General features: G+C 58.6%; 53 protein-coding genes (1 of these 53 running past the window's edge). 30 read left to right on the top strand and 23 right to left on the bottom strand.

What is annotated here, in order from left to right; translation table 11 throughout:
* The 3 genes from hmsP to EPE01S_RS07285 all read left to right on the top strand — a co-directional run.
* A protein-coding gene (gene hmsP, locus EPE01S_RS07295) for a biofilm formation regulator HmsP (RefSeq protein WP_062743944.1) crosses the window boundary here: on the top strand, positions 1–160 show its 3' end. It extends 1,838 nt beyond the left edge of the window; 160 of the gene's 1,998 nt are visible here — the last part of the coding sequence; its start codon lies off the left edge, out of view; its stop codon occupies positions 158–160.
* Positions 161–349: 189 nt separating this feature from the next.
* Entirely contained in the window at positions 350–1,624 is a 1,275-nt protein-coding gene (locus EPE01S_RS07290) for a dicarboxylate/amino acid:cation symporter (protein ID WP_062743943.1), read from the top strand.
* 382 nt (positions 1,625–2,006) lie between these two features.
* A complete protein-coding gene (locus EPE01S_RS07285) occupies positions 2,007–3,488 on the top strand; it encodes a M16 family metallopeptidase (protein ID WP_062743942.1) in 1,482 nt (493 codons plus the stop codon).
* A 59-nt stretch (positions 3,489–3,547) separates the two neighbouring features.
* Here the strand turns inward: EPE01S_RS07285 and EPE01S_RS07280 are convergent, their stop codons facing one another.
* Complete coding sequence (locus EPE01S_RS07280; protein WP_062743941.1) at positions 3,548–4,423, bottom strand: alpha/beta hydrolase; 876 nt, start codon at positions 4,421–4,423, stop codon at positions 3,548–3,550.
* Positions 4,424–4,831: 408 nt separating this feature from the next.
* Here EPE01S_RS07280 and EPE01S_RS07275 point away from each other — a divergent pair, with 408 nt between their 5' ends.
* The gene (locus tag EPE01S_RS07275) at positions 4,832–6,112 is read left to right on the top strand and encodes an alginate lyase family protein (RefSeq protein WP_062743940.1); all 1,281 of its coding nucleotides are present in this window, start codon (positions 4,832–4,834) and stop codon (positions 6,110–6,112) included.
* On the opposite strand, the gene kdgK is transcribed toward EPE01S_RS07275, so the two are convergent.
* Complete coding sequence (gene kdgK, locus EPE01S_RS07270) at positions 6,084–7,016, bottom strand: 2-dehydro-3-deoxygluconokinase (protein ID WP_062744131.1); 933 nt, start codon at positions 7,014–7,016, stop codon at positions 6,084–6,086. The two genes, EPE01S_RS07275 and kdgK, sit on opposite strands and share 29 nt — an antisense overlap.
* Before the next feature lie 286 nt (positions 7,017–7,302).
* On the opposite strand from kdgK, the gene pdeH reads away from it, so the two are divergent.
* Together pdeH and EPE01S_RS07260 are read left to right on the top strand one after the other, a co-directional pair.
* Positions 7,303–8,076 carry a cyclic-guanylate-specific phosphodiesterase gene (gene pdeH, locus EPE01S_RS07265; protein WP_062743939.1) on the top strand — a complete coding sequence of 258 codons (774 nt, stop codon included), beginning with the start codon at positions 7,303–7,305 and terminating at the stop codon, positions 8,074–8,076.
* 62 nt (positions 8,077–8,138) lie between these two features.
* Positions 8,139–10,196 carry an AsmA family protein gene (locus EPE01S_RS07260; RefSeq protein WP_062743938.1) on the top strand — a complete coding sequence of 686 codons (2,058 nt, stop codon included), beginning with the start codon at positions 8,139–8,141 and terminating at the stop codon, positions 10,194–10,196.
* Positions 10,197–10,257: 61 nt separating this feature from the next.
* On the opposite strand, the gene EPE01S_RS07255 is transcribed toward EPE01S_RS07260, so the two are convergent.
* Positions 10,258–11,586 carry an MFS transporter gene (locus EPE01S_RS07255; protein ID WP_062743937.1) on the bottom strand — a complete coding sequence of 443 codons (1,329 nt, stop codon included), beginning with the start codon at positions 11,584–11,586 and terminating at the stop codon, positions 10,258–10,260.
* Positions 11,587–12,376: 790 nt separating this feature from the next.
* Here EPE01S_RS07255 and mgtA point away from each other — a divergent pair.
* Positions 12,377–15,052, top strand: coding sequence for a magnesium-translocating P-type ATPase (gene mgtA, locus EPE01S_RS07250; protein ID WP_062744130.1), 2,676 nt, complete (start codon positions 12,377–12,379; stop codon positions 15,050–15,052).
* A 193-nt stretch (positions 15,053–15,245) separates the two neighbouring features.
* Here the strand turns inward: mgtA and EPE01S_RS07245 are convergent, their stop codons facing one another.
* Both EPE01S_RS07245 and EPE01S_RS07240 read right to left on the bottom strand, forming a co-directional pair.
* A complete protein-coding gene (locus tag EPE01S_RS07245) occupies positions 15,246–15,488 on the bottom strand; it encodes a DUF1158 family protein (RefSeq protein WP_062743936.1) in 243 nt (80 codons plus the stop codon).
* A 60-nt stretch (positions 15,489–15,548) separates the two neighbouring features.
* Complete coding sequence (locus EPE01S_RS07240) at positions 15,549–16,436, bottom strand: LysR family transcriptional regulator (RefSeq protein WP_062743935.1); 888 nt, start codon at positions 16,434–16,436, stop codon at positions 15,549–15,551.
* Positions 16,437–16,539: 103 nt separating this feature from the next.
* Here EPE01S_RS07240 and EPE01S_RS07235 point away from each other — a divergent pair, with 103 nt between their 5' ends.
* The 3 genes from EPE01S_RS07235 to EPE01S_RS07225 all read left to right on the top strand — a co-directional run bounded on the left by EPE01S_RS07235 (position 16,540) and on the right by EPE01S_RS07225 (position 18,824).
* Entirely contained in the window at positions 16,540–17,136 is a 597-nt protein-coding gene (locus EPE01S_RS07235) for a short chain dehydrogenase (RefSeq protein WP_062743934.1), read from the top strand.
* Between the two features lie 322 nt (positions 17,137–17,458).
* Complete coding sequence (gene mntP / locus EPE01S_RS07230; RefSeq protein ID WP_062743933.1) at positions 17,459–18,025, top strand: manganese efflux pump MntP; 567 nt, start codon at positions 17,459–17,461, stop codon at positions 18,023–18,025.
* A gap of 34 nt (positions 18,026–18,059) precedes the next feature.
* A complete protein-coding gene (locus EPE01S_RS07225; RefSeq protein ID WP_062743932.1) occupies positions 18,060–18,824 on the top strand; it encodes a helix-turn-helix transcriptional regulator in 765 nt (254 codons plus the stop codon).
* Here the strand turns inward: EPE01S_RS07225 and EPE01S_RS07220 are convergent.
* Positions 18,814–19,446 (bottom strand): LysE family translocator, encoded by a 633-nt coding sequence (locus EPE01S_RS07220; RefSeq protein WP_084344169.1) that lies wholly within the window; start codon positions 19,444–19,446, stop codon positions 18,814–18,816. The two genes, EPE01S_RS07225 and EPE01S_RS07220, sit on opposite strands and share 11 nt — an antisense overlap.
* 245 nt (positions 19,447–19,691) lie before the next feature.
* Between EPE01S_RS07220 and azuC the strand changes: the two genes are divergently transcribed.
* Both azuC and EPE01S_RS07210 read left to right on the top strand, forming a co-directional pair.
* Positions 19,692–19,769: a stress response protein AzuC gene (gene azuC, locus EPE01S_RS24060; protein WP_118665912.1), complete on the top strand. Its 78-nt coding sequence runs from the start codon at positions 19,692–19,694 to the stop codon at positions 19,767–19,769.
* Positions 19,770–20,072: 303 nt separating this feature from the next.
* The gene (locus EPE01S_RS07210) at positions 20,073–20,603 is read left to right on the top strand and encodes a cysteine hydrolase family protein (protein ID WP_062743929.1); all 531 of its coding nucleotides are present in this window, start codon (positions 20,073–20,075) and stop codon (positions 20,601–20,603) included.
* 70 nt (positions 20,604–20,673) lie between these two features.
* Here the strand turns inward: EPE01S_RS07210 and pckA are convergent, their stop codons facing one another.
* Entirely contained in the window at positions 20,674–22,290 is a 1,617-nt protein-coding gene (gene pckA, locus EPE01S_RS07205; RefSeq protein WP_062743928.1) for a phosphoenolpyruvate carboxykinase (ATP), read from the bottom strand.
* Positions 22,291–22,447: 157 nt separating this feature from the next.
* Between pckA and EPE01S_RS07200 the strand changes: the two genes are divergently transcribed.
* On the top strand, positions 22,448–23,341 hold the full coding sequence (locus EPE01S_RS07200; RefSeq protein ID WP_062743927.1) for a LysR substrate-binding domain-containing protein: 894 nt from the start codon (positions 22,448–22,450) through the stop codon (positions 23,339–23,341).
* A gap of 57 nt (positions 23,342–23,398) precedes the next feature.
* On the opposite strand, the gene EPE01S_RS07195 is transcribed toward EPE01S_RS07200, so the two are convergent.
* The 4 genes from EPE01S_RS07195 to EPE01S_RS07185 form a co-directional block, all read right to left on the bottom strand.
* Complete coding sequence (locus EPE01S_RS07195; RefSeq protein WP_062743926.1) at positions 23,399–24,571, bottom strand: Gfo/Idh/MocA family protein; 1,173 nt, start codon at positions 24,569–24,571, stop codon at positions 23,399–23,401.
* A gap of 14 nt (positions 24,572–24,585) precedes the next feature.
* Positions 24,586–25,506, bottom strand: coding sequence for a TIM barrel protein (locus EPE01S_RS07190; RefSeq protein ID WP_062743925.1), 921 nt, complete (start codon positions 25,504–25,506; stop codon positions 24,586–24,588).
* Between the two features lie 18 nt (positions 25,507–25,524).
* Complete coding sequence (locus tag EPE01S_RS23900) at positions 25,525–25,656, bottom strand: hypothetical protein (RefSeq protein ID WP_255210136.1); 132 nt, start codon at positions 25,654–25,656, stop codon at positions 25,525–25,527.
* Between the two features lie 200 nt (positions 25,657–25,856).
* A complete protein-coding gene (locus EPE01S_RS07185; protein WP_062743924.1) occupies positions 25,857–26,888 on the bottom strand; it encodes a LacI family DNA-binding transcriptional regulator in 1,032 nt (343 codons plus the stop codon).
* Positions 26,889–27,135: 247 nt separating this feature from the next.
* Here EPE01S_RS07185 and EPE01S_RS07180 point away from each other — a divergent pair, with 247 nt between their 5' ends.
* Both EPE01S_RS07180 and EPE01S_RS07175 read left to right on the top strand, forming a co-directional pair.
* The gene (locus EPE01S_RS07180) at positions 27,136–27,753 is read left to right on the top strand and encodes a TetR/AcrR family transcriptional regulator (protein WP_062743923.1); all 618 of its coding nucleotides are present in this window, start codon (positions 27,136–27,138) and stop codon (positions 27,751–27,753) included.
* Complete coding sequence (locus EPE01S_RS07175; RefSeq protein WP_062743922.1) at positions 27,750–28,616, top strand: helix-turn-helix domain-containing protein; 867 nt, start codon at positions 27,750–27,752, stop codon at positions 28,614–28,616. The genes EPE01S_RS07180 and EPE01S_RS07175 overlap by 4 nt, the downstream gene beginning before the upstream one ends.
* A 128-nt stretch (positions 28,617–28,744) precedes the next feature.
* On the opposite strand, the gene EPE01S_RS07170 is transcribed toward EPE01S_RS07175, so the two are convergent.
* The 3 genes from EPE01S_RS07170 to EPE01S_RS07160 form a co-directional block, all read right to left on the bottom strand.
* Positions 28,745–28,957 (bottom strand): YdgH/BhsA/McbA-like domain containing protein, encoded by a 213-nt coding sequence (locus tag EPE01S_RS07170; protein ID WP_062743921.1) that lies wholly within the window; start codon positions 28,955–28,957, stop codon positions 28,745–28,747.
* Positions 28,958–29,227: 270 nt separating this feature from the next.
* Entirely contained in the window at positions 29,228–30,148 is a 921-nt protein-coding gene (locus EPE01S_RS07165) for a nucleoside hydrolase (RefSeq protein ID WP_062743920.1), read from the bottom strand.
* A gap of 51 nt (positions 30,149–30,199) precedes the next feature.
* Entirely contained in the window at positions 30,200–30,595 is a 396-nt protein-coding gene (locus EPE01S_RS07160) for a hypothetical protein (RefSeq protein ID WP_062743919.1), read from the bottom strand.
* A 195-nt stretch (positions 30,596–30,790) separates the two neighbouring features.
* On the opposite strand from EPE01S_RS07160, the gene EPE01S_RS07155 reads away from it, so the two are divergent.
* The 8 genes from EPE01S_RS07155 to kdpD all read left to right on the top strand — a co-directional run bounded on the left by EPE01S_RS07155 (position 30,791) and on the right by kdpD (position 41,707).
* Positions 30,791–31,708: a DMT family transporter gene (locus tag EPE01S_RS07155; protein WP_062743918.1), complete on the top strand. Its 918-nt coding sequence runs from the start codon at positions 30,791–30,793 to the stop codon at positions 31,706–31,708.
* A 137-nt stretch (positions 31,709–31,845) separates the two neighbouring features.
* The gene (locus EPE01S_RS07150) at positions 31,846–33,318 is read left to right on the top strand and encodes a UbiD family decarboxylase (protein WP_062743917.1); all 1,473 of its coding nucleotides are present in this window, start codon (positions 31,846–31,848) and stop codon (positions 33,316–33,318) included.
* A 118-nt stretch (positions 33,319–33,436) separates the two neighbouring features.
* A complete protein-coding gene (locus EPE01S_RS07145; RefSeq protein ID WP_062743916.1) occupies positions 33,437–34,372 on the top strand; it encodes a LysR family transcriptional regulator in 936 nt (311 codons plus the stop codon).
* 159 nt (positions 34,373–34,531) lie between these two features.
* The gene (kdpF, locus tag EPE01S_RS23235; RefSeq protein ID WP_084344168.1) at positions 34,532–34,621 is read left to right on the top strand and encodes a K(+)-transporting ATPase subunit F; all 90 of its coding nucleotides are present in this window, start codon (positions 34,532–34,534) and stop codon (positions 34,619–34,621) included.
* Positions 34,621–36,306 (top strand): potassium-transporting ATPase subunit KdpA, encoded by a 1,686-nt coding sequence (gene kdpA, locus EPE01S_RS07135; RefSeq protein ID WP_062743915.1) that lies wholly within the window; start codon positions 34,621–34,623, stop codon positions 36,304–36,306. Before kdpF ends, kdpA begins: the two co-directional genes overlap by 1 nt.
* A 16-nt stretch (positions 36,307–36,322) precedes the next feature.
* Positions 36,323–38,371 (top strand): potassium-transporting ATPase subunit KdpB, encoded by a 2,049-nt coding sequence (gene kdpB, locus EPE01S_RS07130; RefSeq protein WP_062743914.1) that lies wholly within the window; start codon positions 36,323–36,325, stop codon positions 38,369–38,371.
* A gap of 11 nt (positions 38,372–38,382) precedes the next feature.
* Entirely contained in the window at positions 38,383–38,955 is a 573-nt protein-coding gene (kdpC, locus tag EPE01S_RS07125; RefSeq protein ID WP_062743913.1) for a potassium-transporting ATPase subunit KdpC, read from the top strand.
* A 61-nt stretch (positions 38,956–39,016) separates the two neighbouring features.
* Positions 39,017–41,707: a two-component system sensor histidine kinase KdpD gene (kdpD, locus tag EPE01S_RS07120; RefSeq protein WP_062743912.1), complete on the top strand. Its 2,691-nt coding sequence runs from the start codon at positions 39,017–39,019 to the stop codon at positions 41,705–41,707.
* Here kdpD and EPE01S_RS07115 read toward each other — a convergent pair.
* The 4 genes from EPE01S_RS07115 to EPE01S_RS07100 all read right to left on the bottom strand — a co-directional run bounded on the left by EPE01S_RS07115 (position 41,685) and on the right by EPE01S_RS07100 (position 43,633).
* A complete protein-coding gene (locus EPE01S_RS07115) occupies positions 41,685–42,287 on the bottom strand; it encodes an alpha/beta hydrolase (protein WP_062743911.1) in 603 nt (200 codons plus the stop codon). The two genes, kdpD and EPE01S_RS07115, sit on opposite strands and share 23 nt — an antisense overlap.
* A 79-nt stretch (positions 42,288–42,366) precedes the next feature.
* On the bottom strand, positions 42,367–42,864 hold the full coding sequence (locus tag EPE01S_RS07110; protein ID WP_062744129.1) for a TIGR00645 family protein: 498 nt from the start codon (positions 42,862–42,864) through the stop codon (positions 42,367–42,369).
* Positions 42,865–43,080: 216 nt separating this feature from the next.
* Positions 43,081–43,287: a hypothetical protein gene (locus tag EPE01S_RS07105; protein ID WP_062743910.1), complete on the bottom strand. Its 207-nt coding sequence runs from the start codon at positions 43,285–43,287 to the stop codon at positions 43,081–43,083.
* Positions 43,288–43,300: 13 nt separating this feature from the next.
* On the bottom strand, positions 43,301–43,633 hold the full coding sequence (locus EPE01S_RS07100) for a helix-turn-helix domain-containing protein (RefSeq protein WP_062743909.1): 333 nt from the start codon (positions 43,631–43,633) through the stop codon (positions 43,301–43,303).
* 201 nt (positions 43,634–43,834) lie between these two features.
* Between EPE01S_RS07100 and EPE01S_RS07095 the strand changes: the two genes are divergently transcribed.
* Positions 43,835–44,743, top strand: coding sequence for a LysR family transcriptional regulator (locus tag EPE01S_RS07095; protein WP_072277422.1), 909 nt, complete (start codon positions 43,835–43,837; stop codon positions 44,741–44,743).
* Here the strand turns inward: EPE01S_RS07095 and EPE01S_RS07090 are convergent, their stop codons facing one another.
* Positions 44,744–45,649: a siderophore-interacting protein gene (locus EPE01S_RS07090; protein ID WP_062743908.1), complete on the bottom strand. Its 906-nt coding sequence runs from the start codon at positions 45,647–45,649 to the stop codon at positions 44,744–44,746.
* Positions 45,650–45,842: 193 nt separating this feature from the next.
* On the opposite strand from EPE01S_RS07090, the gene EPE01S_RS07085 reads away from it, so the two are divergent.
* Positions 45,843–46,973: a GNAT family N-acetyltransferase gene (locus tag EPE01S_RS07085; protein WP_062743907.1), complete on the top strand. Its 1,131-nt coding sequence runs from the start codon at positions 45,843–45,845 to the stop codon at positions 46,971–46,973.
* 22 nt (positions 46,974–46,995) lie between these two features.
* On the opposite strand, the gene EPE01S_RS07080 is transcribed toward EPE01S_RS07085, so the two are convergent.
* Genes EPE01S_RS07080 through EPE01S_RS07070 form a run of 3 tightly spaced genes read right to left on the bottom strand, consistent with a single transcriptional unit; the run spans position 46,996 to position 51,568 of the window.
* The gene (locus EPE01S_RS07080; RefSeq protein WP_062743906.1) at positions 46,996–48,828 is read right to left on the bottom strand and encodes an ABC transporter ATP-binding protein; all 1,833 of its coding nucleotides are present in this window, start codon (positions 48,826–48,828) and stop codon (positions 46,996–46,998) included.
* A gap of 44 nt (positions 48,829–48,872) precedes the next feature.
* Positions 48,873–49,541 carry a TerC family protein gene (locus tag EPE01S_RS07075; RefSeq protein WP_062743905.1) on the bottom strand — a complete coding sequence of 223 codons (669 nt, stop codon included), beginning with the start codon at positions 49,539–49,541 and terminating at the stop codon, positions 48,873–48,875.
* A 50-nt stretch (positions 49,542–49,591) separates the two neighbouring features.
* Entirely contained in the window at positions 49,592–51,568 is a 1,977-nt protein-coding gene (locus EPE01S_RS07070; protein ID WP_062743904.1) for a sigma-54-dependent Fis family transcriptional regulator, read from the bottom strand.
* A 186-nt stretch (positions 51,569–51,754) separates the two neighbouring features.
* On the opposite strand from EPE01S_RS07070, the gene EPE01S_RS07065 reads away from it, so the two are divergent.
* The 4 genes from EPE01S_RS07065 (at position 51,755) to EPE01S_RS07050 (ending at position 55,677) form a co-directional block, all read left to right on the top strand.
* Entirely contained in the window at positions 51,755–52,774 is a 1,020-nt protein-coding gene (locus EPE01S_RS07065) for a Gfo/Idh/MocA family oxidoreductase (protein WP_062743903.1), read from the top strand.
* 5 nt (positions 52,775–52,779) lie between these two features.
* Complete coding sequence (locus tag EPE01S_RS07060) at positions 52,780–53,556, top strand: TIM barrel protein (RefSeq protein WP_062743902.1); 777 nt, start codon at positions 52,780–52,782, stop codon at positions 53,554–53,556.
* A 112-nt stretch (positions 53,557–53,668) separates the two neighbouring features.
* Positions 53,669–54,592 carry a substrate-binding domain-containing protein gene (locus tag EPE01S_RS07055; RefSeq protein WP_062743901.1) on the top strand — a complete coding sequence of 308 codons (924 nt, stop codon included), beginning with the start codon at positions 53,669–53,671 and terminating at the stop codon, positions 54,590–54,592.
* Positions 54,593–54,822: 230 nt separating this feature from the next.
* A complete protein-coding gene (locus EPE01S_RS07050) occupies positions 54,823–55,677 on the top strand; it encodes an alpha/beta hydrolase (RefSeq protein ID WP_062744127.1) in 855 nt (284 codons plus the stop codon).
* A 34-nt stretch (positions 55,678–55,711) separates the two neighbouring features.
* On the opposite strand, the gene EPE01S_RS07045 is transcribed toward EPE01S_RS07050, so the two are convergent.
* Positions 55,712–56,533: an alpha/beta fold hydrolase gene (locus EPE01S_RS07045; protein ID WP_062743900.1), complete on the bottom strand. Its 822-nt coding sequence runs from the start codon at positions 56,531–56,533 to the stop codon at positions 55,712–55,714.
* 292 nt (positions 56,534–56,825) lie between these two features.
* Between EPE01S_RS07045 and EPE01S_RS07040 the strand changes: the two genes are divergently transcribed.
* On the top strand, positions 56,826–57,035 hold a 210-nt coding region (locus EPE01S_RS07040), incomplete at its 3' end, for a cysteine hydrolase family protein (protein ID WP_506256249.1).

Here is a 57,035-nt window from a genome sequence, read left to right as displayed (position 1 = left end):
TGCCGAGATTATGCAGCTGGACGTGATTGCCGAAGGGGTGGAAACCGACGAGCAGCGTGACTGGCTGCTGGCGCGTGGCATCCATATTGGTCAGGGATACCTTTACTCTGAAGCGCTGCCGCTGCCGGAGTTTGCGCGTCAATATCTCTCTCATCCCTGAATAGCAGACCCGTCTCTCTGGTTTTTTTAGTTATACAAGTTTCGGCTGACGTGATTCAGCTCTTAAAAATGGCGCTATGGGGCTCCAGGGCCCGGTCAGTCGATACCAATCCTGTTAACCGGATGTTACTTTCGCGCTGTCGTTTGATGATAACAACAGCAATTAACGCGGTTAACGGATACCTTCTTTATGAAAACTTCTCTGTTCAAAAGTCTTTATTTCCAGGTACTGACAGCCATCGCCGTCGGTGTGTTGCTGGGCCATTTCTACCCTGAACTGGGTGCCCAGATGAAGCCGCTGGGCGACGGGTTCGTCAAGCTGATCAAGATGATTATTGCCCCGGTGATCTTCTGCACCGTGGTGACCGGTATCGCCGGTATGGAAAGTATGAAAGCGGTAGGGCGCACCGGTGCGGTGGCGCTGCTCTATTTTGAAATCGTCAGTACTATTGCTCTGATTATCGGTCTGGTGGTGGTGAACGTGTTGCAGCCCGGCGCCGGAATGAACGTTGACCCGGCGACGCTGGATGCCAAAGCGGTGGCGATGTATGCCCAGCAGGCGGAACAGCAGGGCATTGTGGCCTTCCTGCTGGATGTGATCCCGGGCAGTGTGGTCGGTGCCTTTGCCAGCGGTAATATTCTCCAGGTTCTGCTGTTTGCCATTCTGTTCGGGTTTGCCCTGCACCGCATGGGCGATAAAGGCACCCTGGTGTTCAACTTTATCGACAGCTTCTCTAAGGTGATTTTCGGCATCATCAACATGATCATGCGCCTGGCACCGATTGGGGCGTTTGGGGCCATGGCCTTCACCATCGGTAAATATGGCGTCGGTTCACTGGTGCAGCTCGGCCAGCTGATTATCTGTTTCTATATTACCTGCGTGCTGTTTGTGGTGCTCGTGCTGGGGCTGATTGCCCGGGTGGTCGGCTTTAATATTTTCAAATTTATCGCTTATATCAAAGAAGAGCTGCTGATCGTGCTTGGGACCTCCTCCTCTGAATCTGCCCTGCCGCGTATGCTCGACAAAATGGAGAAGCTGGGCTGTAAAAAGTCGGTGGTGGGGCTGGTGATCCCAACCGGTTACTCCTTCAACCTTGATGGCACTTCCATTTACCTGACCATGGCGGCGGTATTTATCGCTCAGGCGACCAACAGCCATATGGATATCTGGCATCAGATCACCCTGCTGGTGGTGCTGCTGCTCTCTTCCAAAGGGGCTGCGGGGGTGACCGGCAGCGGATTTATTGTGCTGGCCGCAACGCTGTCCGCCGTCGGGCATCTGCCGGTTGCCGGTCTGGCGCTGATCCTCGGGATTGACCGCTTTATGTCCGAGGCCCGCGCCCTGACCAACCTGATTGGTAATGGCGTCGCCACCGTGGTGGTGGCGAAATGGGTGGGGCAGCTGGATGAGACACAGTTAAAAGAGACGCTGGAAGCGGGTAAAAAACGTCAAAAAACTGCCTGAAACGTCGTCTTAAGTACTTAATTCACAAAAAATCACTGCAAATGCCCGTCGTGACTTGCCCCTCACGACGGGCATTTGCATAATAACCCTCATCTATCCGTCATACTTCAGGGTTTTTGCGTTGGCGTCTTTCAGTCATCCGACGCACTGACCAGAGAACGTTCACCCTGCGGCCAGCGCGTGTCGCTTTGAGGCCGCCTGAACGAATGACGGCATACATTTTTATTTTTCATTCCGCTGTGTGACATCCTCACCGATGTGTGGTCTAAGAAGCTGTTCCTTTAAAAAACAGCGGCTTTCCGGAGTTATCTGTCAACCAGACAGAAGCTGGCCGTAGACCGCCAGTGAAAAATTTTTGGTTTGTGATTGAGTAGGGGTTCACATGCAGGGCACCAGAATTCGTCTATTAATTGGTGGCATATTACTGGCCGCGGCCAGTAGCACTGTACAGGCTGAAACACTCCAACCCGATCCTGCCTGGCAGCAGGGAAAACTGGAGAATGGTTTTAGCTGGCAGTTGCTCACCACCCCCCAGCGGCCAAGCGACCGCGTTGAGATCCGCCTGATGGTTAACACCGGTGCGCTGGTGGAAAGCGCCCAGCAGGAAGGGTATAGCCACCTGATACCTCGTCTGGCGCTGGTTCATAATGCCACGCTGGACCCGGCACAGCAGCGTTCGCTGTGGCAACAAAGTATTGACCCGCAGCATCCGCAGCCGCCCGCTATCACCTCATATGATTACACCCTGTACAACCTGAGCCTGCCGAACAATCGCCCGGAGCTGCTGAAAGAAGCGCTGAACTGGCTGGCGGCTACCGCAGGAAAAATGACCATTAATGAGCAGGTCATCAACACCGCCATCAACGCCGACGATCCGATTGCCACCTGGCCGGGCAACCCTCAGGATGTGTGGTGGCGTTATCGCCTGAAAGGTTCCGCGATGCTGGCGCACGACCCGGGAGCCCCGGTCAAAGTGCCGGTGGATCTGGCCCAGCTCAATGCGTTCTATAAACAGTGGTATACCCCTGATGCGATGACGCTGTTTGTGGTCGGCAACGTGGACACCCGCAGCCTGTCTGAGCAGATCAACAAGATTTTCTCTCCGCTGGAGGGCAAGCGGGACCAGCCTTCTGCACTGCCCACGCTTTCGCCGCTGCCACAGCAGCCGGTGAATCTGGTGAATAATGCGATCAGTCAGGATCGCCTGGCCCTGGTGTGGGATACACCGTGGCAGCCCATCCGCGAATCACAGCACCTGCTGCGTTACTGGCAGAGCGATCTGGCGCGTGAAGCCCTGTTCTGGCACGTGCAAAAAGTGCTGAGCGATAAAAAAACCCAGGGCATGCAGGTCGGCTTCGACTGCCGCGTGCTGTATCAGCGTGCCCAGTGCGCGATCAATATGGATGCCGACAACGCAGCGCTGAACAACAATCTGGAAATGATCGCCAGAGAGATGGTCAACGTGCGGGATAAAGGGCTGTCGCAGCAGGAGTTTGATGCGCTGATGGCGCAGAAAACCAGCGAGCTGAACAAGCTGTTTGCCACCTATGCGCGAACCGATACTGACGTGCTGATGAGCCAGCGTTTGCGTTCGCAGCAGAATGCGGTGGTGGACATTGCGCCGGAACAGTATCAGAAGCTGCGGCAGGCATTTTTATCCGGGCTGACGCTGGATATGCTTAATCAGGAGCTGCACCAGCAGTTAACGCAGGATATGACCATGGTGCTGATGCAGCCACAGGGGGAACCGGAAACGAAAGTGAAGATGCTGCTGGAGAACTGGCAGAAAATCATGACGCCGGTAGCCCCTGCAACCGCGCCTGCTGATGCTGCACCCACCGACGGCAGCACATCAGCACAGTAGCGGCGGCTTTACCGGTCGGGCGGCCCCGCTTTTGCGGTCCGCCCGCCGTTAATGCGTATTTACCACTGGCGCGCGCGCAGCCATTCATTGACCAGCATCGGCCAGCTGGCTAAAGGCAGATCGGCGACGTTACGGATGCCGAAGCCGTGGCCGCCTTTCTCGTAGAAATGCAGCTCACAGGGCACCTCGTTTTCCCGCAGGGCGCTGAACATCACCATGCTGTTGTTCACCGGAACGGATGCATCATCCACCGCGTGGATCAGCAGCGTTTGCGGTGTTTTCCCGTTGACGCGGGTCTCCATTGACCAGGCATCAATCTCCTTCTGATCCGGATGCTCACCCAGCAGTTGCAAACGCGACCCGGCATGAGCCAGTCCGTCGCGCATGCTGATCACCGGGTAGATCAGCACCTGGGCATCAGGACGCGGAGAGAGGGCATCGGCCGCATCCTGTACCGGATAGAGCTTGTCACCGAAGCGATTGCCCAGGCTGGCGGCCACATGTCCCCCGGCAGAGAAGCCCATCATCACGATACGTTCACCGTTACGGCCCCGCTGGGCGCGTTCCCGCAGCACCCTCACGGCACGCTGCGCATCGGCCAGCGGCGCATCAGCCCCTTCATGATGGCCGTCTGCAGGCAGGCGATAGGTCATCACCGCCAGCGTATAGCCCATTGAGGTAAAGAACATCGCCAGCGCGCTGCCCTCTTTATCGATCATGATGCGCTGGTAACCGCCGCCGGGCGCGACCAGCAGTGTTATCCCGTTAGAGTGTTCCGGGTGCCAGACCGCCAGTTCCGGGCAGCGTACGCCGCTGGCGGCACGGTCAAAGGGCTCGAACGGTTTGGCCAAATCAATAATCTGCGGCTGCGCCCGCGAGTCGCTGGCCCCCGGCGCATCGCCGTGAGGCCAGAGGTTGAATATTTCAGCGTTCATGGGCGCTCCTGATTATTGTTATGGTGTTAAATAAAATTATAGAAGCCGCAGAAAAAATGAAGAGGGTTATTTGTCACGGCACATTGCAGAGAAACAGTGCCGTTTTCCGCTTCCGGCGTCTACTATTTCACACCGCTGGCAGGCAGTTTCGGAATATACTCAAATTTGCACCTTAACCTGCGGTAAACCGCGCCTTGACTGCCTTTCATCACCATTACATTAGAAATTTTAAAACACTTTCCTAAACGCAAACGAATGACTCGCTGGCTGTTTTTATTCAGAAATAATCAATTTATTGAAAGAGAAACCGGCTGGTAATAATTTGATGCAAGATTTTTGATTAATCCTTTCGGCGTATTATTGCGCCCGGGCTATGCTGTCCGATAATTATTGAAACGGGGAGCCGCGATGAAATTGAATTTACGCCCTGTCATCGTCTTATTGCTGGGAGCCGCATTCTGCCTGCCGGTGTCGGCACAGCAATATGCCTTTCTGAACGAGGATGCGCTGGCATTGAATAAAACCCGCCTGCAGCAGCATCAGGCCCCGGCGCTGACACAGCAGGCATGGCAGGCACTGCAGCGCGAGGCTGACCAGGCAATGAAGGCCCCGCTCATGAGTGTGACCGATAAAGGGCTCGTGCCACCCGGCGGCTCAAAGCATGATTATCTCAGCCTGAGCGCTTACTGGTGGCCGGACGCCGGTGCACCGGGCGGCCTGCCGTGGGTGCGGCGGGACGGTCAGATCAATCCGGCCAGCAAAAACAATGACAGCGACGGCGTGCGGCTGGCAGCCTTTACCGCCCGGGTGCAGGTGCTGACGCTGGCGTGGTATTTTTCCGGCGACGACCGTTACGCCAGCCGGGCGATAGCGCTGATCCGCCACTGGTTTATTGACCCCGCCACCCGCATGAATCCCAACCTGAACTATGCCCAGGGCGTGCCGGGCAGGGCGGACGGCCGGCGCTCCGGCGTGCTCGATGGACGCTATCTGGCGACACGCGTCGTCGATTCCCTGCTGATCCTGCGCAATGCACCGGGCTGGCGACAGGAGGATGAGCGGCAGATGCAGCGGTGGATGAGTGATTATCTGCACTGGCTGCAGACCAGCAGGCTGGGGAAAAGTGAAGCACGGGCGGAGAACAATCACGGCAGCTGGTACAACGTGCAGGTGGCGGGCATCGCGTGGTATCTGGGGCGTCCGGGGGTCATCAGTGACATGCTTCAGCAGGCCAGGAACCGCATGAACGACCAGTTTGCCGCCGACGGCAGCCAGCCGAAAGAACTGGCGCGCACCCGATCCTTCCACTACAGCTGGTTTAATTTGCAGGCACTGACGGCGCTGGCGACCGTCGCCCGACACAGCGGTGCCGGCGATTTATGGGCTTATCGCACGCCGCAGCAGGCCAGCCTGCTCAGGGCGCTGGATTTTATGGCCCCGTACAGCGACAGCGGGAAAACCTGGCCCTATCCCAGCCTCGATCACCTCGGCGTGAGGCTGATCCCGCTGCTCTCGCAGGCCGATAACCAGCGCAATAGCGATCGCTATCAGACGACGATCCGTAAGATCAGCTGGGACCGGCCTGTCGGTGCAAAAGCCCGTGGGGCGACGGCCGACGCACTCCGTGACACCTGGCTGCTCGCCGTGCCGCGCTTCAACGTCAGTCCGGCATCGCCGCCAGAGGAATAATCGCACCGCGATGCTGGATCACCGTACTGGCCGTCAGGTGCCCGCGTCGCGCGGCATCTGCTGGACTGCCGCCGGTGAGACGCACAGCCAGATAGCCCGCACTGAAGGAGTCCCCGGCAGCGGTGGTATCCACCACGGCTGACGGCGGCAGACGAACGGCCGGGATCTCCAGCAGCGGGGCTTTGCCGCTGGCCACCAGGCAGGCGTCGGCCCCGCGTTTGATCACAATTTCACTGACACCCGCCTGCTGTGTGCGGGCGATCACCTCTGCCACTGGCGCGTCCCCCCACAGCAGGGTTTCATCATCCAGCGTCAGGAAGGCGATATCGGTGCAGGAGAGCATTGCCTGGTAGGCCGTCCGGGCTTCGTCATGACTCTGCCACAGGCGCGGACGATAATTATTATCGAAGATGACTTTCCCGCCGTTAGCACGACAGGCGGCGAGCAGCGCATACAATTTTTCCCGCGCCGGGACAGTGAGAATCGCCAGGCTGATGCCGCTCAGGTAGAGATAATCGTAGTGGGCCAGCTGACGGCAGATTGCTTCCGCGCGTTCCCCCTCCAGCCAGTAACGTGCGGCGGCGTCGTTGCGCCAGTAGTAAAAGGTACGTTCCCCCTGCGGATCGGTTTCGATCACATACAGTCCGGGCAGTTTATCCTCCCTTTGTTGGATCAGGTCGGTGTGCAGTCCTTCGCTCTGCCAGGCGGCCATCATCTCGCGGCTGAAGCTGTCAACGCCCAGCGCGGTGACATAATCAACGCGCAGTGCCTGCTGCGGGACCTGGCGCGCGACATACACGGCCGTGTTCAGGGTGTCCCCGCCAAACCCCCGGCTCATGTCGCGGCCCTGCTGGGAGAGTTCAATCATACATTCGCCGATCACGGCCAGTTTCTGTTGCGTCATGGTCATTCGCTCAATAAGAAATCTGTCCTTAGTCTCGCCCTGCAGAAGAAAACAGTCAACGATTTAAAACGACGTTTTAAATTTATTGTGATGTCAGTTTATTCCCCGCCAACTGCTGATAAAACGCCCTAAGTTATGCCTGTTTTAGCGATTGAAATACCACACGTTTGTTACCATGGGTGACATTTTCGTGGCTGCGGGATGGGTAAAGTTCTCAGGGACGCTGTCGATACTTGCAACACGGGATGCCATATGTAGGCGGTCTCACATAAAAAGGGTCACAATAATGGTGCTGAATAGCCTCAGTCACCGGTTACCGAACGCCATTGTCGAACAAGAGCAGCTTAAAGAACCTGCCTGGTGGCAGCAGTGCCAGCGTTCCTATAACTTCCAGCCCATTTACCGGGTTAACGGTAGCCTGATGGCAATTGAGTTGCTCACGGCGGTGTTCCACCCGGCCGCCCCGAGTCAGAGAGTATCGCCGGAGCTATATTTTGCGACGCTTGAGATCCCTCAACGTCTGCATATTGTGGCCGAGCAGCTAACGCTGCTGGCCAGATGGGAAAGAAAATTTGTCAGCACGAATATGGTGGCTTCGGTCAATATCGACGGGCCAACGCTGCTGGCTATCCAGCACGACAGTACCGTTCGTCAGCTGATTGCGCGCTGCCCCTGGGTGCGTTTTGAGCTGGTTGAGCACCATGTCTTACCGCAGGAAGTGATCATCGCCCAGATGCCTGAACTGGGCCCCCTGTGGCTGGACGATTTTGGCTCCGGTATGGCGAACTTTTCCGCGCTGACCGAACTGAAATATGACTATATCAAACTCGCTCGTGAGCTGTTTATCCTGCTGCGTGAAAGTGAAGAAGGTCGCAACCTGTTTGGTATGTTACTGGCGCTGATCAATCGCTACTGCAAAGGTGTGATTGTTGAAGGGGTGGAAACCGAAGAGGAGTGGGAGCAGGTTCGTAACTCCCCGGCCTGTGCCGCTCAGGGCTACTTCTTTGCCCGACCCATGCCGTTTGATCAGCTGGAGACCCTGCCGTTGACCCTCGTCTGATGCCATGTGCTGTCGTCTCGACTATCTTTAGCAGAGACGGATAGCTATCAAGGAGACGACGAATGTCGCGTACGGGGAAAATCATAAGCTGGATTGTGGGGATAATGGTGGTGCTGGTGGTGGGGGTGATCCTGGTCATTGCCACCTTTGACTGGAATCGTCTGAAGCCCACCATTAATCAGAAAGTCTCCACTGAAATTAATCGCCCCTTTGCCATTCGTGGCGATCTGGGCGTGTCCTGGGAACGTCACCGTGACGAGCCTGGCTGGCGCAGTTGGGTGCCCTGGCCGCATGTTCATGCCCAGGATATTATGCTGGGCAACCCCCCTGAAATCCCCGATGTCACGATGCTGCATCTGGCGCGTATCGACGCCACGCTCTCACCGCTGGCCCTGCTGGGTAAGCAGGTTTACCTGCCGTGGATTAAATTGCAACAGCCGGTAGCGAAGCTGGTACAGACCGCTGACCACAAGAATAACTGGACATTTACCCTCGCTGACAGCGGGAACCCGGGGGAGGATAAGCCATCCGCCTGGTCTTTCCGCCTGGATAACGTTGTTTTTGACCAGGGGCACATCAGCTACCGCGATGCAGTGAATAAGGCCGATATACAGGTGGCCGTTGATCCGCTGGGGAAACCGGTGCCCTATGACCAGCTGGCCGGGGGGGAGGACGGGCAAAAAGGAGCGTCTGACTTTGTCTTCGGCTGGCGCGCCAGCGGCACCTATAACAACGAAAAGCTCAGCGGAGAGGGCAAAACGGGCGGCATGTTGTCGCTGCGCAGTGAGAACACCCCCTTCCCCGTGCAGGCCGATGTGCGTAACGGCACGACCCGTGTACGGTTAGCGGGCACAGTGCAGGATCCGATGAATCTCGGCGGAGTGGATATCCGCCTGCGTTTCGCCGGGGATACGCTGGCCAATCTGTATGGCCTGACCGGCGTCCTGCTGCCGGACACCCCCCCTTATGAAACCGACGGCCATCTGACCGCGCACTTCCGGCAGAAGGGCGGAGCGGTATTCCGCTATAAAAACTTTAATGGGCATATCGGCGACAGTGATATCCACGGCACCCTGACCTACAGCCAGGGCAAACCCCGGCCAACGCTGGAAGGAGCGCTGGAGTCCCGCCAGCTGCGTATGGCCGATCTCGGGCCGCTGATCGGTGTTGATTCAGGCAAAGGCAGTGAAAAGACCGCAAAAGCGAAGACCGGACGCGGTGAGTCGTCCTCCCAGCCTGCTGACCGTGTGCTTCCGCATGACACCTTTGACACGAAAAGTTGGGATGTGATGGACGCGGATGTCACCTTTAAAGGCCGCCGCATTGAACACAGCAGTTCCCTGCCGATCAGCGATCTCTCCACCCATCTGATACTGAAAAACGGTACGCTGCGTCTGGATCCGCTGAGCTTTGGCATGGCCGGAGGCAGCCTGAATGCCAGTGTTCGTCTTGAGGGCAAAAAAGCGCCCATGCAGGGACGTATTGACCTTCATGCCCGTAAGCTCAAGCTGCGCCAGCTGTTCCCGGGCGTTGAGGCGATGCAGAGCGCGCTGGGCCAGCTGAACGGTGATGCCACCCTGAGCGGGCGCGGGAATTCGGTGGCTGACCTGCTGGCGACCAGCAATGGCGATCTGAAACTGCTGATGAATAATGGCCTGATCAGCCGCAGCCTGATGGAAATCGTTGGCCTGAACGTGGGCAATTATGTGGTGGGTAAACTGTTTGGTGATGATGAGGTGAGAATAAACTGCGCGGCGGCGAACCTGGACGTGAAAAACGGTCTGGCCACGTCGCGGTTGTTTGTGTTTGACACGGAAAACGCGATTATCAACATCACCGGCACGGCCAATTTTGCTAACGAGCGTCTGGATCTGTCGATTAACCCTGACAGTAAGGGCATCAGGATTGTCACCCTGCGTTCACCGTTGTACGTGCGCGGCACCTTTAAAAATCCGGATGCCGGCGTGAAACCGGGTCCGCTGATCGCACGCGGTGCGGCAGCGGTCGCGCTGGGTGCGGTCGTCGGGCCTGCTGCGGCGCTGCTGGCATTGGTCTCGCCGAGTGATAACGACGATAATCAGTGCACGCGCGTGTTGCAGCAGATGAAAAACGGGAAATAGTGCGCGGGACGGTCCGTTACGCCTGCAGGGCCGACCTTCTTTTGGGTCGGCCCGCAGTGGCTCAGTTAAACAGCGATTCGTCGCGTGTCTCTTTGCAGAGGATCAGCGCAATCAGCGTCAGACAGGCCATCGAAGCCAGATAAACGCCTACGTAGAACAGGCCGTAGTTATGGGCCAGCCAGGTAGCGATGTAGGGCGCAACGGAGGCCCCCAGAATCGACGACAGATTGTAGGAGAACGACGCGCCGGTATAACGGACTTCGGTCGGGAACAGCTCTGGCAGTAACGCACCCATCGGGCCGAACGTCAGGCCCATCACGCTCAGGCCGCAAATCAGGAAAGCCATGATCAGCACCGGATCGCCGGACCCCAGCATCGACGGGAACACCATCGAAAAACCGATAATCAGCAGGGTGATGACGATCATTGTCTTACGACGACCAAAACGGTCTGCCAGCAGCCCGGCAATCGGTACCATGATCCCAAACCCAATCACCGCCACCATCAGCATCCACAGGAACGTATTGCGGGGAATGCCCAGCCCATTTGGGGCCGCCGTGGTGCCGTAGGTCATGGAATAGACGGTCATTATGTAGAACAGCGTATAGGTCGCCAGCATAATGAACGTACCGATAATGGTGGTACCCAGATGCTTCGTCAGCAGGGTGCCAATCGGCACTTTGACCTGTTTTTTCTCTTTCTGTACCTTAGCGAATACCGGCGACTCGTGCAGGGATACGCGGACATACAGCCCGATCAGTACCAGCACGGCAGACAGGATAAAGGGAACGCGCCAGCCCCAGCTCATAAACTGCTCGTCGGTCAGCAGCCAGGAGAGCAGCAGGAAGGTACCGTTGGCAAAGAAGAAGCCGATAGGCGCGCCCAGCTGCGGGAACGAACCGTACAGCGCCCGCTTTTTCGCCGGGGCGTTTTCCGTTGCCAGCAGGGCTGCACCGCCCCATTCGCCGCCGAGGCCCAGACCCTGGCCAAAGCGCGCCAGCGCCAGCAGCAGCGGCGCAAAGACGCCAATGGTGTCGTAGCCCGGCAGCAGACCGATAGCCACGGTCGAAATCCCCATGGTCAGCAGAGAAGCCACCAGCGTCACTTTACGCCCGGCGCGGTCACCAAAGTGGCCAAAGAGGGCCGAGCCAATCGGGCGCGCAATAAAGGCGATAGCGAAGGTGGCCAGTGACTGCAGGGTGGCGACCGTCGGATCGCCCTGCGGGAAGAAGATATGCGGAAAGACGATCACAGCTGCCGTCGCATAAATATAAAAATCGAAAAATTCGATAGCGGTTCCGACCAGCGAGGCGATCACCACTTTGCCGCGTGAGTTTACGGGCGTGGCGTCCGGATCGGTGTCGGTGGATGGCGCGATGGAAGCTTGCATAAATGTTTCTTATTTCTTATGTGATTGTAAACGGTGTAACAAGAATCTTACGCACAGCCAAAGCCGCATTCAATGGTGAAAAAGCGCCGGGGAGGGGCATTCAGCGACCGAAAAGAGGATAATTTTCGATACGCGATATTTGCGGGCAGATGGCAGGGTGAAATCGACGAACGGTGGCGTGAATCACTACAAAACCGCATAATTACAGTGTTCTGTCAGCGATAAATACTGTTTGTTGGCTAAATAATCGCCAGTATTCGCGATTTTCAACTGCTTCTGGCTTATTTATGACAACTTATGCTTAAAAAGTATCGCCAGGTTGTTGATAAAAGGTTTAGGAAGGAAACTATCAGCGTGGTTTACAACGATTCCCTCCCGGCATAAAATTCCCGCACTTTCACTTCAGGAGCACACAATTGGACAGTCACCCTGTAACTCACACGTTATAAAGGCAGACCCACTCCGTTGTGAGCCTGCCGAAAACCGGCGGGCTATGTTTCACCTCCTTAATCCGAGCTGTTTCATCCCCCCTTTGTTTGCACTCTTCCTGCGCCGCTTGTCTCTGCGCCTGGCTGCCCGTGCATAAAATATTTTTGCCATAAGGAACACCCGATGAAAGAACCTCCGTCCCGAGAGAGGCTGCGGTGTGACCACAGGGGGATAAACCTGAACTGATCCCTGCCTGCTGTCGTCCTGTCCGCCTGCCTCCCACTGAATAACCGAAAAATATCCTCGTCTGCAGGCGTGCTGTGCCTGCGCGTAAAACACCTTTATTCAAGGAGCTGGCATGATGAAAATGCACCAGACCCACCTGAAAATGGCCCGTGAGCTGGCTATCGCCAGCGCGGCCACCCAGAGCCAGGATCACACCCTCGCTCATCTGAATACTCAACGTCAGGGACTGACCCGTGAAGAAGCGGCCGCACGCTTAGCGCAATACGGCCCGAATCAGGTCGCCAGTGATCGTGCGCCGGCCGCATTAATCCAGCTGTTCCAGGCTTTCAATAACCCGTTTATCTGGATCCTGATGGTGCTGGCCGTCATCAGCGTGTTTACCGACTATGTCATGCCGCTGCGGCGCGGTGAAGAGACCGACCTGACCGGGGCTACCATTATGCTGGTGATGATTAGCCTCAGCGGTCTGCTGCGTTTCTGGCAGGAGTACCGCACCAATAAGGCGACGGAAGCGCTGAAGTCGCTGGTCAGCACCACGGCAACGGTCCTGCGCCGCAGTCATACGGACAGTGAGGCGGTCAGCAGGGAGGTACCGCTGCAGGAGGTCGTGCCGGGGGATATCGTGCAGCTGTCGGCGGGGGATATGATCCCCGCCGATGTGCGGCTGCTCTCCTCACGCGATCTGTTCGTCAGCCAGGCTGCGCTGAGTGGAGAAGCCCTGCCCGTGGAGAAATATGACAGCCACAGCCCGCTGCATCGCAACCCTGCTGCCGTTGATGATCAGGACCTGCTAAGTCAGCCGGGTATCTGCCTGATGGGCACCAGCGTGGCCAGCGGCAGCGCCACGGCCGTGGTGGTCGCCACCGGCGGCCAGACCTGCTTCGGGTCACTGGCAAAATCATTAGTCGGTGAGCGCCCACAAACCTCCTTTGACCGTGGCGTCAACAGTGTCAGCTGGCTGCTCATCCGTTTTATGCTGGTGATGGTACCGGTAGTACTGCTGATTAATGGCTACACCAAAGGCGACTGGAGCGATGCACTGCTGTTTGCGCTGGCGGTAGCCGTCGGCCTGACGCCAGAAATGCTGCCAATGATTGTCAGTTCCAACCTGGCGAAAGGGGCGATTGCCCTGTCGAAACGCAAAGTGGTGGTTAAACGCCTGAATGCTATCCAGAATCTGGGTGCAATGGATGTCCTGTGCAGCGATAAAACCGGCACGTTAACGCAGGACAAAATCCTGCTTGCCGGGCACCTCAACCTGCAGGGCCACAGTGATGACCGCGTTCTGCAGCTTGCCTGGCTGAACAGCCGCCATCAGACCGGGGTCAGAAACCTGATGGATCGCGCCGTTTTAGGTTACTGCCAGGGGAATGCGGCGGTCAGCGGACTGTGGCGCTACCGCAAGCTTGATGAACTGCCCTTTGATTTTGAGCGCCGTCGCCTGTCAGTGCTGGTGGCCGATGAAGGCCAGCAAACCCTGATCTGTAAAGGGGCGGTCGAGGAGATGCTGGCGGTTTCTGCTTACCGGATGGAGGCGGGAGAAGTCCGTCCGCTGGATGAGGCGGGTCGCGCGGAATTACGCCAGCTGGCCGGGCGCTATAACCAGCAGGGCTTCCGCGTACTGATGGTGGCAACGCGCCAGGTGAGTGAGCACACGCTTACTTCTAAGATCAGTGCAGCCGACGAACGTGAACTGGTCATTACTGGCCTGCTGACGTTCCTCGACCCACCGAAAGAGAGTGCGGCTGCGGCCATTGCCGCGCTGCATGAACAGGGCGTGACGGTGAAGATCCTGACCGGCGATAACGCCATTGTCACCGCTAAGATTTGTCGTGACGTGGGGCTGGAGGCCGGCGAGCCGCTGTGTGGCAGTGAGATCGCGCGTATGGACGACGCTGAACTGGCACGGAGGGTGGAAGAGAGAACGCTGTTCTGTCGCCTCAGCCCGCAGCAGAAAACCCGCGTGCTGCAGATGCTGCAACACAATGGCCACACCGTCGGTTTCCTTGGCGATGGCATCAATGATGCGCCAGCGCTGCGTGCGGCGGATGTCGGTATTTCCGTCGACAGCGCGACCGACATCGCCAAAGAGTCAGCGGATATCATTCTGCTGGAAAAAAGCCTGCTGGTGCTGGAACAGGGCGTGATCAAAGGGCGCGAGACGTTTGGCAACATCATCAAGTACCTGAACATGACTGCCAGCTCCAACTTTGGCAACGTCTTTTCCGTACTGGTGGCCAGCGCCTTCATTCCGTTTCTGCCGATGATGGCGATCCATCTGCTGTTGCAGAACCTGATGTACGACCTGTCCCAGCTGGCGCTGCCGTGGGATAAAATGGACAAAGAATTTCTGCGCAAGCCGCGCAAGTGGGACGCCAAAAATATTGGCCGCTTTATGCTGTGGATGGGGCCGACCTCGTCGATTTTTGATATCACCACCTTCTGGCTGATGTGGCATGTCTTTGCGGCGAACAGCGTAGAAACGCAGGCGCTGTTCCAGTCTGGCTGGTTTGTTGAAGGGCTGCTGTCACAGACGCTGGTGGTGCACATGCTGCGCACGCAGAAAATTCCATTTATTCAGAGCCGCGCCGCCCTGCCGGTGATGCTGATGACCGGGCTGGTGATGGCGCTGGGGATCCTGATCCCGTTTTCACCGCTGGGCCATGCCGTCGGGCTGGTGCCGCTACCGTGGAACTACTTCCCGTGGCTGCTGGCGACGCTGCTGGGCTACTGCCTGGTGACTCAGGGCATGAAACGCCTTTATATGCGCCGTTTTGGCCAGTGGTTCTGAGGGGAGCGTAACGATGAAAAATAATAATGCCGTGACCGCTATTATCCTGTTCTTTATTGGATTGCTGATTTTTTCCAGCAGCATTGCGATGATATTTAGCGGGTAACCTGGTGGGCTGACCGAAAAAAGGTCAGCCTGTGGGCACTGTTCCGTCTGGGACGGCCTTTTATCGGGCCGGCCCTTCCGGCCGTGACTATGGCCGGATAAACCGCACATAGATAAAACGAATGACATAGAACTCAATCACCCCCAGCAGTAAAAACCACAGGCAGAACACCAGCGTATAGAGCTGGCTGATATCATCAAGGTGAAACATCTCTACCAGCCTGCGCGCCAGCGTCAGGCCGAACGAGGGGGCTGGCAGCAGCAGCGCGGAAAGAAAGCCGAGCAACAGCGTGCTCATCGGCATCAGGAAAGTTTCAAAAGGGTTTTTCATCACGATTCCGTGTTAGTCAGTTGCCATTATTTTCAGTGAATCTCCGCGCATCTTCAATCATTAAACCACCAGTGCGGGAGGAACCTGCTCACGCATCCAGCGAACGAAGCTGCTGCGTTTTTCCGACGGGCTGAGATCCTGACGCCACAGCAGATGAATCGGGCGGCTCTCCGGCTGCCATGGCTGCAGCAGCGGCACCAGGCGACCTGCGGCGATATCCTGCGCCAGCAGAATACGCGGCTGCAGTATCAACCCGGCCCCGGCCAGCGCCGCCTGGCGCAGAGCCTGACCATCATTACAGGTAAAACTGTTGTCAAACGGCCAGGTGACGTTGCCCCACTGCCAGGCATTATTTTTGTTCCACGCCCGGTTGGCCAGACAACGGTGCTGTTGCAGATCCTCCGGTGTTTGCGGTGAACCGAACTGCGCCAGATAGTCCGGTGCGGCACACACCACCATCTGATACTCCCCAAGAAACTGGGCGACCAGCGGTTCACTGTGCTTCAGCCCGCCAATGCGGATAGCAAAATCAAACCCTTCCGCAATCAGATCCACAAAGTTGTCGTTCAGATCCAGCTCGATTTTCACCTGCGGATAGCGCAGCTGATAGCGTGTCACCACCGCAGCAATGGCGCTGGCGCCGAGATTCAGCGGAGCGCTGATGCGCAGCAGACCCGACGGGGTCCGTTTCATATTTTCTACGCTTTCATCCGCTTCACGCAGCTGGGCCAGCGCCAGCTTGCACTGGCGATAGTAACTTTCTCCGGCCTCCGTCAGGTGCTGGCGGCGGGTGTTGCGCTGCAACAGACGGGTATTCAGCACCGTTTCCAGCTGGCGGACATGTTTGCCGACCATCACCGCGGTGATGTCCAGCCGCCGCGCGGCTTCGCTAAAGTTGCCGCTCTCCACGGCGCAGATAAAGGCTTCGATGCTGCGTAATTTATCCATGATTACAAACCCTGGGTTCGGAGTTCCCGAAAGTATCGCGCATTTATTCGTCCACCGCACTGCGTCACACTCATCGGACTGAATAACCGACAGGAGAGAACAGATGAAAATTTTAGTGATTGGCGCCACGGGCACCGTGGGTCAGGGCATCGTGCAGGAGCTGGCACAGGATCACCAGGTGATCCGCGTCGGAAAAAACCACGGTGATTATCAGGTCGATCTGAGCCGTGAGGAGAGTGTCAAAGCGTTGTTTGCTCAGACAGGAAAGGTCGATGCGGTAATTGCGGCCACCGGCGGCGTACACTTTGGCCCGCTGGCAGAGATGACCAGCGAGCAGTTCAACCACGGCCTGCAGGATAAGCTGATGGGGCAGGTGCGGTTAGTGCTGATGGGTAAAGCCTTCGTCAATCCGGGCGGCTCATTTACTCTGACCAGCGGTATTCTTGCCCAACAGCCGATCCGTACCGGGGTCAACGCCACGGCGGTGAACGCAGCGCTGGAGGGTTTTGTGCTGGCCGCCGCCGCCGAGCTGAGCGGGTTGCGCATCAACGCCGTCAGCCCGACGGTATTAACTGAATCGCTGGAGAGCTACGGCCCGTTCTTCCCGGGCTTTGAAAGTGCTCCGGCAGGCCGCGTGGCGCTGGCTTATCGCCGCAGCGTTGAGGGGATTGATACGGGAAAAGTCTACAGGGTGTGGTAATTGCCGTCTGGAACAAAAGGGGCGATATTTTGCCGGAAGCCGGTGAAATATCCCCCCACCCTCGCCAGGGATGTATATCCCTACTCTTTTTGTAAGACGGTAATTCTTTTAGAGTTTCCGCTCTGAATTTGACCTCTAAATTAGCCACTGTTAAAAAGTATAGCCGAGGCTATACTCAAATCCCTGATTTTACTGTCTTTTTTTCTGGCGATTAGCATGCTAGGATGCGTCTCACTTGAACAGGCTTATGATTATTTTTACAACATAAGCTGATGTTTTAACGACCTGAAGCGCCACTGTGCCTTCAGCCCGGATAAATACAATGAACCTATACGCAACCCTGATTCTGGCTTTTGGTATGTCGATGGACGCCTTTGCGGCGGCAATCGGCAAAGGGGCCAGCCTGCATCGCCCCAGCCTGAAAGAAGCGCTGCGTACCGGCCTGATCTTTGGCGCGATAGAAGCCCTCACCCCGCTGATCGGCTGGGCGATTGGTCTGGCCGCCAGCCAGTATATTATGGCGTGGGATCACTGGGTGGCGTTTGGCCTGCTGTTTATTTTAGGCAGCCGCATGATCATCGAAGGGCTGCGTAAGAAAGAGTGCAAGCCGGAAGAAGCGCCTGCGAGCCACGGTTTCTGGCTGCTGGCCTGTACGGCGGTGGCGACCAGCCTGGATGCGCTGGCCGTAGGCGTGGGCCTGGCGTTCCTGCAGGTGAACATCGTCACCACTGCACTGGCCATTGGTGCGTCCACCATGATAATGGCCTCGGCCGGTATCCTGCTGGGCCGTTTCCTGGGCCCGGTGATGGGAAAATGGGCAGAAATTTTCGGCGGTGTAGTGCTCATTGGTATTGGCTGTAGTATTTTAGTGGAACATCTGGGCCGGTGAATGCACTCTCCGGCCTGTCAGGGGCGGGGTGGATATGCCGTTATCGATAGTCGACTGGAACAGCCACAATCAGATTGAATGTTCGCACCTCACTGCCAGCCATGCGGCGTTCCCGCTGCACACCCACGAAGAATATGTCATCAGTGCCAACCTCAGCGGCATTGAAACCCTCAGCCTGCACCGGCAAACTCTGTTTGTTCACGCAGGCGATATCACTATTTACAATCCTGAAACGCTGCAGTCTTCGCAGTTTGGTGCCGATCCGGTGGAGTTTTACAGCATTCATCTGCCGCGTCAGGTGTTTGCCGATCCTGACGATCGATCTCCGCCGATCCTGTATGAAGGGGTACTGCGCGATCCCACGCTGTTTGCCGCCATCTGCGGCTACGTGCAGTCAGGCGATGAAGAACAGGAGCAAAGCCTGCTGTGGCTGACCAGCCAGTTATTGCAACACCGTCGCGGCAGAAAGCAAGAACCTGCCCCCCTTCCCGTGGGACGGGCGCTGGAGTGCATGCGCGACAATCTGACGGTAAAGCTGACGCTGGACGAACTGTCTGCCGCTGCCGGACTGAGCAAATATCATTTCGTGCGGCAGTTTCGTCAGCAGACGGGCATTGCCCCGCTGCAATATCATATGCAGCTGCGCCTGCTGGCGGCGCGTAATCTGCTGCGTGACCACCACAGCGCCCTGGATGTGGCGCACCGGTTGGGCTTTTACGACCAGAGCCACTTTATTAACAGCTTTCGCAAAATGATGGGGATCACCCCCCATCACTATCTGCGCAGGCTCAGCCGATAAATTCACGGTAGCCGGAGAGGATGACGTAACCGGCGAAATAGCAGAAAATCACCGCCGACGCGATATACGACCAGCGCAGCATCTTCGCCCCGAGCATGCGTCCGCCAACACTCCCCATCGCACACAGCACCGCCGTCCAGGTCACGCCCGCCAGGAAAAATCCGCTGAGGAACCATCCTGACGCCGCTGTGCCGCTGCTGCTCATCCGCGAAATCAGAGCACCACCGACCGCGGCAAACCACAGGATCGCCGTGGGCGATGACATGGCGAGGAAAATACCCCGGAAGAAATTCTGACGAATACTGAGTGCCTGGCCGATGTCTCCGGCACTGAGATCTGCCGTCGGGCGCAGGGCGTTCTGCACCATTTTCCATGCAAACCACAGCAGGATGAGCGATCCCCCGATCCACAGCACCCAGCGCACCGCAGTGAACTGCAACAGCACCGCCATGCCTGCCATCGCGAGGATCGCATAGATCAGATCGCCCACGCAGGTGCCGATCCCCAGCCAGAAGCCGTGAAAGTAACCGCGCTGCATGGCCAGGGTGATCATCGCAATATTGGCGATGCCGATATCCAGACACAGGGAAAGACTGAGAAGAAAACCATTTGAAAAGGGCATTAGCGTCCGACTGATGAGGGAAGAGAGGCCCATTATGTTCAGGCTTTTCCCTGAAATATTGGAAAAAATTGCGCCTCCGGCAGAGGGGAGATGCCTGCCGGGCGGCGGGGCCGTTTAGCTCTGGTTTATCTTTTTATCGGCATACTGAGGGCGATTATGTGATCTGGCTCATAAAATATTGCCTGAAAAATGGGCTGCATGTATAATTTTCTAGCAATATTCAATAAAGCGGCATACAGGCCATCATGAAAAAATTCTTCAAATACGTGTTCCGGGTTTATGTCGACACCTTTAAACACGTACCGCCCGGGGCTGTTCTTTAAGCCTGGCTGCACCGAAAACCCTCGATAATGCGTCGGTCAGGGATTGACCGATGGTTATCACCCGTTTCGATTTTCCCATGAGAAAGCTATTGCATAACCGTCGCGTCTGCGCGAATCTGTCCTCTATGCAACCGACTCAGCTGTGCCTTACCACCCCAACCACCACCACCGCTTATGGCGGCGTGTGGCGAGTTTGCGTGTCTGAGTAGTTAGCACACCTTCCCCCACCCGCCGGTTTCCGACGGGGTCGCTTATTTCTCCGTCGTCACTGGTGTTAATCAGGATTGTTAAAGGAGAAATAACATGTCTGACGCCTCCGCGTTATTAGTGATTGATATGCAGGCAGGCTTACTGCACGGCCCGCAGGAGCCTCACGATAAAGCCGGTTTACTGGCGAACGTTTCCCATCTGATCGTCGCGGCCCGTTCGCAGCAGGTGCCGGTCTTTTTTGCCCAACACACCGGTCCGGCGGGATCGCCGATCGCCGCTGACAGCATGGCGTGGCAGCTGGCTGCGGAACTGCCGCGTGCGCAGACGGACCGCTGTTTTAACAAAGCGCGGCCCAGCTGTTTTGCCGGCACGCCGCTGCTGGCATGGCTGCAGGCGTCTGACGTGAAGCGGCTGGTGATCGCCGGAATGAAAACAGAATACTGCGTTGACACCACCTGTCGGGCGGCGGCAGATCTGGGGTTTGACGTGGTGCTGGTGAGCGATGCCCACAGCACCCCGGACAGTGGCGTGCTCACCGCCGCGCAGATAATTGCCCATCATAATGCAACGCTGGCGGGGCCGTTTGTCCGTCTGGTCAACACGGCGGATGTACGCTTTGTGTAACGGAGCCGGACAGCCTTCAGCAGGATAAACGGAATAAGGCCGGTAAGGCCTTATTCCGCCTGAGGGAGGATCAGAGGGTTGGCCCGGCCTGAGCGATACGCGCGCCGTCTTCTGTGCGGGTGTACTGGGCAAAGTTGTCGATAAATAAGCGGGCTAATTTTTCGGCCGCCTGCTGCCACTGTTCTGCGCTTTCCCAGCCATTGCGCGGGTCAAGCAGGGCATCCGCCACCCCCGGAACCTGAGCCGGGATCATCAGCTCAAAGATCGGTAGCCGGGTATCATTCTGCGCAATCGTCCCGTTAAGGATAGCGTTGATAATATTGCGGGTATCCTTCAGCGACAGGCGCTCCCCTTTACCATTCCATCCGGTGTTGACCAGCCAGGCTTCTGCCTGTGTTTCCGCCATTTTTTCTGCCAGTACGCTGGCATAACGGGTCGGTGGCAGCATTAAAAAGGCGGCCCCGTAGCAGGCAGAAAAGGTCGGTGTCGGCTGGGTGATGCCGCGCTCGGTGCCGGCGAGTTTAGAGGTAAATCCGGACAGGAAGTGGTACTGCATCTGTTCACGGGTCAGGCGCGAAACCGGCGGCAGCACGCCAAAGCCATCGGCCGCGAGGAAAATCACTTTCGACGGATGGCCTGCAGCGGACACCGGGCGGACGATATTCTCAATATGATCCAGCGGGTAAGAGACCCGGGTGTTTTCCGTTTTGCTGCCATCAGCGAAGTCGATGCTGCCATCGGCCTTCACCACCACGTTTTCCAGCAGCGCGTTGCGGCGGATGGCGCGGTAAATTTCCGGCTCTGCGGCTTCACTCAGATTGATGGTTTTGGCATAGCAACCGCCTTCAAAGTTGAAGACGCCCTCCGCGTCCCAGCCGTGTTCGTCATCACCGATCAGCTCGCGCAGCGGGTCCGTGGACAGCGTGGTTTTACCGGTGCCGGACAGGCCGAAGAACAGCGCAACATCCCCCGCAGCGCCCCGGTTGGCGGAGCAGTGCATTGAGGCAATTCCCCGCTGGGGCAGCAGGTAGTTCATCACCGAGAACAGCCCTTTTTTCATTTCGCCGCCGTACCAGGTTCCGCCGATCAGCTGAATTTTCTCGGTCAGATTGAAGGCCACAAAGTTTTCAGAGTTCAGCCCCTGTGACTGCCACTGGCTGTTGGTGCACTTTGCGCCGTTCATTACGATGAAATCAGGGGTAAAGTTTGCCAGCTCTTCTGCGGAAGGGGCGATAAACATGTTTTTCACAAAGTGCGCCTGCCAGGCGACTTCTGTCACCACCCTGACCGCCAGCCGCGAGTCGGCATTGGCACCACACCAGGCGTCGACCACGTAGAGTTTTTTCCCTGACAGCTGCTGGCAGACCAGCGCGCGCAGTTCTGCCCAGACGGCTGGCGACAGCGGTTTATTATCATTACGGCCATTGCCGGCGTCAGACCACCAGACGGTATCTTCGGTCAGAGCATCCCTGACGATATATTTGTCGCGCGGGGAACGCCCGGTAAACTCGCCGGTATCCACCGCAGCCGCACCGGAGGCGGTCAGGGTGGCGCGTTCCCAGCCGGTAAGCCCGGGCGCGGTTTCATGCTCCATCAGCAGTTCATAGCTGGGGTTGTAAATCACGTCATGAAGGTCGGTAATACCAAGGTCTGACAAAGCGGCTTTTAGAGAGACAGTGCTGGACATGAGATACCTGACTAGTAATGGTCTGAGGATGGGTTAACGGTTTGTTGCGAACTCGTGCAGGAATACTAGCACTGGATAATGGATGCTCTAATTGCATAATTTCTATGCTGCATGCTAAATTTGCATAGCGCTTTTGCGACAGGGGAAACAGACATCGATGATCGGTAATCTCGAAGTAAAATGGTTTTATGATGTGATTGCCCTGGAGGAGAGCCGGAGTTTTACCCAGGCCGCAGAGAAGCGAAATATTTCGCAGTCCTCCTTCAGCCGCCGTATTCAGTCCCTTGAGTCTGCGCTGGGTTTTATGATTTTTGACCGCAGCAAAAATCCGTTACAGCTGACACAGCAGGGTAAAAACTTTATCGGTTATGCCCGCAATATGCTTGATGATATGGATTTCCAGCTCAACCGAATCAAGGGGTTAGACAACCTCAGGCAGAGCATTAAAATCGATGCGGCCCCGTCGTTATCTGTGCTGCTGCTGCCCGAAATGATTGCCGGATATAACGACAGCCTGGAGCGCATTCATTATGTTGAATCGATTAACGTGGATGAGGCGGTTTATAACCTGAAAGAAGGGAAGTGTGATTTTATTCTGAGTTTTTATAACGAAGAATTGATGAACTTTCCCTTTGTCCATCATAAGATTTTCGACTCCCACCTCCACCTGGTCACGCCCTGTGACGAGCACGGTCAGCCACTGTATTCCCTGAGTAACGATATTCTGCCCCTGATGAAATATGCCAACGACAGCTATATGGGACGACAGGTGAATCAGGTGATCGATACGCTGTCTGACGACACCTTTTCACTGCGGTTTGTCTCGTCGATGAGCGAACTGCTGAAGCGCATGATCGTTAACGGCCAGGGGGTGGGCTGGCTGCCGCAGTATTCGATCAAAGATGAACTGCGTGAGGGCAGGCTGGCCATTCTGGATCCTGCGGTGTCGCTGGAAATTAAAGCCTATGTCTACCGCTCCGGCTCCAGACTGAATCTGTCTGCGGAGCGATTCTGGCAGTATATTCGCTCCCAGCCGACACGGCGGGAGTAACGCCCCGGGGCGAGGCGGGGCCGATCGGCTTTTTCGCCCCGCCCGGCACAGCGCCTGTTACGCGAAATCGACCCAGGTCGCGCCCGCATCGGCTGACGCAACGCAGCGCTCCACCCACTGCACGCCGGCCACCCCGGCATGGACATCCGGATACCAGAAATCTGCCAGCAGCGCATTATCACCCCGGTCGGTCGCATCCATGGCAATCGCAAAACGGCGGTACAGATTCGACCAGGCTTCGAACAGCCCTTCCGGATGGCCGCCGCCAATACGGTCTTCTTCCCGCGCACGCGAGGCCAGGTAGCCCATTCCCCGCTCCAGAATACGCACCGGCTCACCCTGAATTTCATACCGCAGCTGGTTTGGCTGTTCGTCCCACCACTCCAGGCTGGCTTTCGATCCGATCACGCGGATCTTCTGGCCGTGCATCGATCCGCAGTTCACGGCTGAACACCACAGCGATGCCACCGCCCCGTTATCGTACTCCATCAGGACAAAGGCGTTATCCTCCAGCGGCGCACGGGTTTTAACAAAGCTCTGGCGTGAACACATCAGGCGTTTGATTTTCAGATCGGGCAGCATGGTTTCTGCCAGGAACAGCGGGTGGGTCGCCAGGTCGCCCAGCACGTAGCTTGGCCCGACGAAGGCCGGATCGACGCGCCAGCGGGTGCTCGGGTTATCCAGCTCGACCGCTTCATTATGGAAGCCGTGCGAGAACGACATATTCACAATGCGAATATCGCCCAGCAGACCTTCCGCAATCATACTGCGCGCCTGCTGGATCAGCTGATGCCCGGCGTAACCGTAGGTGACGCCGATAATTTTATGCTGCCTGTGGCTCAGGGCGGCCAGCTCTTTCGCTTCTGCAGTGGTAAAGCACAGCGGCTTTTCACACACCACGTGCAGGCCAGATTCCAGCGCGGCTTTACAGATGGCGAAATGCGTATTATTGGGCGTGGCGATCGATACCGCTTCAATACCGTCAGCGCGCGCGGCTTCTTCAGCAAACAGCGTCTGATAGTCCGGGTAGCAGCGATGGCCATCCACGCCCAGACTCTCGCCAAAGGCGCGGCCACGTGCCGCATCAATATCGAACGCGCCCGCGACCAGGGTAAAGGTGCTGTCGCGCAGCGCAGCCGAACGATGGATATAGCCAATCTGGCTGGTTCCGCCGCCGCCTACCATGCCCCAGCGCAGGGAACGATCGAGAGGTTTAATGCCGTTAATCATCTGATATTCCTTAATTAAAATCCGACAGCGGTGAGATAACGCAGGCTTTCGGTCACGTCGTGCAGACTGCCGTCGGCCTGGCGCGGGTCGCGTTCCTGTTCGATGGTGATCCAGCCCTGGTAATGGCGCTCCGCGAGGAAGGCACGCACGGCCGGATAATCAATCGCCCCCTGGCCAATCGGGCACATTACCCCTTCGGCACAGGCGGTAAAGAAGTCGAGTTCACGGGCGAGGACATCGCGGAATACCGCGTCGTTCACGTCTTTGAAATGCAGATAATCAATGCGCTCAAAATAGTGTGCCAGCGCCGGGATCGGATCCATGCCGGCGTAATAAAGGTGGCCGGTATCCAGGCACAGGCCCGCCACGCTGTGCGGGATGGCCTGCACCAGCTTTTCCAGTTCATCGGCAAATTCAATGTTGCCGCCCGCGTGCGGGTGGATCACCGGGCGTACGCCGTAGGTATGGGCAATACGGCTTATCTCGCTGATGTGATCGATCATGCGCTGCCAGTCACTGTCGGACAGGCGGGCGGCTTTGTCGTACTGACCGGCGAAGCGCGCACGGTCGGCATTACCGAAGTCGATAATCACCAGATAGGGGGCCGGCAGGTTATCGCCGTGAACGGGTGCGGCCGTGGGAACGGCCGACAGATGGCGGCACAGGTGATGAGTCAGTGCAATCATCGCAGGGAAGTTCGCTTCGCTGACCAGGTCGTCAAAGATCGTTCCCGCGACTATCGTCAGGCCATACTGCTGCAGTTTTTCGCTTAGCAGTGCCGGGTCAGTGGGCAGGTAGCCCCAGGGTCCCAGCTCAATACTGGAATAACCGGCCTGCGACGCCTCTTTCAGCACCTTCTCGTACGGGGGCAGGTAGGGGTTTTTCGGGTCATCCACCCCCCAGCTGCAGGGGGCATTAGCAATATGAATCGTCATTTCGCTGTCCTTTCTTGATCAATGAGCAGGGCACCTGGTGGTGCTGGAGATGACCGACGAATCATAGCCAAACAGCAGGCCACCCAGCGCGGCGACAGCGCAGATCGCCATCACATACGCCATGTTGTGTTTTGGTGTTGTCCGGGACACAAGATAATCCTTCCGTTGTTATTTGAAGGAAGTATCAAACAAACGTTCCATTGATCACAATGATGGAATATTTGTTTTTTGATGGTGATCTCACTAAATTTGATAGTTTCACATGATAAAATTCTATCATTTCAGTGAATTCAGCGGGTTATTCGACAGGGGTAACCAGCGGGTCGGTGGGGGCCGACCCGGCGAGGGGCTCAGTAGTTCTCTTTCGTGATCAGTTCAAAACCACTGGTAAGGGCAATAAAGCCGCCATGCTCATCGCGGCTGGCCTGCTGCATCGCCTCGACAACGCGGGCAGCCAGCTCATCCAGCCGGTGAGCGATCATGATGTCCAGCGTGCCGTCGATCAGGGCCAGCTGCGCATCCTGCAGTGGCCCGTGGCAGATCAGGGTGATCTCGTGCCGTCTGTCGCTGTCGCGCAGCGCATTGACCACCCCTTCGACCCCGCCACACGGGGCATAGATCACCGACAGCTCCGGGTGACGCCGGATCAGATCAGCGGTCACCTGATAGCCCTGCGCCACGTTTTCAAAACTCTTTACCGGTTCCAGCACCGTATGACCCGTGGCGTACTCCCGCAGGTAGGAGCGGAAGCTGATCTCACAGGTTTCCTGACATAAAAAACGATTATCACCGACGATAACCCCCACTTTACCGGGCGGGCCGCTCAGACGTTGCACGGCCCAGGCGGCGGTTCTGCCCGCTTTGCGGTTATCGAGACCGATATAGCCGGAGTGACCGCAGGGCGACAGGTCGGAGAGAATAGTAAAGACGTTAACACCCTTCCGGCTGGCTTTCTCAACCGCCCGGCGGATCAGCGCATTGTCGAGGGCAATCAGTGCCAGAACGTTAACGTGATCGCTCAGGCTGTCGATAGCGGCCGCCGTTTCTTCAATCGCGTGGATATCGTGAAACGCGAATTCAACGGCTGTCCCTGCCTGTAAAAACGGGGCGGCATGCTGTTCCAGCGCCCGGGCAAAGGTATCGTAAAACGAATAGTCACGTGACAGCAGGATCACCCCAATACGCAGTGTGCCTGCGCTCTGGCGTGGCACCGTGGCCGTGAGAAAATCAGGGTCGAAACGGTAGCCAAGCCGCGAGGCGGCCTGAATCACGCGGCTTTCCGTATCCGGACGTACCGGTGCCCGACGGTTCAACACGCGGTCAACGGTGGCAACGCCCACGCCCGCTTCGCGGGCAATGTCCGTCAGTGTGGTTTTTTTCATCAGAGAGCCCTTGATAAGCGTTATGACAAAAAACTATCACGTCTGCTGACGGCGCAACAGCACAGGCGCGGAGGTAAATACTCAGGACATGAAGCATGTCAGATTATTTTTTTTGTTTTAGATGAAATAAGATTCAAAAATTTCATTTCAGGACGTGCCGAAAGGAGCTTAAAAAAAACTGAAAATGGACAGATTTATGCTATCGTGCTGCAAACATACCGTGTGGTATCTTTGAAATGAAAACGTCATGAACAATCACTCTCTCTCCGCCCTTTCTCTGCGGGCAGCACTCTGCTGTGAGCGAGGCTATAAACGTAAAAAACAGCCCGAGCAGGTGCGGGCGGCGCTGATCCACAGTGCCGCTGAACTGGCTGCGATGCAGGGGCTGGCAGGTGTGACCGTGCAGGCGGTGGCGGCGGCCGCAGGTGTGACAAAAGGGGGATTCTTTCATCACTTCCCCCATAAGCAGGCGCTGCTGGATGCAGTATTTGATCACTTTATGGCAGAGAACGAGCAGGCGATTGACCGCATGATGGCGGCCGACGACCTGGCGTCAGGCTGCTTCACGCGCGCTTATATCAGCGTTGCGTTCGACGATATTTTACAGGCAGAGAAAAGCCTGAGCATGCCGCTGTCGCGGTCAATGATGGGCTCGCCCGAACTGTGCGAACGCTGGGCGGCGTGGCTGGCCGGGCGGCTGAAACGCCACCATGACACCGACAGCGAGCCACAGCATGAAGTGGCGCGGCTGGCCGCTGACGGCGCCTGGCTGGCCTGTTCCCTGGGAAATTCCCGGGGCATTCGTGACCCGTTAACGCTGAAAAACTATTTGCTGACACTCACCAGAGAGCATCATTCACCGTGAAAACGACCTTCAAACAGGAAGTGGTTTACCAGCTTCTGCACTGGCTGGAAGGGAATATCCATACGCCACTCTCCATCAATGATTTCGTTGAGAAATCGGGCTATTCCAAATGGCACCTGCAACGTATTTTCAAAGAGGTGACCGGGCAAAAGCTGGCGTCGTACTGTCGGCAGCGACGGCTGACCTCCAGTGCGTTTATGCTGCGCCTGTTTGATAAGCAGATTGACTCCGTGGGCAGCGAACACGGTTTCTCCAGCCATAACGTCTATCACAAAACCTTTAAGCGGCATTTTAACGTCACGCCGGCGCAGTACCGGGATGCGTTGCACTGGTCCTGCAAGGGATTATGCCCGCCGATCAATCTCACGACCCAGCCCGTGCCGGAGGGCCGTCTGGTCGAACTGGATGCGATGACCTTACGGGGACGGGTGACGGATTATGCGTTCACGCAGGACACGATCTGTCACTTTTGCTGGGATAAGCGTGAAGCGCTCTGGCGGCAGCGGCTGGCAGAGGCGGCGGCTCATCCCGGTGCGCTGTACGGTTTATCGAACGTGATTAAAGGGGGGCCGCGTGCGGATGACTGCGCCACCCTGCAGTATCTCGCCTGCTTTCATCCTGACGCCGGGGGAACAGAAACCCCGCTGGTTGAGATTGCGGTCGAAAAACAGACCTATCTGCACTTCAGTTTTAATGGTGAAGCGCAGCAGTTCGCTGACTTTATTAAGCTGATTTATGAACACGCGTTGCCGACCGCAGGCGCTGTGCGTCGCGATGGCTATGATATTGAACGTATTGATCCGCAGCGTTTCAGCGCGTCACGAAGTGGTCGCATCGATTATTACGTGCCGGTGCTGGTCTGACGCCAGGCTGGACGTGGCGAAGGCGGTGGGGTTCGGACTGGCGGCGGCAGGATCGGGTATGCCCGTTCCCTGGATCACAGGGACCGGGCATATAACCTTAAGTCAGGTGACTGGCAGTCAGGCAGAACTTATTTCAGCAACTTGGCCGTCATATGAACGCCGTTGTTGGTGTTGGCTTCGATAATTTTGTAAGACGATGCACCGGCCTGCTGTGCCTGAGCGGCGATTTTCGCTTCAGCGCTGTCCAGGGTGCTGCCGGTTGCGGTGACGCTCTGCGCAAAGCTGGCGAAAGAAACCGTAGAGAGCATGATAACAGCAGCAAAAGTTTTGATAGATTTCATGGGGTCATTCCTTCATTAGATTTGTTTGGGTAAGGCGTTTTGCCTCGTTGGAAACAATAGTACGCCTGCTAATGAAGTTGTGATAGCGGAGTGATTTGCTGTTGTTTATCAAAAAAATTGATTGATAATTGACCGCGTTTTACATAACTTGCAGAGCACTGACTTTTGCTGCGCTTTCACCCCCTGTCTTGACCCCAGTTGACACAAAACCGCCCGCCGTGAGGGAAATCACCCCGGCGGGCGGTTTTGTGTCAGTCAGCCGCCGTCAGTTCAGTTCTGCAGCGTAGCAAGGAAATGCGCTTTGACTTTCTCAGCCTCGACGGTCAGGCACAGTTTCTGCACGCAGCTGCCGGCAAACGGATCGTCGTAGGAGGCGGCGCTGTGCAGCTGACGCAGCGTCTGGCCACGGCTAATCCCCTCAGTGACCACCCGCACCGGCGACGCCGTCACGCCAAACCATTCCGGGTGGCAGAGGTAAGCAATGGTCAGGGTATCGTGCAGCGGCATGCCTTCCGTTCCCTCTTTTTCGCGGCTGTATTGCAGATAGCGGCGGGAGATGGCTTCCAGCACCGGGTGTTTCAGGGCGCGTATCTCATCGCCGCTGACCAGCACCTGATGGGTGACATCCAGCGGCAGCAGCACGACAGGCAGCCCGGCGTTCAGCACCTGATCTGCGGCGTGCGGATCTTTCCAGATATTAAACTCAGCAAACGGGGTGACGTTACCGCTGTGACCCTGAGTCCCAAAGGCACCGCCCATGATCACCAGCTGTTTGATCTGCGGCACGATATCGGGCGCCTGGTTGATGGCCATGGCAATATTGGTCAGCGGGCCGATAGCCACGAGGGTAAGGGCATCGGGGTGGGCGCGTACGCTGCGGATAATAAATTCAATGGCGTTATCCGCGGCCCCGTTCCACGGATTGTCAAATACACCACCCAGTCCGTCCTCGCCATGTACCGCCCAGGCGGGCGTCGACGGGGCGTGGGCCAGCGGCCGGGAACTGCCGCGATAGATCGGCACATTCAGGCCAATCTTCTGGCTGAACAGCCGGGCATTACTGACCGCCTGGCTGACCGGCACATTGCCAAAAACCGTGGTGATGCCAAGAATATCGAGGCTTTTTGCGGCAAAGGCGAGGGCGAACGCGTCATCGACGCCAATATCGGTATCAAAAATTATCTTCTGCATCAGATTTTCCTTTCCGTTGGGCTGCGCGCCCCAGCCTCCCTGGCTGCGTTGTCAGGTGGTCAGCAACGTATGCAGCGCCTGTAAATCACGTTTAACACACTCCAGCTCCTGGGCAAATTTTTCATCCGACACCAGCGGCTGTCGAAAGACGGTGATCAGCACCTGCGATCCCTCTTCATTCGCCACGATACGCATTGGAACAAAGATCTCTTTGCTGTAACCGCCGTCGATGTAGTGGTCCATGATGCAAAAAGGGTTATGCGCCGTAAAGCGGACTTTCACCGGGCCGTGCGGCCCGCGCCCTTTCCAGCCGCTCCCTTCCGGCTCCAGCGGCCCCTGGCTCAAACCCGAGGCCCACTTGGGGAAAAACTCCGGCTTCCAGATCGTTTCATACAGGTCTACCCAGTTACGGTGGATAGCCAGGCTAAGGGTGTGTGAGGACAGCATAAAACCTCCGGTCAGTGTTCAGTAGCGAATTTAAGCACCCCCGCCGACAGATGAGAAGCCCCGGAGGGCCTGTTATGTCTATACCACGACACAGCTCGCAAATTCATGTCAGCGATCTCAATGGCCGTTAACGGCTTGTTTTGCCAGCCTGCCCGGCCTATAAATACGGCTCAACGAAGGACGGGGAGAAAGGGTATGAAGCAAGGGGATATCGGGCGCTTAGTTCTGCTGGCCGCCATCTGGGGGGCCAGCTTTATGTTTATGCGCGTGGCCACACCGTATTTCGGTTCACTGAATACCGCCTTTTTGCGCGTGCTGTTTGGTTGCCTTGGCCTGCTGACGCTACTGCGGGTACTGCGGGTCAGGATCCGCTTTAGCGGCAAGGCGCTGCCGGCCGTGTCGTTAGGTGTGATCAATTCAGCCGTTCCGTTTGCGATGTACTGTCTGGCGGCAAAGTGGCTACCGGCGGGTTACTCCGCCATTCTTAACGCGACCACTCCGCTGATGGGCGTGCTGATTGGGGGGCTGTTTTTCAGCGAAAAATTTACCCTGAGAAACATCGCCGGGGTGCTGCTGGGTCTGCTCGGTATCGTGCTGCTGACCACCACCGGCAGCCTGGCCTTGTCACAGGAGGTACTGCTGGGTATTGCGGCCTGTCTGGTGGCGACGGCCTGCTATGCCAGCGCAGGCTTTCTGACGAAAAAGTGGATTGGCGATCGCGGCGGCATGGATGCACGACTGGTGGCGCTGGGCAGTCAGATCGGGGCCAGCGTTTTCCTGCTGCCGTTCTTCATCGGGTCGCTCCTCACCCAGCCTGCGGTATCGTGGTCTCATCCCGGCGTCTGGCTGTGCGTGCTGGCGCTCGGCCTGGTGTGTACCGCCTGGGCTTATATTCTTTTCTTCCGTCTGATTGCCGATATCGGCCCGCTGAAAACGCTGACCGTTACCTTCCTGATCCCCCCGTTTGGCGTGCTGTGGGGCTATCTGTTCCTCGGGGAGACGCTGTCGCAGGGATTTATCGCCGGGGGGCTGGTGATCATCGTGGCGGTATGGCTGGTGGCCGGGGGCGTGAAAGCAAAACCGCACATCGAAGAGGTCTCCCTCAAATCCTGATGCCCCTCTGAAGACGGAGGGGGGATGCGCTGCCCGCAGAGCATGAGCAAAAGGGTATAGCGGGTAACTTTTTCAGTGATATCCGGTGCGGTGGCTGGCCTGCATACTGATGCCATCACCACCATACGGAGACGACGATGACACCTGCTGTTCACGATCTGCGCTCTGCGCTGGCCCTGCTGGCCGACCTCCCGGGCGAACGGGTGGATACCGATACTGAAGTGGATGCGCATGCGGAACTGTCCGCCGTATACCGCTACGTGGGCGCGGGCGGGACGACCCGGCGGCCGACGCGCGAAGGGCCGGCAATGTTATTCAACCGGGTGAAAGGCTTTCCTGATTTCCGCGTCGTGACCGGCATACTGGCCTCACGGCGTCGCGTGGGTCATCTGCTGGGCTGCGATCCGGCACGCCTTGGCCATTTGCTGATGGACTCGGTGAGTCACCCCATTCCACCAGTGCTGACGCAACAGGCCGACATCCCCTGTCAGGAGGTGGTGCACCTCGCCAGCCATCCGGATTTTGACCTGCGCACGCTGCTGCCCGCCCCGACCAACACTGAAGAGGATGCCGGTCCCTATTTCACCATGGGGCTGTGCTATGCCAGCGACCCGGAAACTGGCCAGTCCGATGTGACCATTCACCGGTTGTGTATTCAGGGGCGCGATGCGCTGTCGATGTACTTCGCCCCCGGCCGCCATCTGGATGTGTTTCGTCAGAAGGCGGAAGCCGCCGGGCAGGCGCTGCCGCTGACCATCAGCATCGGTGTTGATCCGGCCATTTACATCGGTGCCTGCTTCGAGCCACCCACCACGCCGCTGGGATTTGATGAACTCAGCGTTGCCGGGGCATTAAGAGGGCGTGCGGTGGTATTAGCGCAGGCGCGCACGGTGGATGCGCGAGCCATTGCTCATGCGGAAGTGGTGATTGAAGGGGAACTGGTGCCGGATGTGCGGGTACGTGAAGACCAGAACACCCATACCGGCAAGGCAATGCCCGAATTTCCCGGCTACACCGGGGCGGCGAATCCCGCACTGCCGCTGATCAAAGTAAAAGCGGTCACTCATCGCCAGCAGCCCATCCTGCAGCACACCATTGGCTGCAGTGAAGAGCATGTGAATATGGCCGGTATTCCGACCGAAGCCAGCATTCTTGGCATGGTTGAACGCGCGATGCCGGGACGTCTGCTGAATGTCTATGCCCATCCGGCGGGGGGCGGGAAGTTTCTCGCCGTTATGCAGTTTAAGAAAAGCGGGCCGATGGACGAGGGGCGGCAGCGTCAGGCGGCGCTGCTGGCCTTTTCCGCCTTCCCCGAACTTAAACACGTCATGCTGGTTGATGAAGACGTGGATATTTTTGACAGTAACGACGTGCTGTGGGCGATGCAGACGCGCTATCAGGGGGATGTGGATACGCTGTTTATCCCCGGCGTCCGCTGTCATCCGCTCGATCCGTCGCAGATACCGGCCTTCAGCCCCACCATCAGCGATAAGGGGATCGCCTGCAAAACCATTTTTGACTGTACGGTGCCCTACGCGTTGAAAAGCCAGTTCCAGCGCTGCCAGTTCAAAGAGGTGGACGTAAAACGCTTCCTGCCGGATTTCACCTGAGCAGCAGTCTGGCCGCAGGGGCGCGCTGTCTGCCGATCGCCCCGAAAAGCATCACCGGTTTCGTCGCACTGACTGCATTGCGGTAAAAAGGCGTTTTCTCCTGCCACCGGATCCCGCCATGCTGAAACTCAAACCGCTGTACTATTTCAAAACCGTGGTCGAAAAAGGCTCTATTTCGGCTGCGTCACAGGTGCTCTACACCGCACAGCCGCCGATCAGCAAGGCACTGTTACAGCTGGAGTCCCACTGGGAACTGCGGCTGTTTGAACGTACCCCGCGCGGCATGATCCCCACCGATGCCGGGCGTTATCTTTACCAGCGCGCCAGCGATCTGTTACAGCTGGCAGAGAGCATTGAGGGAGAGATGCACGCCTTCCGCGAAGGGCAGTGCGGCGTGCTGCGTATTGGTTGTGTCGATATGGCGACGGGCCTGCTGGCCGGGGCCATTGCCGCACTGCGTGCAGACTACCCGGAGCGTCAGTTTTCGCTGCATCAGGGCGATCCACTCTTTCTGGAAGAGCTGCTGGAGCGCCGCCAGATTGACGCCGCGCTGGTGCATCTGCCGCTGACCCTGACGGCCAGTGATGTTGACAGCATGGCACTGCAACAGCTTTGCGTGCGGGCGCTGTGCCTGGCTGATGACCCGCTGGCGGAGGCGTCATCGCTATCGCTGGCGGCGCTGGCGACGCATCCACTGGTGCTGCTGCGCCGCCAGCGTGGATTCGGCATGTACGAACGGGTGCTGGCCTGTTTTCATGATGCGGGCCTGACGCCTGATGTGGTGGCCCAGGCCAGCGATCTGCCGGTGATGAAACAGCTGGCCCGTCAGGGCGTGGCGATCGCCCTGGTGCCGTCGCTGGGCGACAGTCCGCCGGACACCGGGCTGGTGGCGCTGGCGGTGCCTGAACTGGATGGTGCCGCCGACAGGCTGGCACTGATTTATCATCATTCGCACGCCGGGAGCGCGGCACTCAGGCCACTGTTGAGCTATTTTATGGCCGTCGCCGCGCCCGGCGGGCGTCCCGGTGAAAAAGCAGAGCAACCTCTATTGTAAGGGCAGCATGCCTTCACCCCCCCGTGTCAGCAGAAGAAATCTTCGCCACAGGTGGCCCATTTTTATACTTTTTTTACACCCCAGCCCCGCATTTTTACATCAACTTTGCACGCCACTCGCAACAATAGCTGAACTGAATAACGCCTCTGGAGGTGTGTTGTGAGCGTCGCTGTGATTACCGGCATTGTGCTGGTCTGTTTGCTGCTGGGCTACCTGGTGTACGCCCTGATCCGTGCGGAGGAGTTCTGATGGCCGCTCCCGCATTTTTACTGATTGCCACCTACCTGGTGCTGCTGATGCTGCTGGCCCGCCCGCTGGGTAAAGGGCTGGCGCGGCTGGTGGATGACCGGCCACTGCCCGGCATGGCCGGGGTGGAGCGCGTATTGTGGCGTGTGAGCGGCGTGGCCCCGGAAGGCATGAGCTGGCAGCGTTATCTGTGGGCGATCCTGCTGTTTAACGCCTGCGGCCTGCTGCTGCTGTTGGTGATACTGATGAGCCAGGGCAGCCTGCCGCTGAACCCGCAGCACCTGCCGGGACTGAGCTGGGATCTGGCGCTGAACACCGCCGTCAGCTTTGTGACCAATACCAACTGGCAGGCGTACGCCGGGGAAAGCACCCTGAGCTATTTCAGCCAGATGGTCGGCCTGACGGTACAGAACTTCCTGTCGGCAGCTACTGGGATGGCCGTGGCCTTTGCCCTGATGCGCGGCTTTGCCCGCCGGGCGCTGGGAGAGCTGGGTAACGCCTGGCGGGATATCACCCGCATCACTCTCTGTGTGCTGCTGCCGCTGTCGCTGCTGATGGCGCTGTTCCTTGTCAGCCAGGGCGTGCTGCAGAACACCGACGGCTACCTCAGCCTGACGACGCTGGAAGGGGTGAAACAGACGCTGCCAATGGGGCCGGTGGCCTCGCAGGAAGCGATTAAAATGCTCGGCACCAACGGTGGCGGCTTCTTTAACGCGAACTCCGCGCATCCGTTTGAAAACCCGACCGCCTACAGCAATTTTGTACAGATGCTGGCGATCTTCCTCATCCCGGCCGCGCTCTGTTTTGCCTTTGGCGATGTGGTGCGTGACCGCCGTCAGGGCCATGTGCTGCTGTGGGCGATGTCGCTGATGTTTATCGGCGCGGTGGCGGTAGTGATGTGGGCTGAACTGAACGGTAACCCGCACTTCCTGACGCTCGGCGCAGACAGCGCCATCAATATGGAAGGCAAGGAGACGCGCTTCGGCATCCTGAACTCCAGCCTGTTTGCGGTGATCACCACGGCGGCCTCCTGCGGTGCCGTCAATGCGATGCATGACTCCTTTACCGCACTGGGCGGTATGGTGCCGATGTGGCTGATGCAGATCGGAGAGGTGGTGTTTGGCGGCGTCGGGGCCGGGCTGTACGGCATGCTGCTGTTCGTGCTGCTGGCGGTGTTTATCGCCGGGCTGATGATCGGTCGCTCGCCGGAGTATCTCGGCAAAAAAATCGACGTCTGGGAAATGAAAATGACCGCGCTGGCAATCCTGGTCACGCCCTGCCTGGTGCTGCTGGGGACCGCGCTGGCGATGATGACCGACGCCGGACGCAGCGCGATGCTGAACCCGGGCACGCACGGCTTCTCGGAGGTGCTGTATGCGGTGTCATCGGCGGCCAACAACAACGGCAGTGCCTTTGGTGGCCTGAGTGCCAATACCCCGTTCTGGAACCTGCTGCTGGCGTTCTGCATGCTGGCGGGCCGCTTCGGCATCATTATTCCGGTGCTGGCGATTGCCGGTTCCCTGGCGCTGAAAAAGGTACAGCCCGCAGGCCAGGGCACGCTGCCCACCCACGGGGCGCTGTTTATCGCCCTGCTGATTGGCACGGTGCTGCTGGTTGGTGCGCTGACCTTTATCCCGGCGCTGGCCTTAGGGCCGGTGGCGGAACATCTGCAAACGATCGGACGTTAACGGGCGGAGAAGAGAGATGAGTCGTAATCAACAGGCGCTATTTGATGGAGCGCTGATGCGTACCGCGCTGCTCGATGCGTTTAAAAAACTGGATCCGCGTACCCAGGTACGCAACCCGGTGATGTTTGTGGTGTGGCTGGGCAGTATGCTGACCACGCTGCTGGCCATCGGTATGGCCAGCGGAAACATGTCCGGAGACACCGGTTTTACGTCGTCCATTGCCGTCTGGCTGTGGTTTACCGTGCTGTTTGCCAATATGGCCGAAGCCCTGGCGGAAGGGCGCAGTAAGGCGCAGGCCAACAGCCTGAAAGGCATTACCAAAACCAGCTTTGCCAAAAAACTCGGGGAACCGAAATACGGTGCCAGCCATCAGTCGGTGGCCGCCGAATCGTTGCGCAAAGGCGACTGGGTGCTGGTGGAAGCCGGCGATATGATCCCCTGCGATGGCGAGGTGGTGGAGGGGGGCGCATCGGTGGATGAAAGCGCCATTACCGGTGAGTCAGCGCCGGTGATCCGCGAATCCGGCGGTGACTTCTCCTCGGTGACCGGCGGTACGCGCATTCTCTCCGACTGGCTGGTGGTGCAGTGCAGCGTCAACCCGGGGGAAACCTTCCTGGATCGCATGATCGCCATGGTGGAAGGGGCCAAACGGCGTAAAACGCCAAACGAGATTGCGCTGACCATTCTGCTGGTAGCGCTGACCATCGTCTTTCTGCTGGCCACCGCGACGCTGTATCCGTTTACCGCCTGGGCGGGAGAGCCGGTCAGTCTGACCGTGCTGGTGGCGCTGCTGGTGTGCCTGATCCCCACCACCATTGGCGGCCTGCTGTCGGCCATTGGCGTGGCCGGCATGAGCCGCATGCTGGGGGCCAATGTCATCGCCACCAGCGGGCGTGCGGTGGAAGCCGCCGGTGATGTGGACGTCCTGCTGCTGGATAAAACCGGCACCATCACCCTCGGTAACCGTCAGGCAACACAGTTCCTGCCGGCCGCCGGTATCAGTGAACAGCAGCTGGCCGATGCCGCGCAGCTGGCCTCACTGGCTGACGAAACCCCGGAAGGGCGCAGTATTGTGGTGCTGGCCAAGCAGAAATTTAACCTGCGTGAACGTGACCTGAAAAGCCTGGATGCCACCTTTATCCCGTTCTCGGCGCAGACGCGTATGAGCGGAGTGAACGTGCAGGACCGGACGGTGCGTAAAGGGGCAGTGGATGCGGTACGCCGCCATATCGACAGCAACGGCGGCCAGTTTCCCCTTGAAGTCAACGGGCTGGTGGAGCAGGTGGCGCGCGCCGGCGGTACGCCGCTGGTGGTGTGCGACGGTGCCACCGTGCTGGGCGTGGTCGAACTGAAAGATATCGTTAAAGGCGGCATCAAAGAGCGCTTTGCCGAACTGCGCAAAATGGGCATCAAAACCGTGATGATCACCGGGGATAACCCGCTGACAGCGGCGGCTATTGCCGCCGAAGCCGGGGTGGATGACTTCCTGTCGGAGGCGACGCCGGAAGCCAAACTGGCGCTGATCCGCCAGTATCAGGCAGAAGGGCGGCTGGTCGCCATGACCGGGGATGGCACCAACGACGCGCCGGCGCTGGCCCAGGCCGACGTGGCGGTGGCGATGAACTCAGGGACGCAGGCGGCGAAAGAAGCGGGCAACATGGTCGATCTGGACTCTAACCCGACCAAGCTGCTGGAGGTCGTGCATATCGGCAAGCAGATGCTGATGACACGCGGGTCGCTGACCACCTTCAGCATCGCCAACGACGTGGCGAAGTACTTTGCCATTATCCCGGCCGCCTTTGCTGCCACGCTACCGCAGCTCAACCGGCTGAACGTGATGCACCTGCATTCGCCTAACTCCGCCATCCTGTCGGCGGTGATTTTTAACGCGCTGGTGATTGTGTTCCTGATCCCGCTGGCGCTGAAAGGCGTGAGCTACCGTCCACTGAGTGCCGCCGCGCTGCTGCGTCGTAACCTGTGGCTGTACGGTGTGGGCGGTCTGCTGGTGCCGTTCGCCGGTATTAAACTGATTGATATGCTGCTGACCCTGCTGGGTCTGGTATAAGGAAAATAATAATGAGCCAATTACGTCCTGCCCTGTTTTTACTGATCGTACTGACGCTGGTGACCGGGCTGCTCTATCCTCTGTTAACCACCGGACTGGCACAGTGGTGGTTCCCACAGCAGGCGGCCGGCTCGCTGCTGCGGGTGGAGGGCACCGTGCGCGGGTCGGCCCTGATCGGCCAGAGCTTTACCCGGGCGGATTATTTCCAGGGACGGCCCTCCGCGACGGGCGATGCGGCGTATAATCCGCTGGCCTCCTCCGGCAGTAACCTGGCGGGCAGCAATCCGGCGCTGGATCAGGCGGTAGCCGGACGCGTGGCGGCGCTGCGCGCCGCCAACCCACAGGCCAGTGCGCAGGTGCCGGTGGATCTGGTTACCGCCAGCGCCAGCGGCCTGGATCCGCAGATTTCACCGGCCGCCGCCCGCTGGCAGGCCCCGCGCGTGGCGGAGGCGCGGCATTTACCGCTGGAAACCGTGGAGCGGCTGATTGCCGACCACACCGGGACGCCCCGCCCGGCATTTATTGGTGAACCGGGTGTTAATGTGCTGGCGCTGAATCTGGCGCTGGATGCGTTGCAGCGTTGAACCACACGCAGGCGTCGGGCATCCCCCGACGCCTGCGGTTTCTGGCTAATAAAGGAATCTGATGAACGACGAACTCCAGCGCCCGGACCCGGATGCCTTGCTGCGTCTGGCGGCGGAAAGCCGGCGCGGTAAGCTGAAAATTTACTTTGGTGCCTGCGCGGGCGTCGGCAAAACCTGGGCGATGCTGCAGGAGGCCCGCCGTCTGCGTGCGCAGGGGCTGGAGGTGCTGGTGGGCGTGGTGGAAACGCACGAGCGCCCGGAAACGGCGGCGCTGCTGGCCGGGCTGACGATACTGCCCCGCCGTGCCACCGGGCAGCATCGTCACCCCGAGTTCGACCTGGACGCGGCGCTGGCCTGCCACCCGGCGGTGATCCTGATGGATGAGCTGGCGCACAGCAACGCGCGCGGCTCGCGCCATCCGAAGCGCTGGCAGGATATTGAAGAGCTGCTGGATGCGGGCATTGATGTGATGACCACCGTTAATGTGCAGCATCTGGAGAGCCTGAATGATGTGGTGGGCGGCGTCACCGGTATCCGCGTACGGGAAACCGTACCCGATCCCTTTTTCGATGCCGCCGACGAGGTGGTGCTGGTGGATCTGCCGCCGGACGACCTGCGCCAGCGGCTGAAAGAGGGTAAGGTCTATATCGGGGAGGGGGCCGAGCGTGCCATTGAAAACTTCTTCCGCAAAGGCAACCTGATTGCCCTGCGCGAGCTGGCGCTGCGGCGCACCGCCGACCGCGTGGACGACCAGATGCGCGCCTGGCGCGACACCCAGGGGCGCGAGAAAGTCTGGCACACCCGCGATGCGATTTTGCTGTGCATCGGGGACAACAGCGGCAGCGAAAAGCTGGTACGCAGCGCCGCCCGCCTTGCCGCCCGGCTCGACAGCGTGTGGCACGCGGTCTATGTCGAAACCCCCCGGCTCTATCGCCTGTCTGAAGCGCGGCGGCGCGGTATTCTGCGCACGCTGCAGCTGGCGCAGGATCTCGGGGCGGAAACCGCGACCCTCTCCGATCCCAGCGAAGCCAACGCCGTGCTGCGCTATGCCCGTGAACATAACCTCGGCAAAATTATTATCGGCCGCCGGCCTGCCCGGCGCGCGTGGCGTGAGCGTTTTGCTGACCGTCTGGGGGAGCTGGGGCCGGATCTCGATATTCTCATTGTCGCGCTGGACGACCCGCCGCCGGATGCCGTCAGCCCGCTGGCGCCGCGTGCCGGGGGGAGCGAAGGTAAATGGCGTGCTCAGATGAAGGGCTGTGCCGCCGCGCTGCTGCTGTGCGCGCTGGTCACCGTCGCCGGACGCTGGCTGCTGCCCGCCGTCGACTCCGTCAACCTGGTGATGGTCTATCTGCTGTCGGTGGTCATCGTCGCCCTGCGCTATGGCCGCTGGCCGTCGGTGGCGGCAACGGTGATGAACATCGTCGCGTTCGATCTGGTGTTTGTGGCCCCCACCGGCACCATGGCGGTATCGGACGTGCAGTATCTGGTGACCTTCGGCGTGATGCTGGCGGTTGGGGTCATCGTCGGCAATCTGACGGCCGGGGTGCGCTATCAGGCGCGGGTGGCGCGCTACCGTGAGCAGCGCGCGCACCATCTGTATGAGATGGCGAAGGCCCTCAGCCGCGCCCTCAGCCAGCGTGATATTGCCACCACGCTCCAGCGCAGCGTGGAGAGCACGCTGCAGGCCCGCAGCGAACTCTATTTACCCGATGAGCAGGGTGAGCTGGTGTCGGTGGGCGATACGCACCTCAGTGCGGTACCGGACCGCGCCATTGCGCGCTGGAGTTTTGATAAAGGCCAGCCCGCCGGGGCGGGAACCGATACGTTGCCCGGCGTCCCCTGGCAGATGCTGCCGCTGAAAAGCGGCAGGGAAACGCTGGGCCTGCTGATCCTTGAACCGCTGAATCTGCGCCAGCTGATGATCCCGGAGCAGCAGCGGCTGGTGGAAACCTTCACCGTGCTGATCGCCAACGCGCTGGAGCGGATGAACCTCAGCCAGCGCGAAGCGGTCTCCCGCCTGGCCGCCGAGCGTGAACAGCTGCGTAATGCGCTGCTGTCGGCGCTGTCCCACGACCTGCGTACGCCGCTGACGGTGCTGTTTGGTCAGGCGGAAATTCTTACACTGGATCTGGCGTCTGAAAACTCACCCTATGCGCCCCAGGCCAGCGCGATGCGTGAGCAGACGCTGAATACCATTCGTCTGGTGAACAACCTGCTGGATATGGCGCGTCTGCAGTCCGGCGGTTTCCTGTTACGTCGCGAGTGGATGGCGCTGGATGAACTGGTCGGCAGCACGCTGCGTCAGCTGGCACCGCTGCTGGCCGGGCGCAACGTCACGCTGAACCTGCCGCCGATGCTGCTGATCGACGTCGATGGTCCGCTGATGGAGCGGGTATTAAGTAATCTGCTGGAAAACGCGCTGAAGTACGGGGGAGCGGGGGCAGATATCGGTATCAGCGCCACGCAGCCGTCGGCGCAGCAGCTCCAGCTTGAGGTCTGGGACAGCGGCCCGGGGATTATTTCCGGGCAGGAAAAGCTGATTTTCGAGAAGTTTTCACGTGGCGACAAGGAATCGGCGGTGCCGGGGGTCGGACTGGGACTGGCAATCTGTCAGGCGATTGTCAACCTGCATGAAGGGACCATCCGGGTGGAGAACCGGCCGCAGGGCGGGGCACGCTTTATCATCACGCTGCCGCTCACCCCACCGCCGGAGCTTGAGGACTATATTACGCCAGACACGACGCAATAAAGGCAGCAGCACGCGCGGCACCCTGTGCCGAAATGGCGTGGCCCACGCCCGGTTCATACTGGCTGCTGACCTGCACGCCCAGTGTGCGCAGACGCTGCTCCGCGGATTCACTCTCCTGCACCGGGATCACCTCATCGGCCATGCCGTGCACCAGCAGTACCGGGGTATTCAGCGCCGGGGTGAGCGGTAGAGGGGACGACAGGCGGCCGGAGAATGCCACAATGCCGGCCAGCGGCCAGCGGCCGGATACCAGCGCATCCAGCGCCATGATCGACCCCTGCGAGAAACCGGCCAGCACCACCTGGTCGGGACGGTCACTCATCTGATGCTGGTCAAGGATTGCCTGAAGCGTCTGGTCAAACGCCGCCCGCGCTTGCGCCACGCGGGCAGGGCGGTTTTCCGGGGTGACGCCCGTCAGGCTGAACCACTGCCAGCCTGCGCCGTGTTCAAAATGTACAGGGGCATTGGGGCTGGCAAAGCGCACGCCCGGCAGGGTGGATGCCCAGTGATCGCCCAGGCCCGCCAGGTCATCGCCGCTGCTGCCGACGCCATGCAGTAAAATGACAAGTCCCTGCTTCATGGTTGTCTCCTGAAATCAGTTCAACACCGCTGTTCCCGGGGAGGAACGCCTTATCTGCCTGCCATCAGCAGAGGCGGGCTTACAGCTTATCCTTGCGCGACATACTGTCCAGATAGCCCATCACAAAGGCTGACAGCACAAACGTCAGGTGGATAATCACGTACCACATCAGTTTATTATCCGGGATATTCTTCGCATCCATAAACACCCGCAGCAGGTGAATAGAGGAGATCGCCACGATGGAAGCGGCCACCTTATTCTTCAGCGAGCCGGAGTCCATCTTACCCAGCCAGTTGAGCTTCTCTTTATGCTCACCGATATCCAGCTTGGAAACAAAGTTTTCGTACCCGGACAGCATCACCATTACCAGCAGCCCGCCCACCAGTGTCATGTCGATCATCGACAGCAGCACCAGCACCATGTCATTTTCTGTTATCTCAAGCACGTGCGGCAGCAGATGGATCAGCTCCTGGAAAAATTTAATGGCCAGCGCCACTAATCCCAGCGACAGCCCGAGGTAAATCGGGGCCAGCAGCCAGCGTGCAGAATAAATCAGGTTTTCGACAAAACGTTCCATAGCATCCAGTTCACCATTCAACAGGGCGGACAGTATACCTGATGGCTGAAGCATTTCTTCAAGAGGCGGGCGGTTAAAATCGCGGAATTTAAACGACTTTACGTTATGCGCCGGCAGAACAGGCGACGTTTTGCGGTGGCTGCAGTGACGATGCGTTCCTGCCCGTCCGCCTGTCCGGCGTGGCAACCGCCCGCGCTGCGTCGGTCAGTTGCCCGGCTAGAGGTGATTTTCCCCGGAGGACAGGTCATCCTGGCTGCCCTGCGGCAGCAGGTCGTTAACCGGGCGCATCACCTTTTTCAACTGGCGCTCGTAGCCGAACGGGCTGCCCTGATCGCGATCGCTTTGCGGGCTGGCCGCGGCCTGGCTTATGCAGGGGAGGAACATCACCGCCAGCAGGGCGGTCATTCTGGCAAACTGTGACACGTGGGCTCCGGGCTTAGTGATACTGGCGATACTGGATACGGTAATCACGCGGGGTGACGTTAAAGTGTTTTTTAAACACCCGCTGGAAGCACTGCTGGGAAGAGAAACCCAGATCCGTTGAAATGGCCATAATGGTTTTCGTGGAGCTCACCAGGCACTGTGCGGCCTGATCGAGGCGACGGCTGCGAATAAATGTCGCCAGCGTGATGCCTTTCTGCTGTTTAAACGCGCGCTGTAAGTGCCACTTTGAGTAGCCCGATTTTGCCGCAACCGTTTCGATATTCAGCCCTTCTTCAAGGTGATCGTCGATCCAGTCGACGATAACGTCGACGATTTCATTTTTCATGTTGAGCTCCGCGATGACGGGCTTGCGCCCACTCCTGCCTTAAAAGAACAAGGAAGTTAGTTATTGTTTTGATTTTATTGAAATAATGGCGATATGAAAAAAAACGAAGAACATATCAAAAAAACGTGGAAGCGATGGTATTAGAGCGCTTAAAATAGTTCAAATAGATAATTTTAATCTTAGATAATAGATACTACCTATATGCCATCGAATATGGACCTGAACCTGGTCCGGGTGTTTATCGCGATTTATGAAACGCAGAGCGTCAGCGGCGCTGCCGCACGTCTGTATATCACCCAGCCTTCCGCCAGCTACGCCTTAGCCCGGCTGCGGGATACCACCGGAAATGAGCTGTTTAAGCGCAGTCGTAAAGGCATGTTGCCGACGCCCACCGCCACGCAGCTTTATACCGTATTTAAAAAATCTCTCAGCGGTATTGAGAAGGCGGTGGCGGACACCCGCAGCTTCTCGCCGGACACATCCTTTCACAAATTTCGTCTCGCCCTCTCTGACCTCGGGGAGCTGCTGCTGCTGCCCGGGCTGGTGAGGCACCTGCGCACGGTGGCTCCTAACGTTCAGCTGGAGGTGATCCCCGTAGAGATGCGTAAGCTGGATGAGTGGTTGCTGACGGGGAAAGTCGATGCCGCTCTGTGCAGCCGCAACGAGAGCATCTCGCTGGCCCAGCGTGACCGGATTATGGATGAGCGCTATGTTTGTCTGTTACACCGTGAACACCCGCGCATCGGCGAGACGCTGACGCAGCAAGCGTACCTGGAAGAGCAGCATATTATCGTGTCGACCATCAGCGGCCATTATCTGGTCGAGGAGCGGATCAAAGAGTATGGCTTTGAGCGGCGGGTGGCGCTGGAGGTGCCGCACTTTGCTGCGCTGGGGGAGCTGATTGCTTCCAGCGAGCTGCTGGTAACCTTGCCGTCCAGCGCGGCAAAAATCTACGTTGCGCGCGGCAACGGCAGGATTATCGAACTGCCGTTTACCTTACCGAACCTTGAGGTGTATCTCTATGCACACACGGAAATCGGCGATATCACGGCCAAAACCTGGTTTTATAACACGCTGAAAGAGACCAGCCAGCGGCTGATGACGCGATGATCACCCCTCACGGCGTGGGCCGCGACTCCAGTACGCCATAAAGCTGATGCATTCCGGCGACAGACCGCGCTCGCCAATCAGGTAGCGGCGTAGCTGCTTGACGGCGCTGGACTCGGCGGCCACCCAGCCGTGGAAGCGCTTATCGCCGCTGTCGGCGCGATCCCAGAGAATATCGCCTTCGCTTTCTTCATGCAGCTCGCCCCGCACCAGCGCGCTGGCAGGCAGGATCACCTGCTGCTGTACCGCGCTCAGTAACGCTTCGCCATGGGATGCCCCGATCACTTCGCGCGGCAGCCAGTGAATATCGGCAAACCGGTAGTGGCTGAGGTCAACACAGTCGCCACGCTTCGGCACTTCGAGGAACACCTGCAGCTGCGGTGGGTTATCCCAGCCGGCCAGCTGCTCCAGGATTGCCTTTGCTGCCGGCAGCGCCGTTTCGTCCGCCACCACCAGCGCCCGTTCAACGTCCGGGTGCGGGGCCCACTCGTAGCCGCCGCTGCTGGTCGGACAGGCAAGGTTGGGGGCCACCATTTGCAGCGCCGCACCCGGCTCCGCCGACAGCGCCCACGCCGATGCCGGGCCTTCGGTGCCGTGCATGACAAATTCCACTTCCACCTCAGCGGCTTCTGCATTGACATGACGGAGGGTATAGGTGCGCGCAATCGGACGGCTTTCCTGCGGCATGGCCCGCGCTTTCTCCCACCAGGTTTTATCCCCGTCGTCGGTCAGCGATGACGGCGTGCCGTTAAGCGACGGAAAAAGCAGCTTAATGCGCTGATCCGGCGCATCCATCTTCATCTGACGGATATCCTGGCCGCTGAAAACGCAGCGCAGCATCGAAGGTGAAAGTACCTGCTTACGCGCCAGCACCACATTAAATAAGCGATAACCCTGAACACCCGCCATAAATCCGCCTCGTAAAGCTGAAAGCCGCGCACGTATGACAACGTGCATAAGGTCGGCAAGAATAGCAAAGCTAAATGATAATGAGAATGAGTATGAGCCTTCTTTACATGAAGGCCGCCGTAATAACGGATTGATCCCGGCACGAAAAGCGGTCAACGTAAGCCTTTCCCTGTGGTAACTGCGGAGCACGCCGATGTCCCTGATGGTCCTGACACAGCTGACCGATATTCCCGCCAGTCAGTGGGATGCCCTGACCCCCAACGATCAGCCTTTTTTACGTCATGCGTTTCTTTCGGCACTGGAGGAGAGCGGCGCGGTCAGCCGCGCCAGTGGCTGGCAGCCGCAGCATCTGCTGTGGCTGGAGAACGGGACGCCACGGGCCGCGATGCCGGGCTATGCCAAACATCACTCGATGGGTGAATACGTCTTCGATCATGCCTGGGCCGAAGCCAGCGAACGGGCAGGCATTCCTTACTATCCTAAATGGCTGTCGGCCGTGCCGTTCAGCCCGGTCAGCGGCGCGCGGCTGCTGGGCGAGGCAGGCGCGGGGGCACAGCTGCTGCAGGCGCTGCCGGGCTTCCTTGAAAGTCAGTCGCTGTTCAGCGCCCATATCAATTTCAGCGATGAGCGGGTTCAGCACGGCCTGGCGGACGATCCCCGCTGGCTGCCGCGCCTGGGCTGCCAGTATCACTGGCACAACCGGGGGTTTCGTGACTTTCAGGATTTTCTCGATCTCCTGACCTCACGCAAACGCAAACAGCTGCGCAAAGAGCGCCAGCTGGTGGCTAGCCAGGGGGTGGAGTTTGTCTGGTATGCGGGGGGCGACGTGCAGGAAGCGCAGTGGGATTTTATCTATGCCTGTTATGCGAACACCTACCGGATACGCGGCCGTCAGCCTTATCTGGCGCGTGATTTTTTCAGCCTGCTGGCCGAACGCATGCCGGAAGCCATCCGCGTGGTGATCGCCAGCCAGCACGGCGTACCGGTGGCAATGGCCTTCAGCCTGGTGGACGGCGACACCTTCTACGGCCGCTACTGGGGCTGCCTGGAGGAGTTCGACCGCCTGCATTTTGAAACCTGCTTCTGGCAGGGAATGGAGTATGCCATTGCCCACGGCCTGCGGCGTTTTGATGCCGGGGCGCAGGGCGAGCATAAGCTGATCCGCGGGTTTGAGCCGGTGCTGACCGAGTCCTGGCACCTGCTGCGTCATCCCGGATTACAGGATGCCGTTGCCGGTTTCCTTGATCAGGAGCGGGACGGCGTTCGCGCCTGGGCGGAGGAGGCCCGGTCGGCGCTGCCGTGGCGTCAGGGAGACGGGCAGTGATGCCCGCCGCCCCGGGCGACAATCAGGCGTCGCCGACAAAACCGCCGGTCTGGTGCTGCCACAGGCGCGCATACAGGCCGCCTTTTGCCAGCAGTTCGCTGTGGCTGCCGATCTCGACGATACGCCCCTGTTCGAGCACCACCAGCCGATCCATGCGGGCAATGGTGGACAGGCGGTGGGCGATGGCAATCACCGTCTTGCCGCCCATCAGCGTTTCCAGGCTCTCCTGAATGGCGGCTTCCACTTCGGAGTCCAGCGCCGAGGTCGCCTCATCCATAATCAGGATTGGCGCATCCTTCAGCAGCACGCGGGCGATGGCAATACGCTGACGCTGGCCACCGGAGAGCTTCACGCCGCGTTCGCCCACGTGGGCATCCAGCCCGGTGCGTCCCAGCGAGTCAGACAGCTGCGGGATAAACTCGTCGGCCTTCGCCTGATGCACGGCCTGCATCAGTTCGTCCTCCGTGGCATCAGGGCGGCCATACAGCAGGTTGTCACGAATCGACCGGTGCAGCAGTGACGTATCCTGAGTGATCATGCCAATCTGCGCCCGCAGGCTCTCCTGGCTGACCTCCGCAATGTTCTGGCCGTCAATCACAATGCGCCCGCCGTTCAGGTCGTACAGCCGCAGCAGCAGATTGACCAGCGTCGACTTCCCGGCCCCGGACGGGCCGATCAGACCAATTTTTTCACCGGGACGGATCGTCAGCTGTAAATCGTCGATCACCTGGCGTTCGCCGCCGTAGTTAAAGCGGATGGCGTCAAAGTGGATTTCACCCTGCTTAACCTGCAGCGCGGGGGCGTGGGGTTTATCGCTGACCTTCACCGGCTGGGCGATAGTTTGCAGGCCGTCCTGCACCATGCCGATATTTTCGAAGATGCCGTTTACCACCCACATAATCCAGCCCGACATATTGACGATGCGGATCACCAGGCCGGTAGCGAGGGCAATGGCCCCGACGCTGATCAGCGACTGCGTCCACAGCCACAGGGCCAGACCGGTGGTGCTGATAATCAGCAGGCCGTTCAGCGTGGTGACCACCACGTCCATGCTGGTCACCATCCGCCCCTGACGGCGGGTTTTCACCGTCTGGTCGCTGATTGCTTCGCGCGCGTACTGCTGCTCCAGGTCACTGTGAGCGAACAGTTTTAGCGTGGTAATATTGGTGTAACCGTCGACAATGCAGCCCATCAGGCGCGAGCGCGAATCGCTGGAGGCGACCGAACGGGCCTTCACGCGCGGCACAAAGTAGCGCATGCACAACACGTAGCCGACTATCCAGATCAGCAGCGGAACGGTCAGCCGCCAGTCGGCTTCGGCAAACAGCACCAGCGTGGTGATGGCATAAATCAGCACGTGCCACAGGGCATCCACCGCCTGCACCGCCGAGTCGCGCAGGGCGCTACCGGTCTGCATAATGCGCTGGGCGATACGTCCGGCGAAATCATTCTGAAAGAAGTTCAGGCTCTGGCGCAGCACGTAGTTATGATGCTGCCAGCGGATCATACTGGTCATTCCGGGGTTGATGGTCTGGTGCACCAGCAGGTCATGCAGGCCAATAAACAGGGGCCTGAAGAGCAGCGCGACGGCGACCATCCACAGCAGTTCTCCGCCGTGGTCACTGAAAAAGGTGGCGGCGGGGCTGGTATTGACCAGATCGATTATCCGGCTGAGGTAGCGAAACAGCGCCACTTCGATCAGTGAGGCGACCAGGCCGATAATCAGGAGCAGCGCGAAGCAGGGCCATACCTGACGCAGATAAAACAGATAGAATGCCCAGACGTTAGCGGGCGGCGTGTCGGCCGGGGCATCCCTGAAGATATTGATCATCCTTTCAAAACGGCGATACAGCATAACGCAGGCTCACTTTTACGGCAGGGAACCTGGAGTTTAGTGCATCAGGGCTTCGCCAGTACACTTCTCCCTACGCCATACCCCATCACCAGCAGCGCGCCGACCGTGCCGGCAATCCAGTGCAGTGATGCCAGATGGCCGGTAAAACGCAGCAGCGCCGGGTCTGTCACCAGCATACTGCCCGCAATCCAGCCAATCAGCGCCCCGCCCAGCGTGACGATAAACGGAAAGCGCGACAGCACTTTCAGCACCAGTTGGCTGCCCATCACAATCACCGGAATGCTGATCAGCACGCCCAGGGACACCAGCCAGACGTTACCTTTCCCGGCGGCCGCCACGGCCAGCACGTTATCAAGCGACATCACCACGTCGGCCAGGGTGATCGTCAGGACCGTTTTCCACAGGCGGCTATCGCTGCTGACGCTGGCCTCTTCCTCATCATTGCTGACCAGCTTAAAACCAATCCACAGCAGCAGCAGGCCACCGGCCACCTTCAGCCACGGTAGCGCCAGCAGCTGCACGGCGATGATCAGCAGCACCACCCGGGCGACAATGGCCCCGATCGTGCCGAGAATAATGGCTTTTTTCTGCCTCTGCGGCGGAAGTTTGCGGCAGGCGAGGGCGATCACCACGGCATTGTCGCCCCCCAGTAGCAGGTCAATCGCCACGATTTGCAGCAGGATAAGGGCGAAATCAAGATGTTCGAACCACATAAGCACTCAGTTAACGCAGAGGAGAAGGGTCACCGGATGACCCGCTGGCATCAGCGCCGGAAGTCGTTGGCGCTGATCTGATATTTCTTCAGTTTATTATACAACCCGGCGCGAGACAGCCCCATGACCTGAGCGGCCTGACGAAGGTTGCCGTTAAGCGCGTCGAGCGTGGTAATGATATGCGCGCGCTCCTGGCTGTCAAGGCGTGCTGCCTGCCGTGGCGCAGCGCGGGGGACCGCAGGGGCGAACTGGCTGCCCTGCAACACCTCATCCGGCAGATCCTGTACATCGATAAACAGGCCGGTGGTCATGTTGATCGTCCGTTCGACGATGTTTTCCAGTTCGCGGACGTTGCCCGGCCACGGATACTGGCTCAGGGCGTCCAGGGCGCGGGGGGTGAACTGCACGTTGATCTTTTTCAACTGGGTACAGACTTTCTCGCGGAACCACTCGGTCAGCGCCGGAATATCGCTGCTGCGCTCGCGCAGGGCCGGGATCGGAATGGAAATGACGTTAAGACGGTAGTAGAGATCGCGACGGAAAGCGCCGGTCTCCACTGCCCGAATCAGGTTGCAGTTGGTGGCGGCAATGATGCGCACATTGACCTTGACCGGCTGTGAGGCGCCGATGCGTACCACCTCACTCTCCTGCAGGACGCGCAGCAGGCTGGTCTGTGCCTCCAGCGGCATATCACCGATCTCATCCAGAAACAGCGTCCCGCCTTCGGCCAGTTCAAATTTTCCTGCCGCGCCACCCCGGCGGGATCCGGTAAACGCACCGTCCACGTAGCCAAACAGTTCGCTCTGCACCAGATCACGCGGCAGCGCGCCGCAGTTGACGGCAATAAAGGGTTCGCTGCTGCGCAGGCTGCCATTATGGATCGCCTGGGCAAACAGTTCCTTGCCGGTGCCGCTCTCGCCGGTCAGCAACACCGTGCTGTCGCTGCGGCTGCTACTGCGGGCTTTGTCTATCGCCACCTGTAGCGCGGGCGCGCTGCCGCGCAGCATATCAAAGGTATAACTGGCGCTGGCCCCCATCACCCGGCGGGTGATGGCGCGGATGCGCTGGTTTTCACGCAGCGTGATCACTCTGCCGCCATCCGTGGCGGGCATCACCGACACCAGACAGGGGATGGGCGGGCCACCCTCGGGCGTAAAAATGATTTCACGATCATTGCAGAACCCCGTGGTGGTCAGGCGAATATTTTCAGGATTAAGCCGGTCGTCCACCTGCTGGCCAGCCCGCACTTCGATCTGGAAGATCTGCCGGGCATAGCGGTTGATGGTTTTGATCGTCCCTGCGCGATCGAGCACGATCACCCCCTCATTCAGCGTTTCCAGGATCGAGGTCTGTTCGGCCAGCAGGGCCTGCAGGATCAGCTGCTGGCGAATCGCTTCGGCGGCGGCCTGTACCGTACCCAGCGTGTGATAGTGGAAATTATCCTGGCTGGCGGTAAGCGTCAGCACGCCGATCATCTGTCCCCCGGCATCGCGGATCGGTGCCGCCGCACACTGCAGGTGGCGCTGGCGCAGGGCAAGCTTCCAGTTTTCCCCGTTAAGGATATAGACCAGCCGCTGCTGCTTCAGGCAGCAGGCTGTGCAGTTGGTGCCCATTTCAGATTCGGTGAGCAGACTGCCGACGGGCGTAAGGTCGCGCCCGCAGCAGGAAAGGGTGATGCCCTGCGCGCTGGTCAGATTGATATGCCCGTCCGGATTGTAGGCCAGCAGGTTTTCCATAATGGTACCTGCCACTTCAATCAGCCCGGCGTTATCGGCCAGAATCTGCCTGACCTCCTCCTCCGGCGGGGAAGTATAGGCAAAGTGCGACGGATCAATGCCGGCGTCGCGGCTGCGCTGCCACGAACTGAGCACCTCCGGGCGCACAAACGCGGGCTCCCGCCCGGCATCGAAGTCATGTCTTGCCTGCTCCAGCAGAGTGTCCCAGTGGCTGGCTTCGCGCCCCGCAGGCAGGTGCGGCTGCCCGTCACGCTCTGTGTGGATGGCTGCGGATAGATGTGGCTGGTTCATCGCTACTCCCTCTCATGGAATGTCCATTTTATCGACATGTTAAGTAGACATGTTTTATTTGTGTCCATTTTGTGATCGCCACGAGCAGCGCGCGACGCGCCAGACGGGCTTATGCACTCTGGCATAGGGTTTGCTTATGTCTGTTTAACCAGGAAACCGTCAGCCAGCCACCTTAAGGGGAACACAATGTCAGTCACTAACAAACACGTCCGTGTGGGATTAATCGGCGCAGGGCGCATGGGGAGCTTCCATGCCACGTCGCTGGCGCAAAAAGTGCCGGGTGCGGTGCTGGCCGCCGTTGCTGACCCGGTGCCGGGGGCGGCACAGCGCCTGGCAGAGCAGCTCGGCGCAGGGAAGTTTTACAGTGTACCGCAGGCGATGCTGGACGATCCGGAGATTGATGCGGTACTGATCGCCACCCCGGCACGTACCCACGCAGAACTGGTGGCCGCTGCTGCCCGCGCCGGCAAGCACGTGTTCTGTGAGAAGCCGATGGCGATCACGCTGGAAGAGGCCGACCACGCCATTGCCGCCGCCCGCAGCGCGGGGGTGGTGTTACAGGTGGGCTTTAACCGTCGCTTTGCCCGTGGCTTTGCCGCCGCGCTGGCCGCCATCGCGGCGGGGGAGATCGGCACCCCGCAGCTGATCCGCTCCCTGACCCGCGACCCGTCACCGCTACGCGATCCGAGCGGTATCCCGCCCTGGACCATTTATCTGGAAACGCTGATCCACGACTTTGACACGCTGCTGCACTGCAATCCCGGCGCGAAACCGGTGGAGGTGTATGCCATTGCGGATGCGCTGGTGCGCCCGGACTTTAAAGACAAGGGGCTGCTGGATACCTCGGTGGTGACGATTCGTTTTGATAACGGGGCGATAGCGGTGGCCGATGCCAGCTTTGAAGCTGTGTACGGCTACGACGTGCGGGCAGAGGTGTTCGGCAGTAACGGCATGTTCCAGATGGGCAATATCAACGTCAATAACTGCGTGCGCTACGGCGCGGGTGGGATCGCCATTGAAACCTCCCGCCAGGATACAGACCTGCTGGCAGAAGCCTATGTGGCCGAACTGAGTGAGTTTGTGCGCTGTGCGGCCAGCGGGGAAACCCCACGCGCCACCGGTGAAGATGCGCGTAACGCGCTGGAAATCGCCCTGGCCTGTATCGCATCTGTCCGCCAGGGCAAACCGATTCAACTACGAGGATAACAGCGATGTCGGACTATCGTCTTTCGGTGTCAGCCGAAATGGTTTTTCTGGATTTACCCTTAATTGAACGGGTGAAGCGTATTCATCAGCTGGGTTTCGGCGTGGAGATCTGGCACTGGAACAATAAAGACATCGATGCGCTGGCGGCGACCGGGGCCCGCTTTACCTCAATGACCGGCTATCTGACGGGCAACCTGACGGACGATGACGAGACAGAGAATCTGTTGAGCAGCGCCGCAGAATCGCTGGCGGTGGCGGAACGGCTCAACTGTCCGTGTCTGAACCTGCACGGCACCGGGCTGGATAACCAGGGTCTGCCGGTGAAACCGGTGGCGATCGTCACCGGCGAGATGTGGGTGAAAGCCGTGCGCACGCTGGAAAAAGTGGCCGCGCTGGGGGAGAAAGCAGGGCGGGTGTTTACCCTCGAAAACCTCAACCTGGCCGTTGACCATCCCGGTACGCCGTTTGCCCGGGCGGCGGATACGCTGGCGCTGGTGGAGGCGGTGAACAGCCCGTATCTGAAGATGAACCTCGACCTGTATCACGCGCAGATCGGGGAGGGCAACCTGATTGAACTGGTCAGGCGCTGCGGTCACGCCATTGGCGAGATCCAGGTGGCTGACGTGCCGGGGCGCTGTGAACCGGGCACCGGCGAGATTAACTACCGGGCGGTGGCCAGTGCGCTGCGCGCCATGAACTACCGCGGGGTCATTGCGCTGGAAGGCTGGGCGTCAGGAGACAGTGAAGCGGCCCTTGCCAGTTTTAAAGCGCATTTTGAATAATGTCAGGCCGTTGTGCGGCCAGCCCTGGCCGCTGTTTGTATCAGGATCGGCATCGTTCGCTGTGCTGACTCTGCAAAAATAATAACTTACCGACACCTACAGGAATCTCTTTATGAAAATGAATAACATTGCACTGTTGATCGGGGCGCTGGCACTCGCGCCCGCTTCCCAGGCAAAAGATCTGCGTATTGGCGTTGCTCTGGCGAATTTCGACCTGAATTTCGTCTCTATTCTGCGAACGCAGATGGCGAAGGAGATGGAAAAAGAGCAGATCCAGGGGCAGTTCGAAGATGCCAAAGGCGATATCGCGGTACAGGTACAGCAGGTGGAGAACTTTATTAACCAGGGCGTGGACGCCATCATCCTCAACCCGGTGGATACCCAGGGGGTGAAGCCGATGATGGAAGCGGCGAAGCGCGCCAACATTCCGCTGATTTTCGTTAACCGTAAACCGGAAATCGAACTGAGCGGGAAGATGGCGTATGTCGGTTCCGACTCGCTGCTGGGCGGGCGGATGGAGATGGAAGCCCTGGCGAAGAAAATGAATTACAAAGGTAACGTGGCCATTCTGATGGGTGCCCTGTCAGCGGAAGAAGCCCGCCAGCGAACCAAAGCCACCGAAGACGTCATTGCCAAATATAAAGAGATGAAGGTGGTCGAAAAGCAGTCTGCGCAGTGGATGCGTAACGAAGCCGTCGATGTGACCTCCGGCTGGCTGTTGTCCGGCGATAAGATCGATGCGATTGCCGCTAATAATGATGAGATGGCGATTGGGGCGATCATGGCGCTGAACCAGAGCGGCAGAAAAGATATTCTGGTGGCGGGCATTGACGGCACGCCGGATGCGCTGCAGTTCATCAAAAACGGCAAACTGGCCTTAACGGTGTTCCAGGATGCTGCCGGCCAGGGGAAAGGCGCGGTCACGATGGCAAAACAGGTCATCGATGGTAAAGCGGGCGACAAATTTATGTGGATACCCTACCAGGTGATCACCAAAGAGAACTACGCGGCGTTTGCCAGTAAAAACCTGAAGTAATCCCCGCCGGGCCCTGGCCGCAGGGCCCGGCAGCGACCTCCGCGACTATTTTTCCTTTTCCGCCGAAAAAAGTGTGATCTCAGTGGCATTTTATGCGTGATATGCATACTATTTCGCCGCTGAGCCAGCCCCGGCTGTTGCTCAATACGCCTCCCCCTGTTTTTTGCTGAGAACGCTGGACATGCATCTTGATTAGTCGCCGCCGGTTCATCATGGGTACCGGTGCGTTTATGCTTGCCATGAGCACCGATAAGTTGTTTGCCCGTCAGGATTTTTTCCCGCTCTGGCCTGATGAGCCCCCCGGTGGCGGCGGGCCGAGCGGGGCGTTACGCATTTCGGCCAACGGATCATGGTCCAACATTGTCAGCCCCGGCATTCAGCGCTTTGTGCCTGAAAAACCTAACGGCCGCGCGGTGCTGATCGCTGCGGGAGGCGGCTATCGCTGGATTGGGATGGGGCGCGAAGGCTGGCCGGTGGCGCGCTGGCTTAACAGCAAGGGCTACACCGCCTATGTGCTGAGTTATCGGCTGCCCGGTGAACACTGGCAGGATGGGAATCGCGTGGCGTTTCAGGATGCCCAGCGTGCCATACGGCTGGTGAGGTCAATGGAAAATAACGTGCACCTGCTCGGCTTTTCCGCCGGCGGGCATATGTTCGGTCTTGCGGCGGCGCGCCCGGATTATGCCTCCTATGCCCCGCAGGATACGATCGACCAGATCGTGCCAAAAGCGGACAGCGTCGGTCTGATCTATCCGGTGATCACCCTCGAACCGCCGTATACCCACACCAATACGCACCTGTCGCTGGTGGGCAATCACCCTTCCCCGGCGGAGGAGGCAAACTGGTCGGTGCAGAACTATGTGACCCGCGCCTATCCCCCGCTGTTTCTGGCGCAGGCAGAAGATGACCACACCTCTGATCCGGAAAACAGCGTGATCATGCACGATACCTGCCGCAAGGCCGGGGTGTCAGTACAGATGATCCGTATTTCGCAGGGGGGGCACGGTTTTGGCCTCGGCAAGGCCGGTACGCCAGCCGCCATCTGGGATGAGGCCTATGCGGTGTGGCTGGCAGCCAGGACGTAGTGGCCGACCTTCTGTTTCGGTCGGCCCGGGAGACTTAATGCTGTTGCAGGAACGCCAGCAGATCCTGATTTAACTGCTCCTGATGGGTCACGGCAAAACCGTGAGGCGCGTTGTCGTATACTTTCAGCTCTGCGCCCGGGATCATCGCGGCGGCCAGCTTGCCGGTGGCTTCAAACGGCACAATCTGGTCGTTGCTGCCGTGGATCACCAGTGTGGGCAGCGTCACTTTGGCGATATCTTCACGGAAATCCGTGGTTTCAAACGCAGTCACACAGTCAATGGTGCCCTTCAGTGAGGCCAGCAGCGCAATGTTCTGCGTCTGGATCAGGACGCCGTCTGAAAGCGTTTGTCCGGCATTTATTCCGTAGAACGGTGTGGCGAAGTCTTTCAGAAACTGCGCGCGATCTTTGCGTAATCCGTCGCGAATGCCGTCAAATACCGCTTTTTCCACCCCTTCAGGATGGTCATCTGTCTTGCCGAAAATCGGCGTTACCGCCCCCAGCAGCACCAGCGCACTGACGCGGTCGCTGCCGTAGCGGCCGATATAGCGCGTCACGTCCCCGCCGCCCATTGAAAAGCCCACCAGGGTGATCTCTTTCAGGTCAAGATGCTCAATCAGGTCGTTGATGTCGGAGGCAAAGGTATCGTAGTTGTAGCCGTCCCACGGCTGGTCAGAACGGCCAAAGCCACGGCGGTCAAAGGCGATAGCCCGATAGCCACGTTCGGCAAGGAAATTCATCTGGCTGTCCCACATATCGGCATCCAGCGGCCAGCCGTGGCTGAACAGAACCGGTTTGCCGGTACCCCAGTCTTTGAAATAAAGTTGCGTGCCGTCAGTGGTGGTGAATGTGCTCATATCTGTTACCTCTAAGGTGGATGACGTGATGTTGTGGCTTACGTTAACTCCCCGGATAAAAGAAAGATAAGGCATTAATTTTGACAACTCGTCCGAAAATCCTTATCAACATATCTGTATGATTTAGTTATTCATTCCCTTCTATTTACTGGCCAACCGTCTGTCAAAAAAATCTGAACGAGTTGCCAAATTCTTTCCGCTATCCGCCTTGCCCCGCCGGACGTAATCTTGTTTCCAGCAGCACAACACTCACTCACACCATCGCTAACGGATAACGAAGAGGAATAAAAAAATGTCTAAATTCGACCTGCTGGACCCACAGAACTCCACCCTGATTTTTATCGACCATCAGCCGCAGATGTCGTTCGGTGTGGCCAACATCGATCGTCAGCAACTTAAAAATAATACGGTAGCCCTGGCGAAAGCGGGCAAAATTTTTAACGTGCCGACGATTTACACCTCGGTGGAAACGGAAAGCTTCAGCGGCTACATCTGGCCGGAA

The organism is Erwinia persicina NBRC 102418 (assembly GCF_001571305.1).
Taxonomy (GTDB): domain Bacteria; phylum Pseudomonadota; class Gammaproteobacteria; order Enterobacterales; family Enterobacteriaceae; genus Erwinia; species Erwinia persicina.
Note: the sequence above shows the minus strand (reverse complement) of the source record. Positions and strands in the feature narration are given on the sequence as shown.

Coding starts and splice junctions, on each gene's coding strand:
- EPE01S_RS07260 (WP_062743938.1), top strand. CDS start 8,139: ATGTCGCGTACGGGGAAAATCATAAGCTGGATTGTGGGGATAATGGTG.
- EPE01S_RS07065 (WP_062743903.1), top strand. CDS start 51,755: ATGTCAGTCACTAACAAACACGTCCGTGTGGGATTAATCGGCGCAGGG.
- mntP (WP_062743933.1), top strand. CDS start 17,459: ATGAACCTATACGCAACCCTGATTCTGGCTTTTGGTATGTCGATGGAC.
- EPE01S_RS07115 (WP_062743911.1), bottom strand. CDS start 42,287: ATGAAGCAGGGACTTGTCATTTTACTGCATGGCGTCGGCAGCAGCGGC.
- azuC (WP_118665912.1), top strand. CDS start 19,692: ATGAAAAAATTCTTCAAATACGTGTTCCGGGTTTATGTCGACACCTTT.
- EPE01S_RS07210 (WP_062743929.1), top strand. CDS start 20,073: ATGTCTGACGCCTCCGCGTTATTAGTGATTGATATGCAGGCAGGCTTA.
- EPE01S_RS07235 (WP_062743934.1), top strand. CDS start 16,540: ATGAAAATTTTAGTGATTGGCGCCACGGGCACCGTGGGTCAGGGCATC.
- pckA (WP_062743928.1), bottom strand. CDS start 22,290: ATGTCCAGCACTGTCTCTCTAAAAGCCGCTTTGTCAGACCTTGGTATT.
- EPE01S_RS07290 (WP_062743943.1), top strand. CDS start 350: ATGAAAACTTCTCTGTTCAAAAGTCTTTATTTCCAGGTACTGACAGCC.
- EPE01S_RS07155 (WP_062743918.1), top strand. CDS start 30,791: ATGAAGCAAGGGGATATCGGGCGCTTAGTTCTGCTGGCCGCCATCTGG.
- EPE01S_RS07050 (WP_062744127.1), top strand. CDS start 54,823: ATGCTTGCCATGAGCACCGATAAGTTGTTTGCCCGTCAGGATTTTTTC.
- EPE01S_RS07075 (WP_062743905.1), bottom strand. CDS start 49,541: ATGTGGTTCGAACATCTTGATTTCGCCCTTATCCTGCTGCAAATCGTG.
- EPE01S_RS07195 (WP_062743926.1), bottom strand. CDS start 24,571: ATGATTAACGGCATTAAACCTCTCGATCGTTCCCTGCGCTGGGGCATG.
- EPE01S_RS07285 (WP_062743942.1), top strand. CDS start 2,007: ATGCAGGGCACCAGAATTCGTCTATTAATTGGTGGCATATTACTGGCC.
- EPE01S_RS07145 (WP_062743916.1), top strand. CDS start 33,437: ATGCTGAAACTCAAACCGCTGTACTATTTCAAAACCGTGGTCGAAAAA.
- EPE01S_RS07045 (WP_062743900.1), bottom strand. CDS start 56,533: ATGAGCACATTCACCACCACTGACGGCACGCAACTTTATTTCAAAGAC.
- EPE01S_RS07280 (WP_062743941.1), bottom strand. CDS start 4,423: ATGAACGCTGAAATATTCAACCTCTGGCCTCACGGCGATGCGCCGGGG.
- EPE01S_RS07100 (WP_062743909.1), bottom strand. CDS start 43,633: ATGAAAAATGAAATCGTCGACGTTATCGTCGACTGGATCGACGATCAC.
- EPE01S_RS07225 (WP_062743932.1), top strand. CDS start 18,060: ATGCCGTTATCGATAGTCGACTGGAACAGCCACAATCAGATTGAATGT.
- EPE01S_RS07220 (WP_084344169.1), bottom strand. CDS start 19,446: ATGCCCTTTTCAAATGGTTTTCTTCTCAGTCTTTCCCTGTGTCTGGAT.
- EPE01S_RS07180 (WP_062743923.1), top strand. CDS start 27,136: ATGAACAATCACTCTCTCTCCGCCCTTTCTCTGCGGGCAGCACTCTGC.
- EPE01S_RS07275 (WP_062743940.1), top strand. CDS start 4,832: ATGAAATTGAATTTACGCCCTGTCATCGTCTTATTGCTGGGAGCCGCA.
- EPE01S_RS07255 (WP_062743937.1), bottom strand. CDS start 11,586: ATGCAAGCTTCCATCGCGCCATCCACCGACACCGATCCGGACGCCACG.
- EPE01S_RS07245 (WP_062743936.1), bottom strand. CDS start 15,488: ATGAAAAACCCTTTTGAAACTTTCCTGATGCCGATGAGCACGCTGTTG.
- EPE01S_RS07160 (WP_062743919.1), bottom strand. CDS start 30,595: ATGCTGTCCTCACACACCCTTAGCCTGGCTATCCACCGTAACTGGGTA.
- kdpA (WP_062743915.1), top strand. CDS start 34,621: ATGGCCGCTCCCGCATTTTTACTGATTGCCACCTACCTGGTGCTGCTG.
- kdpB (WP_062743914.1), top strand. CDS start 36,323: ATGAGTCGTAATCAACAGGCGCTATTTGATGGAGCGCTGATGCGTACC.
- EPE01S_RS07240 (WP_062743935.1), bottom strand. CDS start 16,436: ATGGATAAATTACGCAGCATCGAAGCCTTTATCTGCGCCGTGGAGAGC.
- EPE01S_RS07165 (WP_062743920.1), bottom strand. CDS start 30,148: ATGCAGAAGATAATTTTTGATACCGATATTGGCGTCGATGACGCGTTC.
- pdeH (WP_062743939.1), top strand. CDS start 7,303: ATGGTGCTGAATAGCCTCAGTCACCGGTTACCGAACGCCATTGTCGAA.
- kdgK (WP_062744131.1), bottom strand. CDS start 7,016: ATGACGCAACAGAAACTGGCCGTGATCGGCGAATGTATGATTGAACTC.
- EPE01S_RS07095 (WP_072277422.1), top strand. CDS start 43,835: ATGCCATCGAATATGGACCTGAACCTGGTCCGGGTGTTTATCGCGATT.
- EPE01S_RS07110 (WP_062744129.1), bottom strand. CDS start 42,864: ATGGAACGTTTTGTCGAAAACCTGATTTATTCTGCACGCTGGCTGCTG.
- EPE01S_RS07200 (WP_062743927.1), top strand. CDS start 22,448: ATGATCGGTAATCTCGAAGTAAAATGGTTTTATGATGTGATTGCCCTG.
- EPE01S_RS07190 (WP_062743925.1), bottom strand. CDS start 25,506: ATGACGATTCATATTGCTAATGCCCCCTGCAGCTGGGGGGTGGATGAC.
- EPE01S_RS07185 (WP_062743924.1), bottom strand. CDS start 26,888: ATGAAAAAAACCACACTGACGGACATTGCCCGCGAAGCGGGCGTGGGC.
- kdpD (WP_062743912.1), top strand. CDS start 39,017: ATGAACGACGAACTCCAGCGCCCGGACCCGGATGCCTTGCTGCGTCTG.
- mgtA (WP_062744130.1), top strand. CDS start 12,377: ATGAAAATGCACCAGACCCACCTGAAAATGGCCCGTGAGCTGGCTATC.
- EPE01S_RS07150 (WP_062743917.1), top strand. CDS start 31,846: ATGACACCTGCTGTTCACGATCTGCGCTCTGCGCTGGCCCTGCTGGCC.
- kdpC (WP_062743913.1), top strand. CDS start 38,383: ATGAGCCAATTACGTCCTGCCCTGTTTTTACTGATCGTACTGACGCTG.
- EPE01S_RS07170 (WP_062743921.1), bottom strand. CDS start 28,957: ATGAAATCTATCAAAACTTTTGCTGCTGTTATCATGCTCTCTACGGTT.
- EPE01S_RS07085 (WP_062743907.1), top strand. CDS start 45,843: ATGTCCCTGATGGTCCTGACACAGCTGACCGATATTCCCGCCAGTCAG.
- EPE01S_RS07060 (WP_062743902.1), top strand. CDS start 52,780: ATGTCGGACTATCGTCTTTCGGTGTCAGCCGAAATGGTTTTTCTGGAT.
- EPE01S_RS07070 (WP_062743904.1), bottom strand. CDS start 51,568: ATGAACCAGCCACATCTATCCGCAGCCATCCACACAGAGCGTGACGGG.
- EPE01S_RS07090 (WP_062743908.1), bottom strand. CDS start 45,649: ATGGCGGGTGTTCAGGGTTATCGCTTATTTAATGTGGTGCTGGCGCGT.
- EPE01S_RS07055 (WP_062743901.1), top strand. CDS start 53,669: ATGAAAATGAATAACATTGCACTGTTGATCGGGGCGCTGGCACTCGCG.
- EPE01S_RS07080 (WP_062743906.1), bottom strand. CDS start 48,828: ATGCTGTATCGCCGTTTTGAAAGGATGATCAATATCTTCAGGGATGCC.